Here is a 57,671-nt window from a genome sequence, read left to right on the forward strand (position 1 = left end):
GCGCCCGTAGCTCAGTTGGATAGAGTACCTGGCTACGAACCAGGCGGTCGGGAGTTCGAATCTCTCCGGGCGCACCATTACACCGAAACAGCAGGCCTCGGCCTGCTGTTTTTTTATGTGTGTTTTTCGGCAGGGCTGCGCCCTGCACCCGCCGATGCTTCAAGCCAAGGCAACGGCAACAGCAGAAGCTGGTGTTCCGTGGGATGGCGGGGCGGTATGGGCAGGCAGGACACGCCGTAAACCCATCCATGGGGGCTCGATGGCGGCATCCATGCCGCCAACGGTCCTGCCTGCCCATGCCACCCCACCTCTGACAGGTTTCCGCGATCTGATGGATCCACGCCATGCGTGGATGAATCTCCATCGGAATCGAATATTTCGAATCGAGATCGAAAAGCATCCACGCATGGCGTGGATCTACCGTGTCGACCAAGGTCGACACCCACCAACGGCCGCAGGAATGTGTCGAAGGCGGGGTGGGTCCGGTTGCGGGGGCGTGAGCCGCATGGGCCCGAGGGATGCCTCGGGCGGGTTGGGCAGGACGCCCAACCCCGGTCTTGCCGTGTGCGCAGGACTGCGCACACGAGCAAGCGGCGACCGAGCTTACATGGACGTACTTGCAGCGGCCCCCGCAACCGGACCCACCCCGCCTCCCCACAGGAAACCAGCTTCTGCTGTTGATGTTGCTGTTGCTCCAGCTCGTAGCGGGTGCAGGGCGCAGCCCTGCCGTACCCCTAACCCCGTGCCATTGACTGCCACCACTGCGACAGCAGCTCCGGCCTGCGCAGGCGCTCGCGCCACCAGCGCAGTGCTGCACCATCTTCACCGGTACGCCAGGCCAGCCAGAACGTCTCTTCCGGCTTGTGCTCCTCCACTTCGCGGATCACCAGCTGGCCGCGCGCTACTGCCGCGCGCGCGCACGGCTCGGGCAGGAATCCGAAGCCCACCCCCTCGCATTGCAGCTTCAGCTTGCTGGCCATGTCCGGCACCGTCAGCATTTCCTGCCCCATCAACAGGCCGACCGTGCGTGGCAACAGCCGCCGCGCCGAATCGGAGACGGCGATCGCGCAATGCTCGACCAGCTGCTCGCGACCGAGCACGCCCGGCACCGCCGCCAAGGGATGATCGGGCGCGACCGCGAACACGAACTCCACCGTGCCCAGCGGCTCGACCACGTAACCACCGCCACTGGGGCCCTCGCCCGGCGCACCGACCAGCAGGTCGGCACGGCGGTCCAGCAGGGCTTCCCAGGTGCCGGACAGGGCCTCGCCAATCAGCCGCAGCCGTGTCGGCGCCTCGGCCTCACGGAATGCGGCGATATCCGGCCCCAACAGCCAGGTCGGAAACACCGAGTCGACCGCCAGGGTCAGCTCGGTCTCCCAGCCCGAGGCCACCCGCCGCACCCGCAGCTCCAGCTCACGCGCGGCGCGCAGCAGGTGCCTGCCCTCTTCCAGCAGCGCGCGGCCGGCCTCGGTCGGTTCGGCGCGCGGTCCGACCCGGTCGAACAGCTGCACGCCCAGGTCCTCCTCCAGCTTGGCCACGGTGTAGGAGATGGTTGAGGGCACTTTGTGCAGGGCCTTGCCGGCGCCGGCAAACGAACCACGGCGGTCGATGGCATCCAGGATCTGCAGGGCATCGAGGCTGAGCTTGAGCATTCGATTTTTTCGATGATGGCTGTCAAAACTATCCGTTTTTCAAAGCCGGGGCGCAAGCGGATACTTCTCTCCAACGGGAAAACACAGCGGCCAGAGGCCCATCCCGCCCCATCGAAACCATCGAACAAGGAGATTCCATCATGCTGCAGATCCGCAAGAGCGCTACCCGTGGCCTGGCCGAGCATGGCTGGCTGTCCTCGCGCCATACCTTCTCCTTCGCCAACTACTACGACCCCCGTTACGTCAGCTTCGGCCCGCTGCGGGTGATCAACGAAGACAAGGTGATCGGCGGCCAGGGCTTCGGCACCCACAGCCACAGCAACATGGAGATCGTTTCCTATGTACTGGGCGGCGCGCTGGAGCACAAGGACTCGATGGGCACCGGTTCGGTGCTGCGCTACGGCGACGTGCAGCGCATGAGTGCCGGCAGCGGTGTCAGCCACAGCGAGTTCAACCATTCGGCCGATGAGCCGGTGCACTTCCTGCAGATCTGGATCTTCCCGGACGCGGAGAACATCACCCCGTCGTACGAGGAGACCCACTTCGCGCCGGAGACCAAGCGCGGCCAGCTGCGCCTGATTGCCTCGCCTGACGGTGCCGACGGCTCGCTGCGTATCCACCAGGATGCCCGCATCTTCGCCACCATCCTCGATGGCGGCCAGAAGCTGCACCACGCGCTTGGCAACGGTCGTGGCGCCTATGTGCAGGTGGCGCGGGGCCAGCTGCAGGTCAACGGCATCACCCTGGAAGCCGGCGATGCGCTGCAGGTCAGCGACGAAGCACAGCTGACCCTGGAAAACGGCAACGACGCAGAAGTGCTGGTGTTCGACCTGCCGCTGTAACGACAACGCCCGCGATGCTCCAGTGCATCGCGGGCGCATTTCTGTAGCGCCGGGCCCACGCTCGGCTGCTGTTTGCCTGGATCAGGCCATGCACGGCCAGCCGAGAGCGGGCTCGGCGCTACAGCACCACCGGCGTCAGAACTTGTACGTCATCGCCAGGCGTACGTTGCGCGGCTCACCCCAGGTATAGGTGCTGTACCAGCTGAAGATCGTGTAGTACCGCTTGTCCAGCAGGTTGTTGACGTTGAGCGTAGCCGACAGGCGATCACTGAATTCATAACGCGCCATCGCATCCAGCAACCAATACGGTTGGGTGCGATGAACCACCTTGGCCTGCGTGGCCGGGTTGGTGATCTCACCGAAAGTGGAATCCTGCCAGCGCGCACCACCACCGAGCGTCAGCCCCTTCCAGTCGCCGCGCAGGCGGTAGCTGGTGTGCAGGCTGAACTGATTCTCCGGCTCCAGCGTCGACACCTTGGTCCCGGCCTGGCGTGCGATCTTGTGGGCGAAACCACCCTGCACCTGCCAGCCCTCGGCCAGCTGGCCGGACAGCTCCAGCTCATAGCCCTTGGTGCGCACGCCCATCAGCGCGCGGTAGGCGATGTCGCCGGTCGGCGTCTTGCCACCGGAAGGCTGGGCGAAGTTGTCCTGGTCGAGCTGGAACAGCGCCGCACTGGCGTTGAAGCGGCCATCGAAGAATTCCGCCTTCAGGCCCATCTCGTAGCTGCGTCCTTCCAGCGGATCCAGCGCCTTGCCCTGTTCGTCGCGCTCGCCCTGCGGCTTGAAAATGGTGCTGTAGCTGGCATACACCGAATAGTGTTCGCCGAGGTCGTAGACCACGCCGGCATACGGTACGAACACGCCGGTCTCGCGCGTCTGCGGCGAGCGGTAGCTGGCCAGGCGGCTGCCGACGATCACCTTCAACGGATCGGCAACATCGAAGCGGCCGACCACATAGACGCCGTTCTCGCGGGTCACTTCATTGTTGTCGTAGCCCCGCTGCCATTGCGGCTCGGGAATGTCCCCCTGCCACGCGCGATAGTCCGGCACCGCTGTCGGGTAGCCGGGCTGCGGTGAGTAACCGGTGTTGGTCCAGCGCTTGCGCGACGCGCTGCCGCCGACCACCAGTTCATGCTCGCGCCCAAGCAGGCCGAAGCGCCCGCTGACGTAGAAGTCGGCGGCGTTGCTGACGGTCTTGCCGACATACTTGCCCAGCCACAGCGACACACCTTCGCCGGTAACCGGATCGGGATTGCCACCGGCCGCGCCGGCCAGGGCCGCGTCATAGCCATTGACCTGATGGTTGAGCTGCAGCTTGGCAACCCAGTCATTGTTGAACGTGTGCTCCAACGTGGCGAAGCCGGTGCGCACGTACTGGCGCCAGCCGCTCCAATGGGTGCCATTGTTGAACGAACGCGGCATGTCGTTGAAGTTGCCCTGGCTGTCCAGCAGCGGGATGCCGCCCCAGGTCGAGCCCTTCGGATCGCTCTCCAGTACGTCCCCGCCGACAGTCAGCAGGGTGCGCTCGCCCACGTCGGCCTCAAGCACTGCGTAGCCCACCTTGCTGGTGCGCTGGTAGAAATCGAGATTGGAATGCTTGTCCTGCCAGGCACCAACGGCACGGCCACGCACACGACCATCGGCGGTCAGCGGACCACCCACATCGATCTCGGCGCGGTAGTCGTCCCAGCGGCCCACACCCAGCGTCGCACTACCTGCGAAGTCCTTGCCCGGCTTCTTGCGTACCAGGTTGATGGTCGCGCCTGGATCGCCCATGCCGGTCAGCAGGCCGGTGGCGCCCTTGAGCACTTCAATGCGGTCGTAGATGGCGGTGTCGCTGAGCGTGTTACCGGCCGAGTAGGCCGAGTCGCGCGACATCGGGATGCCGTCGTACTGGAAGTTCTGCACGGCGAATCCGCGTGCGTAGTACTCGGTGCGCTCGCTGTCGTAGGTCACGATGCTGATGCCCGGGGTCACCCGCATCACGTCATCGATGCCGTCCAGGCCGAAGTCGTCCATCTGCGCGCGGGTGATCACGCTGATGGTCTGCGGGGTCTGCCGCGGGGTCAACACCAGCCGGGTGGCGGTGGCGATGGTGCCCGGCGTGTAGGCGCCGCTGCCTTCGGTGATGGTGCCGAGCTGGTTGGCGGTGACCTGTACGGTCTGCAGGGTCTGCGAGGCGGGCGCCGGCTTGGCCTTGTCCTCGTCCTGGGAGGACTGGGCGGCCGCGGTGCCGCCGCTCAGTGCAAGCAGCAGCAGACCCTGGGCCAGCGCATGCGACAGCGGCAGGCGACGTGGAAACGGGAGCGGAAAACGGACAGGCACAGACGACACGACGGGACCTCCACGATCGAGTGGGATCCTCTGGCGGCGGCTGGAGGCGGGATGGGAATGGGGCCGGATGGCCGCAGGCGCAGGAGTTTACTCCCCTGCGCCCCGGCTGTCGTGCGGTATGCCGTCGCGCGCGTCGCGATGGCGCCGGATCAGCCGCCTACGGCGGCACAGGCCTCAAGAATCAACGCGGTCACCTCGGCCGGTTTCGAGGCCAGCGAGGCATGGCTGGCATCCAGTTCCAGCAAGCGCTTGGGTTGCATCCGACCAGCCATGACCTTCTGGTTCTCCGGCGCGATCATCCGGTCATGGCGGGACAGCTGGTACCAGCTCGGCTTGTGCTTCCACGCCGGGTCGCTGACCGCATCGCCGAAAGTGCTGGCCAGCGGCGCCTTCTGGGTCACCGCCATCACCCGGCCTTCGTCGTCACTCAGGTCCTGGCAGAAGCTTTCATGGAACTTGTCGGCACGCAGCCACAGGTAGCCATCGCTGTCCGGCGCCAGATTCGGTGCCGCATCCGGCAGATGCTGCTGGGTGATGCCACCGGGACTCTCGCCGGCATCCGGGGCGAACGCCGCGATGTAGACCAGGCCCTTCACGTTGGCCTCGTTGCCGGCCTGGCTGATCACCGCACCACCATAGGAGTGGCCGACCAGCAGCACCGGCCCGTCGATCTGCCGGATCATTTTCTGGGTGCGGTCGGCATCATCGGCCAGCGAGGTGAGCGGTAGTTCCACCGCCTGCACGCGGTCATGGCCGTTGCGATGCAGCTCCAGGATCACTTTGGCCCAGTGTGCGGCCCCGCCCCAGAAACCATGGACGAGGAGGATGGTCGGTGTCGTGCTCATGTACGGATCTCCGGCAGCGGCCGGCGGAATGCCGACCGTGTCGCCACTGTCCGCGTGGGGCGTTAATCACTGGTGACGCATTCGGGTCACTGCAATCGTATGCGTCGCTTGATGTCACGCATGGCACTTGCCCATTCGGCCTGAAAACGTTTTCATGGATACTCATTGGAGCTTCGCACCGCGCATGACGCCCTCATCCCCACGTGCCCAGCAGCACGCCACCCGTGCCGCCTTCTTCATTCCCGGATTCGCCACCGCTGCCTGGGCGCCGATGGTGCCCTATGCCAAAGCCAAGGCCGGGTTGTCCGATGCCAGCCTCGGCGCGGTACTGCTGTGCCTCGGCCTGGGCTCGTTGCTGGCGATGCCGTTGGCCGGTGCCTTGACCGGCCGCCTCGGCTGCCGCCGGCTGCTGGTGGTGACCTGCGCGATGGTGCTGTTGGCATTGCCACTGCTGGCGCTTGCGCCCTCGCCTTTCGCGCTGGGCGCTGCTCTGTTCGTATTCGGTGCCGGCGTGGGCGCGATGGACTGCACGGTGAACATGCAGGCGGTGGCGGTCGAGCGCGACGCCGGGCGCGCAATGATGTCCGGCTTCCACGCCTTCTACAGCATCGGTGGTTTTGTCGGTGCTGGCTGCATGACCGGCCTGCTGATCCTGGGTACGCCGTTGTGGCTGGCCGCGCTGGTCTCGGTAGCGGCGCTGCTGGTGGTGGCGGCGCTGTCGGCCCCGCACTGGCGCCCACAACGGATCCTGCACGAAGGGCCGCTGCTGGCACTGCCGCACGGCGTGGTGCTGTTCATCGGCGTGCTGGCCTTCGTGGTGTTCCTCGGCGAAGGTTCGATGCTGGACTGGAGTGCGGTGTTCCTGGCCGAAGTACGGCAGGTGCCACGCGACCAGGCTGGTGCCGGCTTCGCGCTGTTCACCCTGGCGATGACCGCGATGCGCCTGTTCGGCGACGGTATCGTCGAGCGCCTGGGCCGGACCCGCACGATGGTCTTCGGCGGCATCACCGCTGCTGCGGGTTTCACCCTGGCCACGCTGGTGCCGTCATTCCCGGTGGCGCTGGCCGGCTACGTACTGGTCGGGCTGGGCTGCGCCAACATCGTGCCAGCGCTGTTTTCCATGGCGGGCCAGCAGCGGGTGATGCCGGAGAGCATCGCCATCACTGCGGTTACCACGCTGGGGTACGCCGTCATCCTCGCCGGCCCGGCAGCGATCGGTGCACTGGCACACGCCACCAGCCTCGGCTTCGCCTTCCTCTGCGTGGCCGCGCTGCTGCTGGGCGTAGCCGCGTCGGCGCGCTCACTGGCACGACGCCTGCCCTGACAGAAAAGGGGACGGAGGGGATTAAGTCGTTTCTAGCCTAGGTGTGCGGGAAACGACCTAATCCCCTCCGCCCCCTTTTTTCAGCTGCGCGCCGGAGCCTTCACCGGCGTATCGGTGTCGTGCACCAGCCATTCGGCCTGGGCGGGCAGCTGCGGTGCCGGGCAGGTGCTTTCCGGATGGTGCTCGTCGCGTGCCATCCAGTCGTCGACCACACCGGCCAGCAGATCCAGCCTCAGCGGCAGGGTGATGTGATCTTCGCCGCGCATCTCGATGTAGTGCGCGCGCGGATTGGCCTGCGCCAGTTCGCGGCCCTGGCTGACCGGGATGTGCTGGTCGCCCTGCCCGTGCAGAAGCAGTACGCAGGCGTGGGTATCGGCCAACGCGCGCGCCACGTCCACACGGTCGAGATCGACGTCGATGCGGCGGCTTGCCGCGGCGACCACCTGGTCGATGTCCTGGCCACCGTAACGCCAGCGCGCGTAGGAGGCTACCGCCTGCGCCTTCAACCCTTCCGGCTGCAACCCCATCAGATGCGGGATCATCGTACGGATGGCCACCCCGGCATTGGCGAATGACTCCATCGCTACCACCCCGGCAACCTGATCGCCCAGCTTGTCGGCGGTGAACACTGCGGTGGCCGCACCGTATGACACACCGAACAGGTACAACGGGCCGGTCACTTCGCCGCGTGCACGCAACTCACCGATCACATCGACCACGTCATCGGATTCATAGGTGCCATAGCCGGACGGACCGGCACCGGACTGGCCGTGGTTGCGCAGGTCGAGGGTGACCACGCGGTAGCCGGACTCGGCCAACTGCAGCGACCACGGCAGCATCGAATCACCGTTCATCATCCAACCGTGCAGCAGCACCACGGTGCCGCGCGGTGCCTGCGCGTGGAAGGGCTGCGGCACGGCCAGGCTCAAGCCGGTATCCAGCGGCAGGCCGTTCTCGTGGCGCTGCGGCAGGTAGTGGTAGCGCGCACCGTAGTTACCCGGATCGAACACGCGCCAGAAGATCGGCACGCCATCGCGCCCCGCTGCGAAACCATGGCGATTGGGCAACTCGGCAATGGCGGCGGCAATGCGCGGGCGATCGAGCAGGGTCGACACGCCACCCGGCGCGATCAGCCGATCAGCGAGCGAGGTGGAGGAGGCATTGATGGAGGAGGAGCATGCAGCCAGCCACAGGCCGGCGCACGCCAGCAACAACAGCAGCAGGCGCTTCATATCACGTCGTAGGGGTGAATCAGACAAGTGGTGACGTTAACGCCCCACCCGACCGGCCATCTATCGCGCGTGGATGACGGCTTGATGACAACGCGGGAACGATTCAGCTTGGTGTACAAGCTGTATCTGTTCAGTCATTGATCCGGATCAATGAACGCGCGTGCGCGATTGCCCACAGTGCCGCCATGCGCACCTCGTTCAAGCTCGCCATTGCCCTGGCCGCCACCGTGGCCGCCGCCTACGGCATCGCCCGCACCACGCCCTACTGGTTCGCACCGCGACAGGAGGCGAAGGTCAACGTCCACGACCCGGCGCTGATCGCGCAGGGGCAATACCTGTCGCGCGCGGCCGACTGCGCTGCCTGCCATACCGCGCCGGGCGGCAAGCCGTTCGCCGGTGGACTGGGCATGCAGACGCCGATGGGCACGATCTATTCGACCAACATCACGCCCGATCCGGACACCGGCATTGGCGCCTACGACTACGCCGACTTCGAGCGCGCGGTCCGTCGCGGCATCCGTCACGATGGGCAGCCGTTGTATCCGGCAATGCCGTACGCCTCATACGTGATCGCCAGCGATGCCGAGATCAAGGCGCTGTACGCCTACTTCATGGGCTCGGTGCAGCCGGTGAAGCAGGACAACGCCGACAGCACGATTCCGTGGCCAGCCAACATGCGCTGGCCACTGGCCTGGTGGCAGCTGCTGTTCGCACGCCCGCGCAGCTTCAGCCCGGATCCAGCGCTGGATGCCGGCGAGCAGCGTGGTGCAGAACTGGTGGAAGGCCTGGCTCACTGCGGCGCCTGCCACACGCCACGCGGGCTGGCCTTCCAGGAAAAGGCGATGGCCGACGATGGCAGCGGCCAGTTCCTGTCCGGTTCGGTACTGGAAGGCTGGTACGCGAAGAACCTGCGCAATGAATCGACCGGCCTGGCCAGCTGGAGCGAGGGCGAGATCGTCGACTTCCTGCGCACCGGCCGCACCGATCGTTCGGCGGCCTTCGGTGGCATGGCCGATGTGGTCGAGCACAGCACGCAGTACCTGTCCGACGCCGACCTGCTGGCCATGGCACGCTACCTGAAACAACTGCCGGCACGCGAGGGCCGCAGCGCACAGTGGTCACCGGGTACCGACACCACCACCGCCGCACTGCGCAGTGGCGACTATCGCGTGGCCGGCTCGCTGGCCTATGCAGAGCACTGCCAGGCCTGCCATCGCGCCGACGGCCGCGGCATGCCACGGGTCTACCCAGCACTGGCTGGCAACTCGATCGTGTTCGCCGATGATCCCAGTTCGCTGGTGCAGGTGACCCTGATCGGTGGTCGCACGCCGCATACCCCGCACGACCGCATGGCGTTCACCATGCCCGGTTTCGAGCGGCTGCCGAATGCACAACTGGCACAGATCCTGACCTTCATCCGCAGCAGCTGGGGCAACCAGGCCAGCGCGGTCAGCGAGGTCGACGTGGCGAGGATGCGCCGGGTGGTGCGTGACAAGCCGGTGCATTACGTTCCGCAGGAGGCTGCACGATGAAGCGTTCGCGCAAACGTTCCCGCCTGCTGCCCGGCAGTGCGATCGCCGTTGTGCTGCTGGCCGGTGCCGGCACCCTCGCCTACCGCCATCTGTACCCGGACCTGGATGCCGCGGTGGCCAGCACGATCGATATTCTCGACGCGCAGGGCACGGTGGTCGGCCAGTACCACGCCCCCAGCGCCGAGGAAATTGCCGGGCTGGGCAATGCCGGGTCGGTGATGCTCGGCCGCCGCCTCCTCAACGAGACCGCGCGGTTGCTGCCGGACAACGTCGGCAACGATCTGAACTGCAATTCGTGCCACATGGCCGAGGGCAAGCGGCCGTTCGGCAACCACTACTTCAATACGGGTGGTGGTGCCTACCCGCGCTACATGCCACGGCCAGGCAAGGTGATCGGGCTGACCGAGCGCATCAATGGCTGCCTGCAGCGCTCGATGAACGGCAAACCGCTGGCCAAGGACGCGCCGGAAATGCGTGCCATGCTGGAATACATGACCTGGTTGAGCCGTCCCGTTCCTGAAGGCGCGCGCGTGGCGGCACCCAGCGAAGGGCCGATCGACAGCTCACTGACACCTGATCCGATCCGCGGTCAGGCGCTGTACGCCGCGCAATGCGCCGCCTGCCACGGTGACAACGGCGAAGGCCGGCGCGATGCCAGCGGTGATATCGCCTTCCCGCCGCTGTGGGGTGACCGCAGTTTCAACATCGGCGCGGGCATGGCGCGTCTGTACAAGGCCGCCGGCTTCGTCAAGCACAACATGCCGCCGGCAGTGACCCGCGAGCCCCCGCTGGGGCAGCAGGTGATGCCCGACCAGGATGCGGTGGACGTCGCCAGCTACTTCATCAACCAGCCGCGTCCGGACTTCGCCAACAAGGCCAAGGACTGGCCGCGTGACCCGAAACCAAAGGATGCGCGCTACTGAGGCAGGCGGCCGCAGGTACCGGCCGTCACACAACACGGTTCCTGCATCTTCGCGTCATGCCGATGTCATTGGCGCTGCCGACACTTCGGGGCTTCCCTCCCCTCAAGGTCCGGTCTCGATGCGAACCATTGCGCGCTTTCCCCGTGTCTCCCTGCTTGCCCTGCTGATCGCCCCCGCACTGGATGCCCTGGCCGAAGCACCGCAGGGCGACGCGGCCGAACCGCGCAGCAGCGATGCCCGCACCCTGGACCAGGTGCAGGTGATCGGCCAGGCCACCAGCTACGCCAAGACCTCGGTACGTGCGGAAACGTTGAACCGGCAGACCGTGATGAGCAGCGTCAACGACGCACTCAATGAAGTACCCGGGGTGGTGGTCAGTGAAGCCGACGCCACCGGTTCGTCGGTGTGGGGCACGCAGATCAGCATGCGCGGTTTCGTCACCAACCGCGATACGCAGCAGATCGGCACCACCATCGATGGCCTGCCCAATGGCGGCTCGGGCTACGGCGGCGGCTCGCTGGCCAACCGCTACATCGACACCCTCGATCTGGAAACGGTGGAAGTCAGCCAGGGCACCGCTGACATCTCCTCGCGCTCGAACGAAGCCCTCGGGGGCACCCTGAACTTCCTCACCAGCGATCCGCTGCAGGACAGCCGCCTGCGCTTCGTGGTCGGCGCCGGTGACAACGAGGCACGCAAGTACTACGTGCGCTACGACACCGGCCTGCTCGGCGGCCACACCCGCGCCTGGGTCAGCGCTTCCTCCGCGCGCGTGCACGACTGGATCGACGGCAGCGGCAAGACCAGCAACGACCACATCGCCGGCAAGTTCATCACCGAGCTGGATCGCTGGACGCTGACCGGCTACCTGTCCTACAACGATGCCGACGAGCCGGAATACACCAGCGTCTCGCCGAAGGGCTTCGCCACCAACCCGGATCGCGACAACCTGGTCGGCACCCTCACCGGCATTCCGTACCTGGACCAGAACTTCCGTTCCGGCTCGCGTGCGCTGCGCGAGAACACCTTCGGCTACCTGCGCGCGGCCTTCGACGGCAGTAACGGTTTCAAGGCCTCGGTGGCCGCTTATGGGCACCGAATGGAAGGCCGCGGTGACTGGCTGCCGCCCTACCTGGCACAGGTCAGCGATGACGGTGCTGGCCGCCCGGAATCGGAGTATCTCGGTGGCAGGACCGTGTTCGGCGGCAGCAACCGCGGCCAGATCTTCTTCGTCAATCCCGATGGCAGCGCCGCACAGCGCCTGGCCAGCTGCACCCCACGGCTGGGCTTCACTGCCGAGTACGACCCGAACTGCTACGCCGGCAACGTGTTGGGCGCGCAGTCGTACCGCCACACCCACTACGACAACAACCGCAAGGGCGTGACCGCCGACGTCGAGTGGCGGCAGACTTTCGGTGCCGTCGACAACACGATCCGTGGCGGGCTGTGGGTGGAGAAGCTGGACCGCTCGGCACGCCGCGACTGGCATCGCCTGCTCAACGTCGGCCAGAACATCGCCTTCGACCACCAGCCGTACTGGGTGCAGTTCGAGGACAAGTACAAGGTTGATGAGCAGATGTACTACGTCGAGGATGTCGCGCGCTTCGGCCCGTTCAGCGCGCGCCTGGGCGTGAAGCAGTTCTTCGTCGACCAGTCGCGCCGCCGCGTGATCGGTGCCAATGAGCACGTGAAATCCGATTCCAAGTCCGATCCGCTGCTGTCCACCGGCTTCACCTGGGCGCCAGGCGTGGAAGGCATGGAGCTGTTCGCCGGCTTCTCGCAGAACTTCGCCGCTATTCCCTCCGGCGTGCTCGGCGAGACCGATCCCCAACGCTTCCGCAACGTGGAGCCGGAAACCGCCGACAACATCGAAGTCGGCATGCGCATCAGCCGCTGGCCGCTGACCGCCTCGGTCACCCTGTACAACATCAAGTTCGACAACCGCATCGTCTACCTGCCGGCCGGCTTTGTCAGCGGCATCGACTACCTGGGCGAGACCGACGGCGTCTACGAGAACTTCGGCGGCGTGGAGAGCAACGGTCTGGAGGCCGCGTTCGGCTATGGCTGGGACAACGGCTGGCGCCTCAACGCTGCCTATACCTACAACCGCTCCAAGTACCTGGGCAGTGGCGACGCCGCACGTGATACCCAGCTCGGCATCGTCGACGGTGCCAAGGTGATCGGCCAGCCCGAACAGACCCTGGTGCTGTCGGCCGACTGGCAGGGTGAAAGCTGGAACTTCGGCCTGTCCGGCCGCTACCTGGGCACGCGCTACCTCGATGCCGCCAACGTCAACAAGCTGCCCTCGGCCACCGTGTTCAACGCCAACATCGGCTTCGACCTGCAGGGCCTGTCGCCGCGCCTGAAGGGCATGGGCGCCAACCTGGTGGTGAGCAACCTCACCGACAAGCGGTATCTTGCAGGGGTGGATGGCCGCGACAACGCCTTCATCGGCGCACCGCGTACCGTCGGCATCTCCTTCCGTGTGGACCTGTGAGTGAACCCGTGACCGATATCGGCCGACGCCGGTTGTTGCAGGCCGGCGCTGCCGCCGGCCTTTCCCCCCTTCTGCCCAGCATCGCCCGGGCTGCTGCGATCGCACCCGCCGCGCAGACGCGCAGCCTGGAAGACCTGCAGCACATCGTGGTGTTCATGCAGGAGAACCGCTCGTTCGACCACTACTTCGGCACGCTGCCGGGGGTACGTGGCTTCGGCGACCGCTTCGTGGCCCCGGCCGCCGCGCTGCAGGCCGGTGGCCGCGCGCGCAGCCTGTGGCTGCAACCCGATGCCAGCGGCACGCGCGCGATCGCACCGTTCCCGCTGGATACCGCTGCGCACTTCGGCTACATGCGGGTGGAAGGCACGCCGCACACCTGGCCTGATGCACAGCGTGCCTGGGACCATGGACGCATGGGGCAATGGCCGAAAGCCAAACAGAACCATTCGATGGGCTATTTCCAGCGCAGCGACCTGCCCTTCCAGTTCGCCCTGGCCGACGCGTTCACTATCTGCGACGCCTACCACTGTGCGATGCAGGCCGGAACCAACCCGAACCGGGTGTTCCTATGGACCGGCCACAACGATGCGACCGCGCGCGCCGGTGGCCCGGTGATCGCCAACTCGCACGACAACTTCCCGGAACATGGCGGGCATCCGGCGTCGTACCGATGGACCAGCTATGTAGAACGCCTGCAGAAGGCCGGGGTGTCCTGGCAGATCTACCAGGACATGGCCGACAACTTCACCGACAACCCGCTGGCCGGCTTCGAGTCCTTCCGCCAGGCCTACCGCGCTGCGCCGGGGCATGACCCGCAGCTGCGCGCGCGTGGGGTCAGCACGCGTGGGCTGGCACAGCTGCGCCAGGACGTGGTCGACGGGCGCCTGCCGCAGGTCAGCTTCATCATCGCCGACGCGGCCGGCAGCGAGCATCCCGGCCCTTCCAGCCCGGCCCAGGGCGCGGCGTACACCGCGCGCGTGCTGGATGCACTGACCGCCGATCCAGAAGTGTGGAGCCGCACCGCCCTGTTGCTGATGTTCGACGAGAACGACGGTTTCTTCGACCACATGCCGCCACCGGCACCGCCTTCGCCGGAAAACGGTGGCTGGGCGGGTGCGTCTTCGGTCAGCACCGAGGGCGAGTACCACCGCCATCCGACACCGGGGGATGAGAAGTACGACGCCGCCGAGCTGCGCGGACGCCCCTACGGACTGGGCCCGCGCGTGCCGCTCTACGTGATCTCGCCCTGGAGCCGGGGTGGCTGGGTCGATTCGCAGGTGTACGACCACACCTCGGTCATACGCCTGATCGAACGCCGATTCGGCGTGGCCGCACCGGACATCTCGCCGTGGCGCCGCGCGGTCTGCGGTGACCTCAGCAATGCCTTCGACTTCGCCCAGCGTGATACCCGCCCGTTCGTACGCGGCCTGCCCGACGTCAGCGCGGTTGCCGCACGCGCTGCCGCCCTGCCGGGACGCACCGTGCCGGCGTTGCCGGAGGGACTGAAGCCGGCGAAACAGGAAAGCGGCGTACGCCCGGCGCGTGCCCTGCCCTATCGGCCGCAGGCATCGATTACTGCGATCGACGCATCGGGCGTGGATCTGACGCTGTCCTGCGAAGGCGCAGCGGCGGTGCTGCATGTGTACGATCGGCTGCGGCTGGGTGCGGTGCCACGCCGCTATACGCTGGTACCGGGCACGCCGCTGCGCGAGCGCTGGGCGCTGGACGCCCAGGGACGCTATGACCTGTGGCTGCTCGGCCCGAATGGCTTCCACCGTCACTTCCAGGGCGCTGCCAAAGGGCCCGTCGTGCAGGCGTCGGTCGAGCGCGCCGAAGGCCAGCTGCGGCTGCATCTGCGCAATCTCAGCGATGCCGTACAGCAGCTGCGCGTGCATGCCGGCGCCTATGCCGGGCACATGCCGGAACAGACGCTGGCGCTGCCGGCGCATGCAGAGACCGCATTGGCGTGGGATGCAACGCCTACCGCGGGCTGGTATGACCTGCAGGTCGGCGCGGGTGAGAGCGTGCTGCGTCTGGCCGGTCGCGCAGAAGATGGTCGCCCCGGCACCAGCGACCCGGCGATGGGCAGCGAGCCATTGCGGTTCGAGCACGATTGAAGGATCTCTGTAGAGCCGAGCCCATGCTCGGCTGCTTTTCCGGTCAGTTATCGAAGAGCAGCCGAGCATGGGCTCGGCTCTACAGGGTAGACCGGTAGATTCAGGCCTCCTGCAACCCCGGCCGGCCGTGCTCCACCGCATAGCGTTTCCAGCTCTGCACCGTTCCGTTCGGCTGCATCACGGTATCCAGCGTCTTCATGTCGCCGATCCAGGCATCACGGGTGACATCGCACAGCACATAGCCGCGCTTGTCGGTGGTCGCCTTCAATTGCGGACTGTGCCGCAGCTGGTTCTCGGCATACGCGTCCACGCCCTGGCCATCGGCGCCGGAGGTGATCGAGGTGGCGAGGAATTCACTGGAGATCACGCCCGAGTCACGATGGTCCTGCACCAGGTCACTGGCGTAGTGCCGATGCGCGTCGCCGCAGGCGGTCACTACATTGCCGAAGCCAACCTTCTGGATGTGGTCAAGCAGGCGCCGGCGGCTGTCCAGATAGCCCGACCATTGGTCGTCGGACGACTGCACCACACCATCCTTCTCGCGCATGTAGTTGCCCAGTGCCACCTGGTGGGCGATGGTGTGCCAACGTGGCGTGGCATCGGCCAGTCCGTCGAACAGCCAGCGCTCCTGCTTCGCACCGACGATGCTGCGCGCCGGTGATTCCACTTCCTCATGCAGCGCCATGTCTACCTGCTTGCTGCGGTACTGGCGGGTGTCGAGCAGGTGCAGGTCCATCAGCGTGCCATAGCGGGCACGCCGATACATCTGCATGTGGCCGTTGCGGGGAAGCGCCGATCGGCGCAGCGGCATGTTCTCGTAGTAAGCCTGGAAGGCCTGTGCGCGGCGCAGCAGGAACACCTCGCTGGGGGTATCGTCCTGGTCCTCCGCACCGGCCCAGTTGTTGTCCACTTCATGGTCATCGAAGGTGACGAACCACGGCGCCGACGCATGCGCGGCCTGCAGGTCGGAATCGCTCTTGTACTGGGCGTAGCGGCGGCGGTAATCGTCCAGCGTGTAGATCTGCGGTCCAACATGGTTGCGCAGGTTGGTGAATGGCCGGCCGTTCATCCTGCGCACGCCCGGTTGGCTTGCGCCCTCGTAGATGTAGTCGCCATAGTGGAAGACGAAGTCCAGCGGCTCCTCGGCGATGCGCCGCCATGCGGTGTAATGGCCCTCTTCATAGTGCTGGCAACCGGCCACGGCGAAACGGACACGATCAACCGCAGCGTTGGCTGCCGGCAGCGTGCGGGTGTGGCCCACGGCACTGGCGTGGCCGCCCACGCTGAAGCGATACCAGTACGGACGGCCCGGTGCCAGCCCTTCCAGCTCCACGTGCACCGCATGGCCAAGCTCGGGGTGGGCCATCGCCGAACCTTGGCGCACCACGTTGCGCATGCCATCGTCGGCCGCCAGCTGCCACTGGACCGCCATCGGCTGCGTCGGCATGCCACCACCGAACACCAGCGGCTCCGTTGCCAGGCGTGTCCACAGCACCATGCCATCGGCCGAGGGATCACCCGAGGCCACGCCCAGGGTGAACGGTGTACTGGCGAACCGCGGCGATGCCAGCAGGTTGCGCGGGTTCAGCGCGGTGGCATCGGTCTGCGCGGCCAGCGCCCGTGCCGTGCCCATCCAGGCGCCGGCGGCGGACAGGCCGGCCAGGGCCAGGAATCGCCTGCGATTGATCGTATCCACGGGTGCGCCCTCAGTTGTAGATGATGTGGAAGTAGAAGAAGCGGCCGTAGTCGTCGATCTCGGTGCGGAAGCGACCATTGGGTCCAGTGCTGTAGGTCGGCTGCGTGTTGAACAGGTTCTTGGCCTCGTACTTCAGCGTCACGTGTTTGCTGACCTTGAGGCTGAAGGCCAAGTTGAAGGTCATGTACGGGTCGTAGTACGAGTCCAGCCACTGGGTATCACCGAAGTCGACCAGCATCCGGCTGCGGTAGGTGCCGGACATGCGCAGCTGTGCGCTCTTCCACGGCATGCGCCAGATCACCGACCCATTGAGCGACCAGTCCGGCTGGTACAGCAGGCGGTCCAGGCGGCGCTCGCTGCCATCACTGATGCGGTAGTTGGTCTGGCCTTCCAGCCGCGTGGCGTTGAAATACATATCAAAGCGCTGGCCGCCCCACTGCAGGTTGCGGTTGGCCACCGCGAACTCGACGCCGCGCAGCTTGGACGCGTCGGTGTTCATCGGCTGGGTGACCCGGTAGCGGGTATCACCCACGTTCTCGAACGTGGTCAGGGTGTAGATGTCGTCCTTGATCACTTTGTCGAACAGCGCGACCGAGACCAGGCCGTTGTTGTCGTTGAAATACAGGTCCCAGGCCAGGTCGATGTTGGTGGAGCGGCGCGGCTGCAGGTTGGCGTTGCCCTGCTTGATCGTGCAGAAGCCCCTGCCCTCCTCGTCATCGCCACAGCTGGTGCTGGTGGCCTGGGCGATGTTGCTTGGCGTCGGCCGGCCCAGGGTGCGGCTGGCGGAGAAGCGCAGGCGCTGGTCGTCGGTCAGCTTGAAGGTTGCATTCAACGACGGTAGCAGGTTGTTGTAGCCACCACTGGTCCTGCGGAACGCGGAGGTATAGGTGGTACCGCCATCATCACTGAACGGGCTGAATGCATCGAAGGTGGTGTGGTCGTAGCGCAGGCCACCGATCAGCAACAGCCGATCCCAGGCATAGTGCGCGGAGACATAGGCATTGGTGATGTCCTCAACGTACTTGTAGTCACTGGTGAAGTTGGCATTCGGATAGGCGGCGTTGTTGCTGCCCAGCGTCGGCGCCAGCTCCTCGTTCCACTTGCGGTTGTCGATCAGCGGGAAGCCCGGCACGCTGCCCAGCAGGGTCGAACCCGGGTACAGGTAATCGTTGAGCGTGGCACTGCTCTTGTAGTACTCGAAGTCGATGTCCTGCCAGATCTTCAGGTGACGGTACTCGGCACCGGCGGCCAGGCCAAAGCCACGCGCATCGGCGTCGATGTTGTAGCTGAAGTCGGCACGCAGGTTGTCGATGCTCTCCTTGGCGTCGCGCGGCGAGACATAGGCCTGTGCCGGGTTGAGCTTGAACGCCGAGCTGGTCAGCAGGCTGGAATCGGAAACCGCCACCGCATTGGGAAAGCCGTGGCTGTCGTTCTCGTAATCGACGAACAGGTTGCTCGGGTAGGCGCGTACCCCCCAGTAGACCTGGCTGTTGTGGAAGGTTTCTTCGGTGTGGCCGCCACGCAGGGTCAACCGCGAACGGTCACCCAAGTCCCAGTTGAAGCTGGCGATGGCGCCGCGATTGCTGCGATCCCAACGATCATGCCGGTTCTTGATGTAGATGCTGTTGATCTGGGTGGTGCCGCTGTCATCGGTCTGATTGCGGATCGGAAACTTGGCGTTGCCATACAGATCGGTCTTGTTCATCGTCGAGTTCTCGTAGAACCGGTACGAGTACAGCAGCAGCGATGCGTAGAACGGATCGTCCGACGGTTTCCATTCCAGCTTGGCCGAGCCACCGAAATTGGTGATGAAGTTGGTGTAGGTACCGGTACTGAAATTGCCGGGCGCACGCAGCCCGTTCCAGCCCTTAGCCTCGTCCGGCCCAGTGGTGCCGTCGGTGAGGTACTTGCCGGCGTCGTTGTAGTAGTAGTTCGACTCCACCCAGCGCTTGACGCTGTTGCGCGAACGCTGCTCATAGCGGGCCACCGCAACGATGCCGAATTCCTGGTCGGCACCGAACTGGTTGGAGAACACCACCTTGGCGCTCTTGCCGAAGTGACCCAGGGTCTGGTGGTTGCCACCGGCGCTACGCTCGACGTTGGTCTCGGCAGTGGAGTAGATACCGGCCACATCGGCGAACACATACTTGCCGGACCGGTCGAACGCACTGCGGCTGATGATGTCGATCACGCCGCCGATGGCATCCGGCGCCTGCTCGGCACTGAAGCTCTTGTAGATATCGGTGCGGGTACCGATGTCGCTGGGAATCAGCTGCAGGTTGTTCATGCGCTCACCCGAGCCACTGCCACCCACGCTGGCAATCGCGATGCCATCGATGGTGGTGTAGTTGAGGTTGGCCTGCACGCCACGTACCGTGACGTAACGCGGCTCGCCAGCGTCTTCCACCGCGCTCAGCCCCGGCGCGGCCATCAGGCTCTCGGCCAGGGTTTCGTCGCCGTAGCTGTCCATCTCGTCGTAGACCACCGAATCCTTGATCACCGGCGAGGTCTTCTTCTGGTCGATCACCTCGTGCGCGGCAATCACCTTCACCGTATCCAGGGTCGGCGCCACCGCCGCCTCGGCCTCGCGCGGCTTCGGCGCGGCCGGCTTCGGTACGTTGCGTGCGGGCGCCGGATCGATGGCGATGACGTTGCCGTCCACCACGGTGTAGCCCAGGCCGGTTCCTGTCAGCAGCGCGTCCAGTGCCTGCTTGACGGTCGCACCACGCGGCACCGCCCCGGCCATGCGTGCCTCACCGCTGCCCGAGTACAGGAACTGCACGCCGGAACTGCGCGACAACTGCTCCAGCGCACGCGCCAGCGGCTGCGCCGCGATCGGCGCCGACACACGGGCCTCGATGCCATCCGCGGTGGCGGCAGCCGCCACCGGCACGCTGCAGGGAGACAGGGCGAGGATGATCGACAGGTAGAGCGTGTTACGCATCACAGGTCCTTGGAAGAGAGAAAGCAGCAGGTGCCGCTGAGCGATTCGACAGCGGCTTCTCCCAAGTAAGAGCCCGCTTCCACCGAAGTGGAGAACGCGGATTCGATGAATCTTTTCTGACAGTGCACGGCCACGTCGCCTTCAGCGACTGCCGACCCGCACCGTGTCGCCCTCGCGGCGTACGACAAAGCGCGGATCGCGTTCGAGGAACACCTGCAATGCACCGATGCGATGCGCATCGAGGCTGCCGGACAGCCGCGCCGATGCCGCGCCTTCATCCAGTATCCGCACCTGTACCTGGTTGTGTCGGTTGAAGGCGGCGGCCACTTCATCCAGCCGCTCATCAAGGAAGGACACCTTGCGATGCTGCCAATCCAGCAGCATCGACAACGGCATGTCCAAGGACTCCACAGCATGACTGCGCGTGTCGACCTGCACTACCCGGCCTTCGCCCAGCTGCGCAAGACGCGTTGCATCCCAGCCCTGGCTCCACACCTCCACTTCGCCGGAGACCACGCCGATGCGCGTGCTCTGCAGCCGCCGCGATACATCGAACACGGTGCCGATGTCTCGGATCTTCAGGCCGTTCACCTGCACTTCGAACGGACGGCGGTCGCGGGCGATGTCGAACGTGGCCTCGCCCTGCAGCAGCTCCACCTTGCGGCTGAACCAGCTCATGCGTACCCGCAGGCGGCTGTCCGCGTTGAGCTGCACCTGGGTCTGGTCAGGCAGCGCCAGGTCGCGCAGTTCACCATGGTCGGCGCTGTACAGCTGTTCGGTGGGCATCAACTGCGGAACCAGGCCCACGCCGAGCAGGGCGACACAGGCTGCGGCAGCCAGCGCCCACCAGCGCGCGCGGCCGCGCCGCGGCGCAGCGCGCGACGCGGCGGGTGCGCTACCGAACAGCGGCACCACCTTGGCGGCAGCCTGCCGTGGCGGCACCGGCGCCTCTTCAGGCAACGGCGATTGCAGCGCCTCACCGACCTGCCGGTGCAGCGCGAGGGCGTGCATATAGGCGCGCACGTGTTCTGGCGAACGCTTCATCCAGTGCAGGAACGCAGCGCGCTCGGCCTCGCCCAGACTCCCCTCGCGATTGCGCTGGAACCAGTCCATGGCCTCGCAGGCGATCGTGTCGTCGGCTGCGGGCAATGCGTTCCGGTTCATGTGTGCTCCCTGGCGCCCAGCGCCTTCCTGCAGGCTTCCAGCCCTTTGCCGATATGCTTGCGCACCATGTGCACCGACACCTGCAGCTGCTGGCTGATTGCCGGGCAATCCAGCCCATCGCGGTAGTGCAGCTCCATCACCCGCCGCGTCGTCGCCGGCAGTCGTGCGATGGTGCTGCGGATACCGTTCCAGCGCTGCGCGCGCTCGAACTCGCCTTCGATGTCTTCTTCGCTTTTCAGCACTTCCGCCAGTAAATCAACGTCTTCCAGCGGCGGCAGCGACGAACGTGAGCGTGCATGCTCGCGCGCCAGGTTGGCCGCGACGGTGAACAGGTAGGCTTCCGGGTTCTCGATCGCTGCGGCATTCTCGCCGGTGGTCCGCAGCAGCCGCAGGTACACTTCCTGCGCCAGGTCCTCGGCATCTTCGCTGGCAGAACCGCGGCGCAGGAAAAAGCCACGCAGCAGCCGTCGCCGCAGCGCGTAGCTCTTCTCCCAGATCCTCACGCTGTTCACGGCCGGCCAACCACCCCGAGGCTGGAAAGCCCCGCAGGGTGACGGCCATCGATGACAGTGACGTTTCAACTGCCGGCAGGCAGCCGCTAGAATTCCGCCCCTGCAATATCCCGGCAGCCGGCACAAGGAGTGCCCCGCAATGAACGCACGCACCGCCATCAACACACTCAGCAGCCTGCTGTTCCTGCTGCTGGTCGCGCACACCACGGCCTACCAGCAGCAGATGTGGCCGCCCAGCCGGGTCATCCATGTGCATCCGGTGATCGTCGCCCTCGCCTATGCACTGGGTGTGCTCACGCTGCTGCTGTGGACCGGCGGCCGTCGTACACCGGAACCCGCCCAACGACTGGCGCGCTGGCTGCCCATCGTCGCCTGGTGCCTGTTGGGCGTCGGCGTGGCGATCATACCGATGTTCTTCCCGGGCCTGTCCCCGGCCTGAGCATGGGCGGCGGCCATGTCCTCCGTCCATGATACGGCGCGCCGCGCCAACCCCAGCTTGCCAGAGACCCAAGCCCTGCCCGCCTATCGAAGCCGGGGGGCCAGGCCTACGCTTGTCTTCTCGGTGACCGCCACGGTCGCCCTTCGCGTCACGGCCCCGCCGTTGCGACCCCGCTCCAGTGCTGTGCGCCCTGCCGGTGTTGTCGCCCAGGCAGAAGTCCGACCGGCGCCCTCTGGAGACAGCCATGAATCAAGCCCTGATCCCCTTCGATATCGACCCGCTGGAAACGCGGGAGTGGCGTGAATCGCTGGAGGCGGTGATGCAGGCCGGCGGCCGGCCGCGCGCGCACTACCTGATCGACCAGCTGAGCGAGCTGGACGCCCACCAGCATGGCGACCTGCATACCCGTGCCTGGACCGCGTACGTCAACACCATCCCGCCCGAGCGCCAGCCGGCCTACCCGGGTGACCTGGCCATCGAGCGCCGCCTGAACGCGATGATCCGCTGGAATGCGATGGTGATGGTGCTGCGTGCCAGCAAGCATTCCAACGTTGGCGGCCACATCGCCACCTACCAGTCGGCGGCAGTGCTGTACGACGTGGGTTTTGATCATTTCTTCCGAGGCCGCACCGACACCTTCGACGGCGACATGATCTACATCCAGGGTCATTCAGCGCCAGGCATCTACGGACGCGCCTATGTGGAAGGCCGCATCGATCCGGCGCGGATGGACAACTTCCGCCGCGAAGCGGGCCGCGAAGGGCTGTCCTCGTATCCGCACCCTCGCCTGATGCCGGAGTTCTGGCAGTTTCCCACCGTGTCGATGGGCCTGGGCCCGCTGACCGCCGCCTACCAGGCGCGCTACATGCGTTACCTGGAATACCGCGGTCTGAAGGAACACCAGGGCCGCAAGGTCTGGGCCTTCCTCGGCGACGGCGAGATGGATCAGCCCGAATCGCTGGCGGCAATTTCCCTGGCCGGTCGCGAGCGGCTGGACAACATCGTGTTCGTGGTCAACTGCAACCTGCAGCGCCTGGACGGTCCGGTGCGCGGCAACGCCAAGGTCATCCAGGAACTGGAAGGCACCTTCCGCGCGGCCGGCTGGAACGTGATCAAGCTGATCTGGGGCAGCGGCTGGGACGACCTGCTCGCCCGCGACCACAGCGGCCTGCTGCGCCAGCGCATGATGGAATGCGTGGACGGCGACTACCAGACCTTCAAGTCGCAGAACGGTGCCTACGTACGCGAGCATTTCTTCGGCCGCTACCCCGAGCTGCTGGAGCTGGTCGCGCACATGAGCGACGACGACATCTGGGCGCTGGCACGTGGTGGCCATGATCCGCAGAAGGTGTTCGCCGCCTACCAGCAGGCCGTGAACACCAGCGGCCGGCCGACCGTGATCCTGGCCAAGACGGTCAAGGGTTTCGGCATGGGCGAAGCTGGCGAAGGCCAGAACATCAACCACCAGCTGAAGAAGATGAGCGCTGACGCGGTGCGCGCCTTCCGCGACCGTTTCAACCTTCCGGTCAGCAATGAGCAGCTGGAGGAGATGCCGTACCTGCGTCCGGAGCCGGGCAGCACCGAGGCGGCCTACTTCGCCGAACGCCGCCGCATCCAGGGCGGGCAGCTGCCGGCGCGCCTGGCCAAGGTCGATCCGCTGCCGCTGCCGCCGCTGTCGATCTTCAACACCCAGCTGCAGGGCAGCGGCGATCGCGGCCAGTCCACCACCATGGGCTTTGTGCGCATCCTCACCAGCCTGCTGAAGGACCCTGAACTGGGCAAGCTGGTGATTCCGATCGTGCCCGATGAATCGCGCACCTTCGGCATGGAAGGCCTGTTCCGCCAGATCGGCATCCATTCGTACCTGGGCCAGCTGTACACCCCCCAGGATGCCGGCCAGCTGAGCTACTACAAGGAAGCCAAGGACGGCCAGATCCTGCAGGAAGGCATCAACGAATCCGGTGCGATCTGTTCGTGGATCGCCGCGGGTACCGCCTACAGCAACCACGGGCTGGCGACGATTCCGTTCTACATCTTCTATTCGATGTTCGGCCTGCAACGCGTCGGTGACCTGGCCTGGGCCGCCGCCGATGCGCGCACCCGCGGCTTCCTGCTCGGCGCCACCTCCGGCCGTACCACGCTGATGGGCGAAGGCCTGCAGCACGATGACGGCCACAGCCACGTGCTGTCGTCGGTGATTCCGAGCTGCGTGTCCTACGACCCGACCTACAACTACGAGCTGGCGGTGATCATCCACTCCGGCCTGCGCCGCATGTACGTCGAGCAGGAAGACATCTACTACTACATCACCGTGCTCAACGAGAACTATCCGCAGCCGGCACTGCCCGAGGGCGCCGAGGCTGGGATCCTGAGGGGCCTCTACCTGCTGCGCCCGGCAGCCGCAGGCAGCGCTTCGCAGCCACGCGCGCAGCTGATGGGCAGCGGCTCGATCCTGCGCGAAGTGGAAGCAGCAGCCGAACTGCTGCAGCAGGACTTCGGCGTCGCCAGCGATGTGTGGAGCGCGACCAGCCTGACCGAACTGCGCCGTGACGGCCTGGCTGCAGAACGCTGGAACCTGCTGCATCCGGCCGAGGAGCCGCGCGTACCCTACGTGCAGCAGTGCCTGCAGGGCCACGAAGGGCCTGTGGTGGTGGCCACCGACTACATGAAGATCGTCGGCGACCAGATCCGTCCCTTCATCAACGACCGCCGCTTCACCGCCTTGGGCACCGATGGTTTCGGCCGCTCCGACACGCGTGAATCGCTGCGCACGTTCTTCGAGGTGGATCGCCACTTCATCGTGCTGGCGGCCCTGAAGTCACTGGCCGATGAGGGCCGCATCGAACGTTCGCGGATGCAGGAGGCCATCGACAAGTACGGCATCGACACCGGCAAGCGCGATCCGGCGGCGGTGTAAGGCTGCTGCATTCACCACGCCCGTTCTGCGGGCGTGGTGCCGGCGGCAATGCTAGGGCATCCGCTTGAACAGATTGGTCTGCAGTATCGGCGTACCGTCGTGGCCGTAGAACGCCTTGGTCTCGGTCATCGTCGAGCGATCGGCCGCCACGGTGTAGATGCGTGTGGAGGCCGGCGTACCGTGGTCCACCAGCTGCATCACCAGCGTGTTCGGCGCTGGCAGTTTCAGGTTGGCCTTGTCCGCACCGTAGGTGCCGGACAGGGGACCTGGCGTGCCATCCAGCGCCAGCGTGCCATCGGACTTCATGGTATTGCCATCGTGCAGCACGATGTCCACGTGCGAACTCCAGCGGCCGCCACCGGCATCCTTGAATTCGAGTACTACCTGCTTTGGACGCTGCGCCTGCGGCAGCGCCGAGGTGGCGATATCCAGCGACCAGCGCCCCAACAGCGGCGAAGGAGATGCCTCCATTGCCAGCGCCGGAACGGCGGGGAGTGAAAGCGCAGACAACAACACAGCGGACAACAGCTTCATACGTTGCTCCATTCGACGAAGAAGGCTCTGCGTGAGGCGTTGTGGGGCGCAGCACGGTCAATGCTGCTCGCCCACGGCGTGTGCTGCAAGCCACTCGCTGAATGGCCGACCTCACGCCATGTCAGGCCGCTGTCACACAGGGGTAGTAGAACGATCCCGGATCTCCGGCCTCCTCCCCCAAAAACAGCGTTGAACGCGCAGCCATCGCTGCGGCAGCTCTATGCCGCCGGCCACTTCGCCCGCACTCTGTCCTGGTCGTTCGTGGACCTGGCGCTGGGCTACTACCTGCACGTCCGGCTGGGACTGTCGGCTGACCACACCGGCCAGCTGCTGGCCATCTCACTGGCCTACAGCAGTGTGCTCGATCTGCTCTTGGCCGCCGTGTTCACGCGCCTGCACGACCAGCGTCGCCTCGCCTTGCGCCTGCAGCTGGTCGGCGGCCTCGGTACCGCGGCCAGCGCCTGCCTGCTGTTCAGCCCGAGCACCGCGACCGAGCCGGCCTTCCTGCCGCTGCTGGCCGCCTCGCTGTTGTTCCGTACCTGCTACGCGGTTTACGACGTGGCCCAGAATGCACTGACTTCGCTGTTGCCCCGCGACGAGAACGAGGCCATGCGCTACGTTTCCGCCCGCGCGGTAGTCGTACCGATCTCCAAGCTGTGCATCGCTGCAGCACTGTTCGGCGTGGTCGGTGCACCTGAATCCGCAGGAGGTGGCAGCGCGCTGCTGATCTGCATGATCATCGGCATCCTGATCGCGGCCGCCGCGCTTCCCCTGGCCTGCGTCGCCACGCCCGCACAGCCCGCCACAGCCATCAGGCCCGTTGCCGGCGCCCTGCCGCTGCCGGCACTGCTGCCGGTTCTGCTGGCTGCAGCGGCAGAAACGGCGCTGGTGGGCCTGGCCGGGCGCCTGTTTCCCTTTGCCGACCAGGGCGCAGCGCTGACCTTCGCCATGGTCGCGGGCATGGTGGTCGCGCCTTGGCTCCATCTGCGCCTGCGCCCCCCGCTGTGCAGCGAGACAGGCCTGATTGCGCTGATGTCGGTGCTGGCCATCGCTGCCGTCTGCGTTTACCAGGCCAAGCCCTCCCTGCCTGTAGCGATTGCGTGTGCCGCTGTCCATGGGGCGGCGGTGGCCAGTGTCGGCCTGGTGCTGTGGCGGCGCACCGCGCTGATCGCCCGTCGCCATGCCGTCCGCAGCGGACGTGAGGATGACCTGAGCTGTTTTGCCCTGCTCACTGGAACCATGAAACTGTCCATTGCCGCCTCCTCATTGCTGCTGGGCCAGCTGCTGCCCGGCATACAGGCAGGTGATCCGGTCACCTCTGCCGCACTGGTCTCGCTGGTTGCCGTCGGCAGCCTGCTGTCGCTGGCCGCATTGGCCTGGCCAGTCGCGCCGCCGCGTACCGAAGGCCTGCGCCCATGAACCTGGCTCCCACATCGCGGCTGCGCCGCAAACCGCTGATCGCGCTGGATGCCGACCACAAGCGCATCATCTGGCTGTTGCGCACGATGGGAGCCGTTCCCCGCATCACCATTGCCCACCACTTGGGCATGCACAACGGTGCGTTGACCCGCCTGGCGCGTGAACTGCTGATGCTGGAAGTGATCGAGGAACAGGGACAGCTGTCCGATGGCCAGCGCGGCCGACCCTCGGTGCCACTGGCGCTTTCCGGGCGGGGCGGCTATGCCGCCGGTGCCACGGTACATCCCGGTTGGCTGGAGATCGCGCTGGTGGATTTTGCCGGCCAGGTCATCGCCCGCGATGCAACCGCATTCGACAGCGCAGATCCCTACGACTTCGTGCACGCGGTGGACCAGCGCCTGCGCAGCCTTACCAGCCGCACCGGGCTCATGCGCGCGCGCTTCCTGGGCCTCGGCGTGGCGGTTCCCGGGCCCGTGGTCGAAACCGGGCCTGCGCGCAGGCACGCGGTGGACTGGTTGCACGGTTGGCGCGATATCGACAACGACCAGTTCTTCGAAGATTACTTCGGTTTCCCGGTCTGGGTGGAGAACGATGCGACCCTGGCGGCGCTGGCGGAGTACTACGACAGCGGGCTGATCCGCGACTGCGCCTCGGCGCTGCTGCTGTATGTAGGCCACGGCGTGGGCGGCGGCGTGATCCATCGGCGCGACGTGATGCGCGGTGAGTTCGGCAATGCCGGGGATATCGGTCGCTTGTTCCGCATGGACGCACCGCGCCCCTCGGGCATCGACCTGCTGGCCACGTTGCGCGACGCCGGCGCCGGCATTCCTTCACTGTTCGAACTTGAGTCCTGCCTGGAAACCCATGCCGGCATCATCAATGCCTGGGCAGAACGTGCGGGCAACCAGCTGGGCGTGGCGGCCAATACCGGTGTGGCGTGGCTCGATCCCGGCGCCGTGATCCTGTCCGGTTCACTGCCCCGGCAGGTGCTGCAAGCATTGGGACAGCATCTGCAGCAGCCAGCACGCTGGAGTAGTGCGCTGGACAGCCTGCGCCTGCCACAGGTGCATGTGTCGCGGCTGGGAGGGTCTGCGGTATCGGTGGGTGCGGCCCTGCTGCCAATCCACCAGTTGGGTGCCGATGCCGCCGCTTAATTGTTTATTTCCGCCGAAGTAAACAATTCCGTCATCGCCCGGACCTACCGTGCAGCGGTCCCCCTTCCCTGCATGGCCGCCCTCCGATGAACATCAGCCCCCTGGTCCTGGGAATCTCCCTGGTCCTGATATCCCTGCACGGCACTGCATCTGCGCAGGACGCGCCGGTGCAGAAGCAAGACACGGCCGACGCAGCAACACTGGATGCAGTGGTGGTTACCGGTGCGGCACGCACCCAGCGTCGCTTCGATGCGTCCTTCGCGGTCAATTCACTCAGCCGCGAAGACGTGCAGAAGCTCGCACCGAAAAGCTACGCCGACCTGCTCGGGTCGGTGCCCGGCATCCATGTCGAGGCCACCGGTGGTGAAGTACAGAACATCACCCGGCTGCGCGGCATTCCAACCGATCGTGGCTTCATCGCCTTCCAGCAGGACGGCCTGCCGCTCTACCAGGAGCTGGATGGCCACTTCTTCAACTCCGGCGACGGCATGAACCGTTTCGACGTGATGAACCAGCGCGTGGAGATCGTACGCGGTGGCCCGGCACCGATCTATGCGAGCAGCGGCGGCGCCATCGTCAACAACATCCTCGCCGAGGGTTCCGAAGACACGCACGGCAAGGCGCAGTTGACCATCGGCGATACCGGCCTGTACCGCGGCGAGATGTACCAGTCGGGCGCGCTCGGCAAGGACACCTTCTATGCCGTCGGTGGCTTCCTGCGCCAGCACGATGGCTACCGCGACAACGGCTTCCCGAATGACAAGGGCGGGCAGATCCGCGGCAACATCAAGCACTACTTCGACGACACCAGCTGGTTCAAGATCAGCGGCACCTTCGTCGATGACCACAATACGTTCTACCTGCCGATCCCGGTTGCCGATCCGCGCAATCCCAGCGTTCCACTGGACCCGTACATCGACTACTTCGACGGTACGCTGAACTCGCCCTCGCTGCGCAGTGTCAACCTGAAGTACCTCGATGGCGGCGGTGCCCTGCAGGGCATGAACCGCGACCTGGCCGATGGCCGGCACATGCGCTTCGGCAACATCGGCTTCCAGTACGAGAACACCGCCAGCGATTGGACGATCTCGCTGAAAACCGGCTACACCAAGGGCCGCAATACCTTCGACGCGCTGTACTCGACCACCAACCCGGTCGACGCACGCAGCTTCGCCAACGGCTATCTGGGCGCGGCCCGCAGCACCTTCGGTGCCGGCGTCGCGCGGATGGGCTACGCGCTGGCCGGCAGCAACGGCGCCAGTGCCTACGATCCCTACGCCGACTCCGGCCTGGTGATCTCGGCCCAGTACCGTGCTGCTGATTCGGACTTCTACTCCGGCCAGGCCGATTTCAGTGCGACGCGGCTGTTTGAAACGGCCTGGGGCAGCCACGATCTGAACATCGGTGCATACACGGCCTTCTTCGGAACCACCGCTTTCAGCCTGTACCAGGACATGCTGATGGAGATGCGCGGCAAGCCACGCCTGCTGGATCTGGTGGCCTACGGTAACGATGGCGCCCCACTGGGCTATGTCACCGACAAGGGCACGCTGCGTTACACCACCACCCTCAATCGCGGCAAGGTCGATGCCCGCATGTTCGCGGTGTATGCCAATGACACGTGGGCACTGACGGACCGCTTCAAGCTCGACGCCGGTATCCGCCATGAGCGCTACCGCTATGAAGGCTATGCCGAGCAGACCGCCCAGGTCGACCTCGACGACCGCAATACACTGGCTGACAACACCACGCGCCGGTTCACCGGCGTCGTCCAGAACCATCGCCTGAACCCGACCGCCACCAACTGGACCGTGGGTGCCAACTACGATTTCACTGCCACCGTAGGCGCCTATGCCCGCGTGTCGCACATGGAGATCGTTCCCAATTCGTCGGTGGCGCGCTCGATCGACCCCACCATCGTGCAGACCCAGCTGGACCAGTACGAGCTGGGCCTGAAGGCAGGGTTCGGCCGGTCCTATCTCTACCTGACCGCGTTCTACACCAAGTTCGATCCACTCAATGCGTCCTTCGTCGCCTTCAATCCGACGACCGGCCGCAATGACCAGTCGGTGCCCTTCATCGGCACCGCCGTCTCGAAGGGCATCGAGCTGGATGGCATGTTCCGGCCGCTGGACTGGTTCAGCATCGCCGGCTCGATCACGGTCAGCGATCCGCAGTACGACAGCCTGCAGAACGATTCCGGCGCCGATCCGGCCGCGGTCAACGGCAAGCAGATCGTCCGCGAACCCAAGCTCTACGGCAACCTGCGGCCGACCTTCAGTTTCCAGCACGGCCAGGACCAGTTCGAGACATGGCTGCGCTATGACGTGGTTGGCAAGTCCTATGTCGATCTGTTGAACCAGACCGCGTTGCCGGCCTACCAGACCCTGGGCCTGGGCATTTCATGGAAGCGCGGCAACTGGGGCGCACAGCTGGTGGGCGACAACCTGACCAATGAAAAGGGGCTCACCGAGGGCAACACCCGTACCGATGCACTGGCTGGCCAGGGTTCGGCCGAGGCAATCTATGGACGGCCACTGTTCGGCCGCAACGTCCGCCTGATGGTGAGCAGGAGCTGGTGATGCACCAACGATTGAGCTTGTCCCTCGCCCTGCTGGCCACGGCTGTGCTGCCGCTTGCGGCAGCCGCCGACGACCGCGACAGCGCGGCCCTCGCCTCGCGCCTGTTTCCGACCCTCGTGCAGCTGAAGCACGATACGTTGCCCGATCGTGCGCGCGCCGCCCTGGCCGAACGCATGCAGCAGCTGGTGGGCTGCCGGACCACTGCCTGCACACTCGAGGCAGCACGCTGGACGCCCGCGCAGGCTGGCCTGTTGAGCGCCGCAGTTCCGGCGCACGCCATGGCCATCGAAAGGGAGCTGGCGGGCCTCAACAACATCCTCTCCGTCTACGGCCACGGCCAGCCGCCCCGCTACGACGCCATCGACGGCCCGGTCGGCGCGGCGGGCAGCACGCGCCTGGCTGGCGATGCTGCCATTGCCATGCAGATGAGCGAGGTGGACGCCGCCGCGGCCTACACCGCATTCGATCGCAGCATCGCGGTGGCAGTGGGCCTGCTCGATGCCAATGATCGTCTCGATGCGATCCGCTTCGAGCCCATCAGCGCGGGAATGAACGCCGCGCCATTCGCACGCGCGCGGCAGCTGGATTGGACCGCGCATCCATACACATCGATCATCGTGCTTGGGCAGGGCCCGGACGAGCTGACCACCCCGCTCAGCGCCGGCAGCAAGCTGCGCCTGAAAGCCGCTGCGCAGCGCTATGCAGCGGGCGATGCGCCTTTCGTCATCGTCTCTGGCGGCGCCGTGCATCCGCGCGGCACCCGCAGCGTCGAAGCCGTGCAGATGCGCGAAGCGCTGATTGCGCGCTTCGGCATTCCCGCAGAGGCGATCATCATCGAGCCCTATGCCCGCCACACCACCACCAACCTGCGCAACGCAGCCCGGTTACTGGCGGCCCTGCAGGCACCGCCACGGCAACCGGCACTGGTGGTCAGCAGTCCATCGCATATCGATTCGGTCGCCAGCAGCGGATTCAGCGAGCGCAACCGTCGTGAGCTTGGCTACGTTCCAGGCAAGGTCGGTTCACGCATTTCGCCGTACGCGATCACCTTCGTGCCAGCGCCCGAATCGCTGCGCATCGATCCGATGGATCCATTGGATCCCTGAAGGGCGCGACGTTACCCTCAGTAGCCGACCTTCAGCGTGAACATCACGTTTCGCGGCGCCCCGTACCAGCCCTGGTTGTAGAAGCCGATCTGCGAGTAGTGGTGGCGGTCGAACAGGTTGTTGATGTTGACCGCCGCAGAGACGTGGGAACTGAACTGGTAGCGCGCCATCAGGTTCACCAGTGCGTAGCTGGGCTGCTCCACCGGCACGCGGCGATTCCCGGGGGCGGTGGCGGTCTGGTACATGCGGTTCTGCCAGTCCACACCGCCACCGAGCGTCAGCCGATCCCAGGTACCGGGCAGGCGCCAGGTGGTGAACAGCCTGAACAGGCTGCGCGGTTTGGCGGTGTTGATCGCCCGTCCCTGTGCATCCTGCGCGATGAAGGTGGTGAAGCTGGTACCCAGGCTCCAGCCCGGCAGAGGTTCACCGGCCAGCTCCAGCTCCAGGCCGTCCACGGTTGCGCCCTTCACCGCGCGGTAGGCCGCCTGCGTGCTGCCTTCGACCAGACCACCAGTGGCCTCGGCCAGGTTGTCCTGCTGGGTGCGGAACAGCGCCGCCGACGCATTCAAGCGCTCCTGCAACCAGCTGCCCTTGAGGCCCAGCTCATAACTGCGGCCACTGACCGGGTCGAGGATCTGCCCGGATTCATTGCGGTTGTTCTGCGGCTTGAAGATGCCGGTGTAGCTGGCGTACACGCTGCTGTAGCCGTTGAGGTCCCAGACCACGCCGGCATAGGGTACGAACTCGTTGCGGTAGCGGTACTTCCGCTTGGCGCCGAAGTAGACCTGGTCGGTCTCCCAGTTGCTCAGGCGGCCACCGACGATCACGTGCAGCGGATCGGCCAACGACAGCCGCGCGACGGCATAGGCACCGCTCTGCTGGTTGTGCAGGTCATCGGCCTGGGTCTTGCTGCTGGCCCACGTCGGCTCAGGCGTGCCCGGCCCGTGCCAGTCCAGATAGCTGGCCAACGGCGGCAGCGGCGCCAGTGCGCGGTACTGCCCCAGCGTGATTTCATCACGCGAGCGCGACCAACCGATCGATGCGGTGTGCTGGCGGCCGAACAGCTCGAACGGCCCGGACAGGCTGACACTGACCGCCTCGCGGCGCACCGGGCCGTCGTAACGAGTGAAGCTGTTGCCTGTAGGCATGGCGCCGGTAACCGGATCGGGATAGCCGCCCCGGTAGAGATGCTTCATCTCCATATCGGTATGCGAGCGGCTGTAGGACACGCGTGCTTGCCAGCCGTTGCCGAAGCGATGATTGAAATCGAAGAAGCCGTTGCGGGTATCGGTGGTCATCCGTGCCCACGGCGCGGTGGCCGATACCGAGCGGTCGAATCGGGTGCGCGTGCCGTCGGCGTTGAACAGTGCGAAACCGCTGCCGAAGCCTCGGTTGTCGTTGCCCTGGTAGGAGATGCCGGCGATCAATCCAGTGTCCTCGCCCAGATCCACACTGACCACGCCGTAGAGTGTCTTTGCGGTGCTGTCCAGGCCGGCGGTGTAGCTGTCGCCCTCTGCCTGCGCAGCGACCACGCGACCACGCACACGCCCTTCCCGGCTCAGCGGGCTGGACACATCCGCCCACGCGCGGCGCGCGTCCCAGCTGCCGAGGCTGATGCCACCACTGGCAGCGAACTCGCGCAGCGGGCGCTTGCGCACATAGTTCACCGCCGCCGAGGGATTGCCGGCGCCGGTCATCAGGCCGTTGGCACCGCGCACGATCTCGATGCGGTCGTACACCACCATGTCCAGATTGTTCTCGCCGAAATTCCACGGCGACAGCACCGGCATCACCACGCCGTCGAACTGGTAGTTGTCGATGTCGAAGCCGCGTGCGGAGAACGAGTAGCGGTTGGCGTCGCTGCGCGTGACCGAGATGCCGGGGGCGGTCGACAAGGCGTCGGCGGTGCTCAGCAGCCCGCGGTCCTCGATCTGCTGGCGGGTAACCACGCTGACCGACTGCGGCGTCTGTCGCGAGGTCAGCGACAGCCCCGTCGCCGTGCCCATGGAATCGGTGGTGTAGGAGCGCGAGCTTTCGGTGCTGCCATCGAGGTCGGCAGTGACCTGCACGGTTGGGAGCAGGGAAGGCGTTACGGAAGGAGCGCGTTCGGCGGCGTGGGCAGCGTTGAACAGCGCCAAGGTCGTGCCGATGGCGGTGGCCAGGGCACATGGGCGGAAACAGGCAGGCATGGGAGATCCAGCAGAAGGGAAAGGCTGGATGAGAATTATTGTCATTTAAGCGTGAGCGCACGTATGCGCGCACGCAGCACGCGTATGCGCACCGCCAGCCGCGATCCGGACTCAGCGGATCTGGCTGGGGGCGATGCCGTAGCGCGTTCGGAACGCGGTTGCGAAATTGGTGGCATGCCGATAGCCGACGAAATGCGCGGCCTGCTGCACGCTGCAGCCCTGCCGCAGTTGCTCGCAGGCCAACTGCAGGCGTCGCTCGCGCAACCACGCGAACACCGAACAGCGGTGCACCTGCTGGAATTTCAGGCGCAGGCTGCTCGGGCTCATGCAGGCCACGCGGGCCAGGTCCTCCAGCCGGTGGTCAGCCGCAGGCGATGCCTGCAGGCAGTCGATCACCCGTTGCAGCATGCGCCGGTCGCGCGGTGAAACACGCAGATCCGGCAGCGCGTCCTGTGCAGACGTACCCAACGCCATCGCCAGCATCTGCAGTCCCACACCCTCGCAGAGCAGCGCATGCATCGCGCCTTGCCAGGTCCCCGACAGCAACTGTTCGGCGGCATGTTCAAGATGCGCGGGTACCTGCCAGCTGTGCAGCCGCCGGCGACCATGGCGACGAGCCTGCAACAGCAGTTCGCTGATCACCGGATCATCCATCTCGGCCGGTGCATCCAGCGAGACATTCAGACTGCGCATCCGTTGACCGGCCGGATGAATCGCAGTCATCGGCGCGGCATCGGCCAACACCATCACGCCGGTGCCGCGGTTCATGCCGATCACAGCCTGCCCTTCCAGGCGTGCTCCGGCACGGCCTTCCAGCATCACGATCGCAGCGAACGGCGGGGGTGCCTCCGAAGTCGCCTCGAACGGCTGATGCGCGACCACGTCCGACAGCGCCAGGCTGATGCCAGGGCGCAAGCAGCGCTGTTCCACCCTGCCCTCGACCACGCACAGCGCGCCCGAATCCGCGGCGGACGCAAGTGAAGGCAGCCGATAGCGGAAACCGCTGCTGCGGCCCAAGCGGTCCAGGTCGGCAAGGGTAAGGGTGTGCATGGGGCGCCTACGGGAGATCCAACGCCATTGTCATATGAGAACCGCTCTCATCTCCAACCTTCATGGCAAGGCCCAATCTGCCCTTGTTGATACAAAGAGTTACGTTATAACATTTCACATCAACTTCACGGATCGTGTCATGCGCCGCCATCTCCTTGCTGCTGCCATTCTGTTCGTCGTCCACAACGCCCAGGCCGCGGACGACCCCACCCTCCCCACCCTCCAGGTCCAGGCCTCCCAACCCTCCCGCATCGACAGCCGGGTCACCGTCGACAATCCGCAGGCGCAGAACCGCACTCTCGGCGGCCTGCTCGAACACGTCTCCGGTGTGCAGAGCACCGCCTTCGGGCCGAACGCGGGCGCTCCGGTCATCCGCAGCCTCAGCGGCAACCGCGTGCAGATCCTGCAGGACGGCCAGTCGATTCTGGGCATGAACGCGATCAGCGGTGACATCAACATCCCGTTCGATCCGCTGTTCGTACGCAGCGTCACCGTCAACAAGTCTTCCGACACCGTGCGCTATGGCGGCAATGCGATCGGTGGCAGCGTGGAGATCGACTCGGGCCTGATCTCGCGCAGCATGGAAGACAAGGACCAGTCGATGGAACTGGTCCTGCGCAAGGGGTTCAACGCGGCCGACGCGCAGGGCTTGCGCATGAACTTCAACAACCAGCGCAACGTGTCCACCAACCTGCAGGTGTCGCGACAGCGGATCTCGCACTACGACATCCCCGGCAACAGCAAGGCCAGCGTCTGCAACACCGGTCTGTTCCCGGCCGCTGGGGGCGTCAACTCGGCCCTGGCCGACGCCTGCCAGAAAGAGGCGCGCGTCCAGCAGATCTACAACAAGGCCTCGCAACCCTACATCGACCAGTTCATGACCGAGAACCCGGACTGGGCCGACGGTGATTTCTCCTTCTATACCAACAGTCCGACCTCGGTCTGGCAGCGCCGTACCTACGTCAATCCGGTCAACCCGGCCTACGTCGCGGGCACGCCCTCATACGTGCAGAAGCAGATAAACAACGATGTGACGCCCGACTACCATCACCGGCTGGGCAACAGCTATGCGCGCAATTCGCAGGTGGCCCTCGGTTCGACGCTGTTCTTCGACCGCGGCTACGTCGGTGTCAGCATCGATGCCAAGGACAGCGAGTACGGCGTGCCGGGCTTTTCGATGCAGAACCTGTCGTTCGGCTCCAACTACGCCGATGGCCTGCCGGTGGGCGTGGTGATCAAGCAGCAACGCTACGCGCTGGAAGCCCTGCTGCGCGATCCGCTGCCCTACGTTGAACGCGCTGAGCTGCGGGTCTCGAAGCTGGACAACACCTCCGGCGAGCGGCTGGGCACAAAAAAAGCCAACGACTACGACTTCGAGAGCACCCAGGCCGAGCTGCTGCTGAGCCATCAGCGGGTCGGCCCGCTGAGCGGCCTGCTCGGTTTCAGCCATCAGTCGCGTGATGTCACCGGCAGCGGCTCGCTGCGCTACCTGCCCGACGTCGACAGCCGCAGCAACGCGGTGTTCCTGAAGGAAACGCTGGACTTCGGCTGGGCGAGCTTCGACGCAGGCGTGCGCCACGAACGCGTGGATCACGAGCTGCAGCCCAGCCGCTTCAAGACCGCGCGCAATGCTTCCAACACGAAACTGCAGGACCGCGACTACCGGCTCAACAGCTACAGTCTGGGCTCATATGTCGAGCTGGGGCCGATGTTCGCGGCCAAGGTGCGTTACTCGTCTTCGCAGCGTGCCCCGGAGATCAACGAGCTGTATGCCAGCAACGCGCACTACTCGGTGATGACCCAGGAAGAAGGCAACCAGGACCTGGAACCGGAACGCGCGAAGAACCTGGAGCTGACCGGCCTGTTCCATCTCGGCGGTTTCGAGCTGTCAGCCACGGCCTACCGGATGAAGTACGAGAACTATCTCTACCTCGGCTACTCCGGCCTGCAGACCGCCAACCGCCTGCCGCTGAAGTACTGGAAGCAGACCGATACCACGGTGAAGGGCTTCGAGATCGACGTGTCGCAGGCCGTGGACCTGGGCCGCTATGGTTCGTTGAATGTCTCCGCCTTCGCCGACCTGGTGAAGAACAAGGCCGACCACCCCGATTCGCTGCGTGCCCACAATGACGGCGAATATCTGCCGAACATGCCAACCAACCGCTACGGCGCTAACCTGCAGTGGCAGCGCGAAGGCTGGAAGGCGCAGTTGTCCAGCACCTACTACGACACCCAGAAGTACCTCGGCCGCAACGTCAGCGAGGAGGTGCCGCTGGATGCGTTCAACATGGTCGACCTGCAGGTCAGCCGTGAGCTGCCGGTGCGCAATGCCTACATTGCCAGCATGGAAGTGTTCGTCAATGGCAGCAATCTGCTCAATGAGGAAGCACGGCCGCACAACTCGCCGCTGAAGTACATTGCGCCGCTGCCGGGGCGTGGTTTCCAGGTGGGTGTGACGGTGAGGCTTTGAGTAGAGATTGAATGAGAACACGCCTGCAGGTGAACAGCCTGCAGGCACTCTGCATCAGAATCCCATCTGGTTGCGCCTCGAACCCCGCTTGATCCACCATCGGCAAAAAGGGAGAGTGCAATGAACTGGATGCAGATGGTTTCACTTGGGCTGTTGCTGTCCGTCTCATCAGGCGCAAACGCCGCCTCTGCGATCACCTACGACAAGGATGGTCGCTTCGGCTATTCGATGAATCAGCGCTCCCTGACCAGCGCGATGCAGCAGTCGCTGCACTACTGCGCAGCGCGATCCCGCAATTGCGGTCAGTCCGCCAGTACGTCCAGCGAAGGCTATTCGGCCATTGCCACAGGCACGATTGCGTTGGGTTTTGCTCTGGGTGAGAAGACCCCGGAAGCCGCGCAGAGGAAGGCAGAAAAGATGTGCAGGGAACGTGCCAACGACTGCACCCTTTCGATGCTGTGGCGGGAAACGCCAACTCCCGAGCTTGAACCGCCAGTGCTCCCTGGCGCACCAGCCCCCGCGCCTGCGGCAACGCCAACGCCCCGATCGCAGCCCAGGATCGGGACAGTGGATTAGGCATACGCAGCTCTGCGCCGATCTGCCTTTTCGAACATCAGATAAAGAAAAACGCCTGCAGATCGACGATCTGCAGGCGCTTCTTTGTATCTGGCGGAGTGAGAGGGATTCGAACCCTCGATAGAGCTTTTGACCCTATACTCCCTTAGCAGGGGAGCCCCTTCAGCCGCTCGGGCATCACTCCGGGGTTTTCTCCGCGTCTGGTGCGTTGCACCTCAGCGGGGCGTGAATCATAACGTTAATCGAGTGCGAAGGTAAAGCGTTATTCGGCAGAATTTTCACTGCCGGTGCCACCGGCTTCGTCACCACGCTGGATGCGCTGGTAGATCTCTTCGCGATGCACAGCGACGTCCTTCGGCGCAGTGATGCCGATACGCACCTGGTTACCCTTGACGCCAAGCACGGTGACGCTCACCGAGTCACCGATCATCAGGGTTTCGCCGACGCGGCGAGTCAGGATCAACATTTTTGTAAGTCTCCATGGAACCGTGTGGAAGGGTATCCCCCACCGGCTTGACGCTCCGTCAAGAAGCGCTACCACGACAAAGGGAAAAGATTCGCAATGGTACCGTCAGCCGTCCCGCTCCTACAAGGAGGGGGACGGCGCGGTTCATCACAGGCGGGGGCTGACCCATTCGACGACGGCAGCCAGCGCAGTGGCAAGGGCGGGCCCGTCCTCGCCACCACCCTGGGCGAGGTCCGGGCGTCCGCCGCCCTTGCCCCCGATCTGACTGGCGATATGGGACAACAGTTCCCCGGCCTTGACCTTGCCCATTGCGCTGCCGTTCACACCCGCGACCAGGGCGGCCTTGCCGTCCTGGGCACCGGCCAGCACGATCACCGCGTCGCCCAACTGCTGCTTCAGGCGGTCCATGGCGTCACGCAGGGCCTTGGCGTCGAAGCCTTCCAGGCGGGCCGCCAGCACCTTCACACCGGCAACCTCGACGGCCTGGCCGGACAGGTCAGCGGTGGCGCCAGCGGCAACCTTGGCCTTCACGGACTCCAGCTCGCGTTCCAGCTGCTTCTGGCGCTGGCCAAGGGCGCGGATCTTCTCCACCACGTCGGCAGCGCTGCCGCCAAGCAGTTCGGCGGCCTCGGCCAGGCGGGCCTCTTCGGCATCCACGTAGTCCAGGGCACCTTGGCCGGTGACCGCCTCGATGCGGCGCACGCCGGCGGAGACGCCGCCCTCGGAGGTGATCTTGAACAGGCCGATGTCGCCGGTACGGTTGACGTGGGTACCGCCGCACAGCTCGGTGGAGTAGTCACCCATCTTCAGCACGCGCACGTGCTCACCGTACTTCTCGCCGAACAGGGCCATCGCGCCGAAGTCCAGCGCTTCCTGCATGCCCATGTTGTGCACTTCGGCAGCGTTGTTGGCACGCACCTGCTGATTGACCTTGCGCTCGATCACCGCCAGCTCTTCCGCGCTGATCGGCTGGAAGTGCGAGAAGTCGAAACGCAGGCGGTCCGGAGCGACCAGCGAGCCCTTCTGCTGCACGTGGGTGCCCAGCACTTCGCGCAGGGCGGCATGCAGCAGGTGGGTGGCGGAGTGATTGAGGATGGTGGCGCCACGACGCTCGCCATCGACCTGGCCGGACAGCACGTCACCAACCTTCAGGCCGCCTTCGGACAGGGTGCCGACGTGGCCATGGAACTGGCCGGCGAACTTCTGGGTGTCGTCCACCGCCAGGCGCACGCCGTTGCCGGTCAGCACGCCGGTGTCGCCGACCTGGCCGCCGGACTCGGCGTAGAACGGGGTCTGGTTGGTGATCACGATGACCGCATCACCGGCATTGGCCGACTGCACCGGACGGCCGTCCTTGAGCACGGCCAGCACGGTCAGGTCATCGGCCTGCAGGCGGTCGTAGCCGAGGAAGCGGGTCGGGCTGAGGGTTGCCACCAGCTCCGCCGGCAGGGTCACGCCACCGCCGAACTTGCCGGCCGCGCGCGCGGTTTCGCGCTGCTGCTCCATCGCCGCATCGAAGCCGGCGATGTCGACGGTCAGGTCGCGCTCGCGGGCGATGTCCTGGGTCAGGTCGAGCGGGAAGCCATAGGTGTCGTACAGGCGGAACGCATCAACGCCGGGGATCACGCCGTTACTGGCTTTGCCGGCAACGTCCTCGAAGATCTTCATGCCGGCGTCGAGGGTTTCAGCGAAACGCTCTTCTTCGGCCTGCAGCGCACGGGTGACGGTATCGACCGCCGCCGGCAGTTCCGGATAGGCCTCGCCCATCTGCTCGACCAGAGTCGGCACCAGCTTGCTGAAGAACGGCTGACGCACGCCCAGCATCCAGCCGTGACGCAGGGCGCGGCGGATGATACGGCGCAGCACGTAGCCGCGGCCTTCGTTGGACGGCAGCACGCCGTCGACGATCAGGAACGAGCAGGCACGGATGTGATCGGCGATCACCCGCAGCGACTTGTTCTCCAGATCGGCGGTGCCGGTCAGCTCGGACGCCTTGCGGATCAGCGCCTGGAACAGGTCGATCTCGTAATTGGTGTGCACGTGCTGCAGGATCGCCGCCAGGCGCTCCAGGCCCATGCCGGTATCCACGCACGGTGCCGGCAGCGGCACCAGGGTGCCGTCGGGCTGGCGATCGAACTGCATGAACACCAGGTTCCAGATTTCGATGAAGCGGTCGCCGTCTTCATCCGGGGAACCCGGGGGGCCACCGGCGATGTGGTCGCCGTGGTCGTAGAAGATCTCGGTGCACGGGCCGCACGGGCCGGTATCGGCCATCTGCCAGAAATTGTCCGAGGCAAACGGCGCACCCTTGTTGTCACCGATGCGCACGATGCGCTCTTCCGGGATGCCGACCATGTCGCGCCACAGCGCATACGCTTCGTCGTCGGTCTGGTAGACGGTGACCAGCAGACGTTCGGCCGGCAGTTTCCAGACCTGGGTCAGCAGCTCCCAGGCCCAGGCGATCGCGTCCTTCTTGAAGTAGTCGCCGAAGGACCAGTTGCCCAGCATTTCGAAGAAAGTATGGTGACGTGCGGTGTAGCCGACCTGGTCAAGGTCGTTGTGCTTGCCGCCGGCGCGCAGGCAGCGCTGGACGTCGGCCGCGCGCACGTAGCTGCGCTTCTCCGCGCCAAGGAACACGTCCTTGAACTGCACCATGCCGGAATTGGTGAACAGCAGGGTCGGATCATTGCCCGGCACCAGCGGCGCCGACGGCACGATGGTGTGGCCTTTGCCCTTGAAGAATTCAAGGAAGTCGCTGCGGATCTGGGAAGTCGTGAATTTGGCGGATGCGTTCATTGGGGGCTGGCAGTCGGCGGGCCGGCGGACCCGGACCACCGGCCGCAATGGCCAGGGTCGCGCGGGACCGCCGAAAACCTAAAGGGTATCAGGCCCGGCGCCGCCAGTCTCAGTCATCCGGGTCGTAGCGGGTCGCGCGGCGGATGCTGTCCCCGTCGAAGCCCCGTCGGGCCAGCAGGTCCGCAGCCTTGCGACGCTGCGCCAGGTCCTGCGGGCCGGTTTCGCCGAAGCGGCGGCGGACCAGGTCGCGGGCGTTCTCCTGCCAGTCGCCTTCATAACTGTCCATTGCCGCGGCGATCGCCTCGCTGTCCAGGCCATGGGTGCCGAGCTCGGCGCGCACGTGGATCGGCCCGTAGCCGGTATTGGCACGCATCCGCACCAGGTTCTCGGCAAAGCGGGTGTCATCCTGCCAGCCCGCCTCGGTCAGCTTGGCAACAGCGGCTTGCGCGGCCTCATCCTCGATGCCACGGGCGGTCAGTTTGCGGGTCAGCTCTTTGCGCGAGTGTTCGCGGCGGACCAGCAGGCCCAGCGCCCGTTGTACGGGGGTCTGCTCACGCGGCCGTCGCTTGCGGCCGGCGGGAATGTCTTCGGCGTCGGACATCGGTGCTCCAGGGGTGGCGCCATCCGTGGCGCCCTGCCCGTCCATGGGCGATTCGAACCTGCGGAGCAGGGCGACGTCACTGACGGCGCCACCCTGCCCCACAGCAAGCCTTATTCGTCGTCGCCTTCGTCGTCGCCTTCTTCGCGGGCAGCTTCAGACGGCTGGAACTTCTCGCGCAGCTCGGCTTCGAGCTTGGCGGCGACGGTCGGGTTGTCGCGCAGATAGCCACGGGCATTGTCCTTGCCCTGGCCGATACGCTCTTCGCCGTAGCTGTACCAAGCGCCGGCCTTCTCGACCAGCTTGGCATCCACGCCCATGTCGATCAGTTCGCCTTCGCGGCTGATGCCTTCGCCATACAGGATCTCGGTGATGACCTGCTTGAACGGCGGCGCCAGCTTGTTCTTGACGACCTTGATCTTGGTCTGGTTGCCGATGATCTCGTCGCCCTTCTTGATCGCGCCGATACGGCGGATATCCAGACGCACCGAGGCATAGAACTTCAGCGCGTTGCCGCCAGTGGTCACTTCCGGGCTCTGTCCCGGCATCATCACGCCGATCTTCATGCGCAGCTGGTTGATGAAGACCACCAGGGTGTTGGAGCGCTTGATGTTGCCGGTCAGCTTGCGCAGCGCCTGGCTCATCAGGCGGGCCTGCAGACCCGGCAGCTGGTCGCCCATCTCGCCTTCGATTTCGGCCTTCGGGGTCAGCGCGGCAACCGAGTCGACCACCAGGATGTCCACCGAGCCCGAACGGACCAGCATGTCGGCGATTTCCAGCGCCTGCTCGCCGGTGTCCGGCTGCGACAGCAGCAGGTCGTCCACGTTGACCCCCAGTTTGGCGGCGTAGATCGGATCCAGCGCATGCTCGGCGTCGATGAAGGCTGCAGTGCCGCCCAGCTTCTGGCACTCGGCGATGGCCTGCAGGGTCAAGGTGGTCTTGCCCGACGACTCCGGACCATAGATCTCAACGACACGGCCCTTCGGCAGGCCACCAATACCCAGCGCGATGTCGAGCATCAGCGAACCGGTCGGAATGGCTTCGACGGGTTCGACCACGCGGTCGCCCATGCGCATCACCGAGCCCTTGCCGAACTGCTTTTCGATCTGGCCCAGAGCTGCAGCGAGGGCGCGCTTCTTGTTCTCGTCCATCGGATTGGTCCTTGCAGAGGTCGTGTCGTTGGAGGTGCTGTCTTTGGGGGTCTTCTTTGCCATGGGTTCACTTTAAGTCGGACGTATCGCACAGGCTGAGATTCTGCCCGGCGCTCTGAAAAGAATTATCGGACATCCGTACCAACCTCAGTGGAACCAGAGAATCGCCACAAAAGACCGCGGGGTAATGCGCTATGGAACAGGTCAACGGTTGGGTCGTAACAGGCCGCAATAGAGGCCTTCGATCGAGAAGTCCTGGTCCGGCAGCACCTCGATCGGCTTGTAGTCGGGGTTGCGTGGCAGCAGGCGGATACGGTCCTTGGCGATCTTCAGCAGCTTGACGGTGATCTCGTCATCGATGCGGGCCACCACGATCTGCCCGGAATGGGCATCGCGGGTGCGGTGCACGCCGATCAGGTCACCGTCGAAGATGCCCTCGTCGATCATCGAATCGCCCTGCACCTTGAGCAGGTAATCCGGCGCCGGCGAGAAGAACACCCGGTCCAGCACCACGAAATCATCCGAGCCGATGTCGGCACCGATCGGCAGACCTGCTGCGACCCGGCCGAGCACCGGCAGGCGCAGAACGTTGTCGGGCAGGCCCGGCTCGGCCAGCTTCTCCAGCGGTGGCGCCTGCACCAGGCGGATGCCTCGGGCCTGGCCCGGAATGCGACGGATCGCACCGGCCTGCTCCAGGGCTTCCAGGTGGTACTGGGCCGCGCGGACGCCCTTGAAGCCGAATGCACGCGCGATTTCAGTCTGCGACGGCGGTGCGCCTTCGCTCTCGATACGCTCGGCGATCAACTGCAGGATCGCCTGCTGGGTGTCGGTCAGGTCCATGATTAGTAGTATTACTACTAACGAACGGGACTGCAAGTGCTGGTTGCGACACGGCGGGCTGCAGGACTGACGGGGAACGACCTATTGCGCCGAGCCATGCTCGGCGCCGTCGCCGGGCATGGCCCAGCTGGTAGGGGCAAAAGCAAGAGCAGCCGACCAGCGGTCGGCTCTACAGGAATCGCGCAGCGATTCCGCGGTTCCCGTTGGGAACCGCTGCGGCAAGCACACTAGGTGTGCTTGCCGCTTCTCCATATCGAAAACAGGATCCACACGCCGCAGAAGCCGGCGCCGATGAAACCGCATACGCCCAGCGCCAGCAGCCAGCGGCTGGAAACCCCGCCGACGCTGTGCATCACGATGGATGAGCCGATGATCAGAGCGGCGGTGACGATGCCCATCACCAGCCGGTTGGCGGCGCGATTGACCTGTTCGCCGAAGCCCTGCAACGCCGTGGTTTCCACCTTCAGCTGCAGGCGCCCACGGCGTGCGGCCTGGACCAGCTTGCGCAGGTCACGGGGCAGTTCGCCGGCGAAATCAACCAGGCCCAGCAGGCTGCGCCGGCCACGCTTGAGCAGCGCCTTGGGCGCATAGCGCTGCAGCACCACCCGCTCCAGGAACGGTCGCGCGGCGCTGGCCATGTCGAAATCCGGGTCCAGCTGCCGGCCCATGCCTTCCAGGGTCAGGAACGCCTTGATCATCAGCGCCAGGTCGGCCGGCAGGGTCAGGCTGTAGCTGCGCAGCAGCTGGGTGATGTCGCCCAGCATCAGGCCGATGCGCAGGTCCTTCAGTGGCACGCCCCGGTACTGGTCGACGAACTGGCTGATGTCGTGCTGCAGCCGGTTTTCGTCCACTTCCACGCCGCCGGCCCAGTCCAGCAGCACGTCGGCCACGCCCTGCGGGTCCTGCTCGACCAGCCCGTGCAGCAGCTGCGCGACCTGGAAACGACGCACTTCGGACAGCGCACCGACCATGCCGAAATCGATCACGCCGATGCGGCCGTCGCGCAGGTAGATGATGTTTCCCGGATGCGGATCGGCGTGGAAGCTGCCGTCCTCCAGCACCATCTTCAGCACGATGTCGGCACCACGCCGCGCCAGTTCGCGCCGGTCCAGCCCTGCGGCGTCGACGCCGGCCAGGTCGCGGCCGGGAATGCCATCAACGAAGTCCTGCACATTCAGGCTTTCGCAGGTCCACTGCCAATGCACGCTGGGAATCAGGATATCGTCGCGGCCTTTGAAGTTGCGCGCGATGCGCTCGGCATTGCGGCATTCGGCGGCGAAATCCAGCTCGCGGCGCAGCGACACGGTGAACTGCTGCACGACCTCGGCCGGACGGTAACGACGCAGATCCGGAAGGCGCGCCTCGACGATCTCGGCCAGGCGTGCCAGCAACCGCAGATCGGCCTCGACCACATCGCGGATGCCGGGGCGACGTACCTTCAGCACCACCTCCCGACCGTCCTGCAGGCGCGCGCGATGGGCCTGCGCCAGTGAAGCCGCAGCCATGGGCGTTTCATCAAGGAAGGCGAACACCTCCTGCGGCGACGCACCGAGGTCGGACTCGAGCTGCTCGCGGATGTCCGCGTACGGCAAGGCCGGCACTGCGTTCTGCAGTTCGGAAAGCTCGGCGATCCATTCCGGCGGCAGCAGGTCGACGCGCGTCGCCAGCACCTGGCCAAGCTTGACGAAGGTTGGGCCGAGATCCTGCATGGCGCTGCGCACGCGCACCGGTGCGGTCATCCGCAGCAGTTCCTGGCGCTCTTCGTTCCAGTGCAGCAGGCGCCCTGCCCGCTCCAGCACCGTGGCCAGGCCGATGCGCCGCACCACATCGCCGAAGCCATAGCGGATCAGGACGACGGCAATTTCCTGCAGTCGGCCCAGGTCACGGACCGTGCCCAGCGTTTCCCACATCATGCGTGCTCCGGACGATTACCGGAGCAGCATGTCACAGCTGGGCGTCGATACCGCGCAATGCCGCGGCCACGGTTTGCCGGCGGATGGCTTCGCGGTCGCCATCGAACTGGAACAATTCGGCGCGGGCGTAACCTCCACGGCGCTTCCAGCCGATCCAGACGCTGCCGACCGGCTTGTCAGGGCTACCGCCGCCAGGGCCAGCGATACCCGTCACCGCCACGGCGATGCCGGCGCCGGAATTGACCAGCGCACCGGACACCATCTCCAACACGGTTTCGCGGCTGACCGCACCAAACTGCTCCAGGGTCTGCGCGCGCACGCCGAGCAGACGCTGCTTGGCCTCGTAGCTGTAGACCACCATGCCACAGTCGAAGAACGCCGAGGAACCGGCGATGTCGGTCATGCACTTGGCGATCCAGCCGCCACTGCAGCTCTCGGCGGTCACCAGCTGCAGCGAGGCCTGCTGCAGGCGCTGCCCGAGCGCGGCGGACAGGGCATTGAGTTCAGCGTCGGTGGGAATGGGCATCGGCATGACGGTGGGGTGAAGAACCTGCACGTTGTACCGCAGATGACGGCCGCGTGTCGCGGGCCTCCGTGACGGCAGTCGCCGGGCAGGGCCCGGCGCTACCTCACCACTCCGGCAGTTTCTCAGGCAGCAGCGCCCGGATCGGCGCGCCGTCGGCACTGGCGGCCAGCTTTTCGGCTTCGGCGATAGGCAGGTCGACCTGCAGCAGCCAGCCGTCTTCATCGGCCTGCTCGCTGCGGATCACTTCCAACTGGTGCAGGCGCGCGCGCAGACGGCCGGCATCCGGCGGCAGCCGCAGTTCACCGGTCACGTGCTGCAGGCCAAGGCGCTTGCCCAGCACGCTCTGCAGCAGGTCCAGGCCCTGTCCATCGCGTGCGGAAATCCACACTCGCTCGCGGCGTGACTCGTCGGGAACGCCGTCCTGGCCATCGTGGCGGACGTCAGCACCGTCGATGCGGTCAATTTTGTTGAACACCAGAAGCTGCGGCAGATCGCCGGCACCAACCGCGGTCAGCACCTCGTCCACCTGGGCGATGCGCTCCTCGCGGTGCGGATCGGCGGCATCAACCACGTGCAGCAGGAAGTCGGCCTCGCGCGCCTCGGACAGGGTCGAGCGGAACGCGGCGACCAGATCATGCGGCAGGTCGCGGACGAAGCCGACGGTGTCGGCCAGCACCACGTTGCCACCCGGCACCGCGATGCGGCGTACGGTCGGGTCCAGGGTCGCGAACAACTGGTCCGCAGCGTAAGCCTCGGCACCGGTCATGGCGTTGAACAGGGTCGACTTGCCGGCGTTGGTGTAGCCCACCAGGGCCACGCGCGGCAGCTCGCTGCGCACGCGTGCGCGGCGCATCTGGGTGCGCTGCACTTCCACCTTTTCCAGCCGCTTCTGCAGCTGTTCCACCCGCTTCTGCAGCAGGCGGCGGTCGGTTTCCAGCTGGGTTTCACCCGGGCCGCGCAGGCCGATGGAACCGCCGCGTTGGCGCTCCAGGTGGGTCCAGCCGCGCACCAGCCGCGTGGCCAGGTGGCGCAGCTGTGCCAGCTCGACCTGCAGCTTGCCTTCGTGGCTGTGCGCACGCTGGGCGAAGATGTCCAGGATCAGGCCGGTACGGTCGATCACCCGGCGTTCGAGGAAGCGCTCCAGGTTGCGCTCCTGGCCCGGGCTCAACGCATGGTTCACCAGGATCAGGTCGGCGCCAGAGGCATCTGCGGCAGCCTTGATCTCGTCCAGCTTGCCGCTGCCGATCAGGGTCGACGGATTGGGCCGATCCAGGCGCGCGGTGATCGTGGCGGCGATGCTGGCCCCAGCCGAGCGGGCCAGATCACCGAACTCTTCCAGCACATCGTCTTCCAGCTTGCCGAAATGCGGCTGGATCAAGAGGGCGTGTTCGCCCTTTTTCGAGCGGTCAAACATTCACCGCTCCAGTCTTACTCGTCTGCTTCATCACCCGCCTGACCACCTTCACCCGACTGCACATAGCCACCACCCGGTCCGACCTTCACGTTGCGTGCCGGTACCACCGTGGAAATGGCGTGCTTGTAGACCATCTGGCTGACCGTGTTGCGCAGCAGGACCACAAACTGGTCGAACGACTCGATCGTGCCCTGCAGCTTGATACCGTTGACCAGGTACACCGAAACCGGCACGCGCTCGCGCCGCAGTGCGTTCAAGAAAGGATCCTGCAGCGATTGTCCCTTGGACATTGCACACTCCTGATTATTGTTCTTATTGGGTTGCCGACGGTTGCCGCGGCCCCCGAGCCGCCCACCGACCGATGATGTTACACGGCTGGCGGGGGTTCAGCGTGCGACGAAGGTCGACACCGCGCCGGCAAGGCGCTCCCGGTCGATATGGGGGTCGAACCAGCGCGCATCAAGTTCACCGCGCAGCCAGGTCAGCTGGCGCTTGGCCAGCTGCCGGGTGGCGAAGATCGCCTTGTCACGGAAGCGGGCGGCATCGCCCTGCCCGTCCAGGTACTCCCAAGCCTGGCGATAGCCGACCGCGCGCACCGCCGGCAGGTCCAGTGGCGCCTCCACGGCGGCCAATTCCGGCATCGCGCGCAGCGCCCGCACCTCGTCAAGGAAACCCTGCGCCAGCATGGCGTCGAAGCGCGCCTCGATGCGCTGGTGCAGTACCGCGCGGTCACGCGGGGCCAGGACCAGCTTGAGCGTGCGCACCGGCAAGGGCGCCACGCCCGGCCGGCGCTGCCACTCCGTGATGGGGGTACCGGTCAGGCGATAGACCTCCAGCGCCCGCTGGATGCGCTGCGGGTCGGTGGCATGGATGCGTGCGGCGGCCGCCGGATCAACCTTGGCCAGTTCCGCATGCAGTGCCGCCCAGCCGCGTTCGGCGGCTTCGGCGCTGAGCGCTTCGCGCGTCGCCGGATCGGCCTCCGGCATCGGCGACAGGCCCTGCAACAAGGCGCGGAAGTACAACCCGGTGCCGCCGGCCAGGATCGGCATCTTGCCGCGCGCCAGGATGTCGGCCACGACGCGACCGGCATCGGCCGCGAACTCGGCCGCCGAATAGGTCTGCCAGGGATCGCGCAGATCCAGCAGGTGGTGCGGCGCCTGCGCACGCTCGGCCGCATCGGGCTTGGCCGAGCCGATGTCCAGGTGGCGATAGACCAGTGCCGAATCGACGCTCACGATCTCGCCATCCAGCTGCCGGGCCAGGGCGATCGCAGTCGCGGTCTTGCCACTGGCGGTCGGTCCCATCACGGCGATCGCCAGCGGCCGCTGGTCGATCCCCATCAGTCTTCGTCCGGCCAGCGGATCGTCGGCGTGGCGTCGGCGCGCGGCGTCGGTACGGCCTCCAGTGCCTGCCAGATCTTCAGTGCGTCGACCGTGGCGGCCACGTCATGCACGCGCACGATGCCCGCACCTCGCTGAACTGCGATCAGGTGCGCGGCAACCGAAGCAGCCACTCGCTCAGACGGCGTGTCGCGACCGGTCAGTTCACCCAGGCTGCGCTTGCGCGACAGGCCAGCCAGCATCGGCACGCCCAGTTCCAGGAAGCGCTCCGAACGCGCCAGCAGGGTCATGTTGTGGGCGGTGGTCTTGCCAAAGCCGAAACCGAGGTCGATCAGCAGGTTTTTCTTCTCGATGCCCTCCATCTCGGCAGCGAACAGGCGCTGCACCAGGAAACCATGCACCTCGCCGACCACGTCGTCGTAATGCGGATCGGCCTGCATATGGCCCGGCTCGCCCTTCATGTGCATCAGCACCACCGGCACGCCGGCCTCGGCAGCCGCGTCCAATGCGCCTTCCTGGCGCAGGCCGAAGATGTCGTTGATCATGCCGGCGCCGGCCGCCACTGCCGCCCGCATCACGTCGGGCTTGAAGGTGTCGATGCTGATCGGCACCTGGGTTCGGGCAGCCAACTGCTCGATCACCGGAATCACCCGGCGCAGCTCCTCCTCCACCGATACCGGCGCAGCGCCCGGCCGGGTCGATTCGCCGCCGATGTCCAGCAGGTCCGCGCCCTCCTCGACCAGCTTGAGGCCATGTGCGACCGCGGCCTCGGTGGTATCGTGCGCGCCGCCATCGGAGAACGAGTCCGGGGTGACGTTGACGATGCCCATGACCCGGGCACGGTCGAGGCGCAGAATGCGGCCGGCGCAATCGAGCTGGGGCGAGGTATCGAACATGGGCAATCCTGCAGGGACAACGCCGGGTAGTTTAGTTCGGCAGGGCGGCGCCCTGCACCCGCAGAGGCAACGGCCACAGCAAGAGCCCAAGCAACAGCAGAAGCTGGTTTCCTGAGGGTAGCCGGGGTGGGTCCGGTTGCGGGAGACGCCGTAAACCCATCCATGGGGGCTTGGCCGCGGCATCCATGCCGCGGACACTCCCGCAACCGGACCCACCCCGCCTTCGACAGATTTCTGCGATCTTTCGGAGCAGCTCTTGGGGTCAGATCCGTTTTCCTGCGGAAAACGGATCTGACCCCATTCTTGTACATCGATATCTGACAGATGTGTCGACCAAGGTCGACACCTACCAACAGCTCCCGAAATCTGTCAGAGGTGGGGCGGTGTCGGAGTGCGGGGTGTCAGCCGCATGGATGCGGCTGCCAAGCCTACAGGGACGTACTCGCGGCGTCCCCGCACTCCGACACCGCCCCGCCATCCCACGGAATGTAGCTGTAGCTGTAGCTGTTGCTGTTGCTCCGGCTCGTAGCAGGTGCAGGGCGCAGCCCTGCCGATACCCATCAACGGCGGCGGCGCTTGCGGTCCACGTACAGGGTCTTGGCGATGCTCAGCACGATGCCGACACCGATACCCACCACGCAGCCCAGCAACAGGTTGTCGGCACCAAGGCCTACACCCACGCCGACCACGGTGGCGATGATCATCTCGACGGTGTGGGAAATCGGTTCGGGCTTCGGGGTGGACATGCGGGCTCCAGCATCAGAACGGTTCTTCGGGATGGGCCAGTGGCCCGGAAACAACGAGGCCGGGTTGCCCCGGCCTCGTCTGGTATTACCTGCAGCGGGCCTTCAGTGCGACTCGGCCGGGCCTGCGATCGGCGGCAGCGGACGGGCGTCGCCACCCTTGTCGTTGCCACCATCCTTGTTCGACTTGTTCCAGCCGGCCGGCGGCGGCGGATCGCGGCCTTCCATGATGGCGTCGATCTGCGGCGCATCGATGGTTTCGTACTGCAGCAGCAGCTGGGACATCGCGTGCAGCTTGTCCAGGTTGGCCGTCATCAGCTCGGTGGTGCGTGCGTAAGCCTCGTCGAGGATGTTGCGCACTTCCTCGTCGATGCGGCGCGCGGTGTCGTTGGACACGCTCTTGTGCTGGGTGACCGAACGGCCCAGGAACACCTCATCGTCCTCTTCGCCATAGGCGATCGGGCCGAGCTGGTCGGACAGGCCCCACTTGGTGACCATGTTGCGGGCCATCTTGGTGGCACGTTCGATGTCGTTGGAGGCACCCGTGGTGACTTTGTCGGCACCGAAGATCAGCTCCTCGGCCACGCGGCCACCGTACAGCGAGCACAGCTGCGACTTGATCGCCACGCGGTTCATCGAGTACTTGTCGCCTTCCGGCAGGTACATGGTCACACCCAGCGCACGGCCGCGCGGGATGATGGTGACCTTGTAGACCGGATCGTGCTCGGGCACCAGACGACCGACGATGGCGTGACCGGCTTCGTGGTACGCGGTGAGGGTCTTCTCCTCCTCGCTCATGGCCATCGAACGACGCTCGGCACCCATCAGGATCTTGTCGCGGGCACGATCGAAGTGGTCCATGCGGACCTCCTTCTCGTTGCCACGGGCGGCGAACAGGGCGGCCTCGTTGCAGAGGTTGGCCAGGTCGGCACCGGAGAAACCCGGGGTACCACGTGCGATCACCATCGGCACGACGTCGTCAGCCAGCGGCAGCTTGCGCATGTGCACCTTGAGGATGTGCTCGCGGCCCTTTACGTCCGGCAGGCCAACCACCACCTGACGGTCGAAACGGCCCGGACGCAGCAGCGCCGGGTCCAGCACGTCCGGACGGTTGGTCGCGGCGATCACGATCACGCCTTCGCCACCCTCGAAACCATCCATCTCGACCAGCAGCTGGTTCAGGGTCTGCTCGCGCTCGTCATGACCGCCGCCCAGGCCGGCACCACGGTGACGGCCGACGGCGTCGATTTCATCAATGAAGATGATGCACGGCGCGTGCTTCTTGGCCTGCTCGAACATGTCGCGCACACGGCTGGCGCCGACGCCGACGAACATTTCCACGAAGTCCGAACCGGAGATCGAGAAGAACGGCACCTTGGCCTCGCCGGCGATGGCCTTGGCCAACAGCGTCTTGCCGGTACCCGGCGGGCCCACCATCAGCACGCCACGCGGAATCTTGCCGCCCAGCTTGGTGAACTTGGACGGGTCACGCAGGAAGTCGACCAGTTCGCCCACTTCTTCCTTGGCCTCGTCGCAGCCAGCGACGTCGGCGAAGGTGACCTTGATCTGGTCTTCGCCCTGCAGCTTGGCGCGCGACTTGCCGAAGGACATCGCGCCCTTGGCACCGCCGCCACCGCCCTGCATCTGGCGCATGATGAACAACCAGAAGCCGATGATCAGGATGACCGGCAGGAAATTCATCAGGATCGCGCCGAGGGAGATGCCGCTGGACGGCTCTTCCTGCACGATTTCCACGTTCTTGGTGCGCAGCACGTTGATCAGGTCACGATCGAACGGTGCAGTGATGGTGGCCGACTGGCCGCCACGGGTGGTGTAGGTGAGCTGGCTGGTGCCGCCGCGCATGTCGCCGCCGAAGGCGACCTTCTGCACGTTGCCGCTGTCCACCTGGTCCAGGAACTGCGAATACGACGCGCCCTGCGCCCCAGCCCCGGAGGTCTTGGGCGAGAAGCTCTGGAAGACCACCATCAGCACGACGGCGACGACCACCCATAGCAGGAGGTTCTTGGTCAAGTCGTTCATCCTCATTGGCTCCGGTGTTCCTCTTAGTGCTGGCGTTGCGTTGGGGTCGAACTTGCGTACGTTGCGAGCTTACTTCATGTGGGCGCGTTTTCCCTGACCCAAGGCATACACCTCGGGAGAGCGCTTGCGCGACGCTTCCGGCTTGCGGATGGAGACCTTGTCGTACCGGCGGCGCATGTCACGCACGTAGTCGTCAAAGCCTTCGCCCTGGAACAGCTTGATCAGGAACGCCCCACCGGTCTTCAGGTGGTTGTCGGCAAAATCCAGGGCCAGCTCCGCCAGGTGCATCATCCGCGGCTGGTCGACCGCGCCTACACCACTCTTATTGGGGGCCATGTCCGACAGCACAAGGTCTACCGGCTGATCACCGAGCATGGCTTCAAACTGCGATAGGACGGTTTCTTCCCTGAAGTCACCGTGAAGGAACTCCACGCCGGCCAGCGGCGGCATGTCCAGGATGTCCAGGGCCAGCACACGGCCAGTATCGCCGATCTGTCTCCGAACCTGCTGAGACCAACCGCCCGGGGCCGCGCCAAGGTCGACCACGACCATGTGCGGCTTCAGCAGCCGGTCACGTTCGAGCAGCTCTTCAAGCTTGTAGGCGGCGCGCGAGCGCATGCCTTCGGCCTGCGCCTTCTTCACGAAGGGGTCGGAGAAATGTTCCTTGAGCCAGCGCTGGCTGCTTTTGCTGCGGGTAGCCATTGAAAATAGGGGCTGATGGGGTCCTCATGATACCCTGATCGCCCCATTCAACCGTGTTTTCCTGCATGTCCATCGCCCTGACCGCTTCCCAGACCCGTTTCCTGCGCGGCCAAGCCCACGACCTGAAGGCGCTGCTGCAGACCGGCGGCAAGGGCGTGACCCCGGCCTTCATCGCTGAGCTGAATGAAGTGCTGGAGCGCCACGAGCTGGTCAAGGTGAAGGTCGCTGCCGAAGACCGCGACGCCCGTGACGTGATGATCGGCGAGATCGTCGAAGCCACCGAGAGCGCGTTGGTGCAGCGCATCGGCCACGTCGCCGTGCTGTATCGCCCGAGCAAGGAACAGCGCCAGATCGTGCTGCCGCGCGGCTGATCGCCTTACTGCCATGCAGCTGAACCACGAACCGCCCGATTACGCCTACAGCCTGCGCGCCGCCGATGGCCGCTCGGCCAAGGTAAATGACCAGGTCCTGGGCAGCAGTTTCTTCCTGACTCCGGACCAGCTGGTCGCGCAGTGGCCGGTGGCACGTGCCGCCGAGCTGCAGCTGGCCGACCTGGAGCCGATCCTGGCACTGAATCCGGCGCTGATCGTGCTCGGCACCGGCGACCGCCAGGTGTTCCCGCCGGCGGTGGTGATGGCTGCATGCCTGAGCCGCGGCATCGGCCTGGAAGTGATGAACAACCCGGCTGCCGCGCGCACCTTCAACATCCTGGCCGGTGAAGGCCGCAAGGTCGCTGCCGCCTTCATTCTGGAAGGCTGAGGAACAGAGCCGCCAGGCATCGCCCGGCGCTACCTTGGATCACACGTAGCCTGTAGCGCCCGAGCCCATGCTCGGGCGGCGTCGCTTCGCGGCGGAAAGGCGCCGGGCATGGCCCGGCGCTACCAACGTCAACGCGCCGGCAGGTACTGCTGCGGGTCGACCGGCTTGCCGTTGTAGCGGGTGCGCCGACGGCGTTTGCGGCCCATGGGCCGCGCCGACGGCAAACGCCCGGCGTGCTACGCCGGGCCGGGGATCCGCCCAGATGGCGAATCGACGATCAACGCGCCGGCAGGTACTGCTGCGGGTCGACCGGCTTGCCGTTGTAGCGGATCTCGAAGTGGACCATGTCGCGGTTCGCGCCGGTACGGCCCATCTCCGCGATCTGCTCGCCAGCCTTCACGCTCTGCCCTTCATTCACCAGGCGCTTGCGATTATGACCGTACGCCGAAAGCCACTGGTCGCTGTGCTTGATGATGATCAGCTCGCCGTAGCCGACCAGGCCGGCACCGGAATACACCACCACGCCATTGGCGGTGGCCTTGACTGCCTGGCCGCTGGTGCCCGCGATGTCCACGCCCTGCTTGGTCGCATCACCCGCCACGTAGCGGCCCACGACGGCGCCATCGGCCGGCCAGCGCCAAGCGATGTTGCTCTTCACCGGACCGGCCGGCGCCGTGGTCGGCGCGGCACTGCCTGCGGTGCTGCCGCCGGAGCGCGGCGGGGTCACCACCGTGGTCGGTGCGCGACCACCGCTGGCACCGGCCGGATACAGGCGGATCACCTGCCCCGGATGGATCGATGAGGGATTGTCCAGGCTGTTCCAGGCAATCAGGTCAGCCGGGGTGATGTCGTGGATGCGGGCCAGCGCATAGATGGTGTCACCCTTGCGAACGACCACGGTCTGGCCCGGCTTGGGCACCGAGGTCTTCGGCGTGGTCACGCCGCCACCGGTGCTGCCCCCACCAGGACGAACCACGGTAGCGGTGCCGCAGGCGGCCAGGGTGGAAACCAGCAACGCCAGCGCGCCGATGCGCACTCCCTTGCTCAGACGATCAGGATTCATGCGAACTTCGACCTCCATACAAGCCAGGCGATCAGCACCACCACCAACGCGGTGGCGATCCAGCCCAGCGGTTCAATCCAGCGACGCAGCGCCGCTTCGGCACGCGCACCACCGATACGGATGACCGCAGCCAGCACGAACACGCGCTTGCCACGGCCGATCAGCATGCTCAACAGGTACTGCGGCATCGGTACGCCGACGATACCCGATGCCCACGTGAAGACCTTCATCGGGATCGGCATGAAGCCGCCCAGCACCAGGAAGGTGAACACCGCCCACGGCGACTCGGCCATCTTGGCCTGCACGGTGGTGATGCCCTGCTCGATCGCCGGCAGCATGCCCAGTGCCTCGAACAGTGGCTTGATCGCCTCGAAGGCGAAATGACCCAACGCATAGCCGACCACCGCACCGACCATTGAACCGGCCAGGCTGAGAGTCGCGAACCACCAGCCGCGCTTGGGCTGGGCCACGCACATCGGCGCCAGCATCACTTCCGGCATCACCGGGAAAATGATCGCCTCGAAGAAACTCAATACCGTGAGGTAGGTCGGCGCGCGTTCGTGCGCCGCCCACTTCATCGCCCGCTCGTACAGCGGCCCGAAAATCTTCATGCAACCCTGCTCCGTGGATTAGTCCAGCATGCCAGACAGCAGCGGTACGAAGGTGACCGGCGCCAGCACGTGTTGTTCGATGCTGCCGTCGGCCTTGCGGTCCAACTGCACCAGCGACTGCGCACTGGGGCCGCCGACCGGGGCCACCAGGCGGCCGCCTTCGGCGAGCTGCTCGATCAGTACATCGACCAGCGCCGGCGCCGCTGCGGTGACCACGATGGCATCGAACGGACCGTGCTCGGCCCAACCGACGCGGCCGTCATCATGCTTGGTACGGATGTTCATGCCCAACGCACGAAAACGCTTGCGCGCCTGGCGCAGCAGGTCTCCGATGCGCTCGACGGTGTACACCTCCAGACCCAGTGCACCGAGCACCGCGGCCTGGTAGCCCGAACCGGTACCCACTTCCAGCACCCGCTTCGGTGCCACCTGCAGGACAGCCTCGGTCATCCGAGCGACCACCCAGGGTTGCGAAATGGTCTGGCCATGGCCGATAGGCAGTGCGGTGTCTTCGTAGGCCCGTGACGCCAGCGCCTCATCGATGAAAAGATGGCGCGGCACCACCCGGATCGCATTCAAGGTTGATTCGTCGACGATGCCCGCTTCACGCAGGCGATCGACCAGGCGGTCACGCACACGTTGCGAGGTCATGCCGATGCCGACAGCTTCCGGTTGCAGGCGCAGGCGCGGGCTCATGCCGGCTGGTCCAGCGCAGCACTGAGGCCGCCGACCCAGCTGGCCACCTTCTCCAGTGCCTGGTAGCGGGTCAGGTCGACCTGGATCGGCGTGATCGAGATGTGGCCGGTGCGCACCGCATGGAAATCGGTGCCGGGGCCGGAGTCCTGCTCGCGGCCAGCTGGCCCGATCCAGTACACCTCATTGCCGCGCGGGTCTTTCTGCGCGATGCAGCCTTCGGCGCGATGGCGGTTGCCGAGGCGGGTGACCTCGAAGCCCTTGACCTCGTTCCACGGCAGATCCGGCACGTTGACGTTGAGGATGGTGTCGGCGGGCAGCGGGTCGGCCTTGAGGCGGGCAACGATCTCGACTGCGGCACGCGCGGCGGTCTCGAAGTGCTTCGGATCGTGATTGCGGCTGACCAGCGAGACCGCTACTGCCGGCAAGCCGAGGAAGCGACCTTCCATCGCCGCCGAGACGGTTCCGGAATAGATCACGTCGTCGCCGAGGTTGGCAGCGTTGTTGATGCCGGACACGACAATGTCAGGTTCGAATTCAAGCAGGCCGGTCAGCGCCAGATGCACGCAATCGGTCGGCGTGCCGGCTACAGAGACGGTGTAGTGGTCGATGCGCTTGAGGCGGATCGGCAGGTCCAGGGTCAGGGAGTTGCTGGCGCCGGAGCGGTCGCGGTCAGGTGCGACCACCGTCACTTCGTGACCGGCTTCGCGCAGGACCGAGGCAAGCATCCGGATGCCTGCGGCGTCGACACCATCGTCATTGCTGACCAGGATTCGCATCTTCGATTTAACCGCTTGATTTTCCAAGAATTCGATTCCATCACCGTGCAGTGTGGGCGGGACCGTCGCGCTTCCCTGCGGAAGCCGTCGACCCTGCAAGGGCATCGTCTATTGTGCCGCATGCGAGCCGCCGGTCCTACCCTGCCGGCGGTCACGGCCGACTTCAAATCGTCATAGGCAGGCTCACGCCAGCGGTTTACCCTGTGCGCATGTCGCACCCTGAAGATGAAGATCCGGCCGCATTGTTCCGTGCGGCCATCGGCGAAGTGACGCCGCTGCGCAAGGAAG

At 65.7% G+C, this 57,671-nt stretch carries 46 protein-coding genes and 2 tRNA genes (1 of these 48 running past the window's edge); 18 read left to right on the forward strand and 30 right to left on the reverse strand.

What is annotated here, in order from left to right:
• Window positions 1-77: transfer RNA gene (locus AC07M7_RS18415), tRNA-Arg, on the forward strand.
• A gap of 657 nt (window positions 78-734) precedes the next feature.
• Here the strand turns inward: AC07M7_RS18415 and AC07M7_RS18420 are convergent.
• The gene (locus AC07M7_RS18420) at window positions 735-1,655 is read right to left on the reverse strand and encodes a LysR family transcriptional regulator (protein WP_065723159.1); all 921 of its coding nucleotides are present in this window, start codon (window positions 1,653-1,655) and stop codon (window positions 735-737) included.
• A 140-nt stretch (window positions 1,656-1,795) separates the two neighbouring features.
• Here AC07M7_RS18420 and AC07M7_RS18425 point away from each other — a divergent pair, with 140 nt between their 5' ends.
• Window positions 1,796-2,497 (forward strand): pirin family protein, encoded by a 702-nt coding sequence (locus AC07M7_RS18425; RefSeq protein ID WP_046985863.1) that lies wholly within the window; start codon window positions 1,796-1,798, stop codon window positions 2,495-2,497.
• A 135-nt stretch (window positions 2,498-2,632) separates the two neighbouring features.
• Here the strand turns inward: AC07M7_RS18425 and AC07M7_RS18430 are convergent, their stop codons facing one another.
• A complete protein-coding gene (locus tag AC07M7_RS18430; RefSeq protein WP_478475170.1) occupies window positions 2,633-4,831 on the reverse strand; it encodes a TonB-dependent siderophore receptor in 2,199 nt (732 codons plus the stop codon).
• A gap of 149 nt (window positions 4,832-4,980) precedes the next feature.
• A complete protein-coding gene (locus AC07M7_RS18435) occupies window positions 4,981-5,676 on the reverse strand; it encodes an alpha/beta hydrolase (protein WP_495208011.1) in 696 nt (231 codons plus the stop codon).
• Between the two features lie 184 nt (window positions 5,677-5,860).
• Here AC07M7_RS18435 and AC07M7_RS18440 point away from each other — a divergent pair, with 184 nt between their 5' ends.
• Window positions 5,861-7,000, forward strand: a complete 1,140-nt coding sequence (locus AC07M7_RS18440; RefSeq protein WP_495208044.1) for an MFS transporter — start codon at window positions 5,861-5,863, stop codon at window positions 6,998-7,000.
• A gap of 80 nt (window positions 7,001-7,080) precedes the next feature.
• Here the strand turns inward: AC07M7_RS18440 and AC07M7_RS18445 are convergent, their stop codons facing one another.
• Complete coding sequence (locus AC07M7_RS18445) at window positions 7,081-8,232, reverse strand: alpha/beta fold hydrolase (RefSeq protein WP_046985859.1); 1,152 nt, start codon at window positions 8,230-8,232, stop codon at window positions 7,081-7,083.
• Between the two features lie 185 nt (window positions 8,233-8,417).
• Here AC07M7_RS18445 and AC07M7_RS18450 point away from each other — a divergent pair, with 185 nt between their 5' ends.
• The 4 genes from AC07M7_RS18450 to AC07M7_RS18465 all read left to right on the forward strand — a co-directional run bounded on the left by AC07M7_RS18450 (window position 8,418) and on the right by AC07M7_RS18465 (window position 15,301).
• On the forward strand, window positions 8,418-9,764 hold the full coding sequence (locus AC07M7_RS18450; protein ID WP_495208012.1) for a c-type cytochrome: 1,347 nt from the start codon (window positions 8,418-8,420) through the stop codon (window positions 9,762-9,764).
• Complete coding sequence (locus AC07M7_RS18455) at window positions 9,761-10,687, forward strand: c-type cytochrome (protein WP_136638838.1); 927 nt, start codon at window positions 9,761-9,763, stop codon at window positions 10,685-10,687. The genes AC07M7_RS18450 and AC07M7_RS18455 overlap by 4 nt, the downstream gene beginning before the upstream one ends.
• Window positions 10,688-10,805: 118 nt before the next feature.
• Entirely contained in the window at window positions 10,806-13,184 is a 2,379-nt protein-coding gene (locus tag AC07M7_RS18460; protein ID WP_495208013.1) for a TonB-dependent receptor, read from the forward strand.
• 8 nt (window positions 13,185-13,192) lie between these two features.
• Window positions 13,193-15,301 carry a phosphocholine-specific phospholipase C gene (locus AC07M7_RS18465; protein ID WP_495208014.1) on the forward strand — a complete coding sequence of 703 codons (2,109 nt, stop codon included), beginning with the start codon at window positions 13,193-13,195 and terminating at the stop codon, window positions 15,299-15,301.
• A gap of 100 nt (window positions 15,302-15,401) precedes the next feature.
• Here AC07M7_RS18465 and AC07M7_RS18470 read toward each other — a convergent pair whose 3' ends face one another.
• The 4 genes from AC07M7_RS18470 to AC07M7_RS18485 all read right to left on the reverse strand — a co-directional run bounded on the left by AC07M7_RS18470 (window position 15,402) and on the right by AC07M7_RS18485 (window position 21,617).
• A complete protein-coding gene (locus AC07M7_RS18470; protein WP_495208015.1) occupies window positions 15,402-16,997 on the reverse strand; it encodes an alkaline phosphatase D family protein in 1,596 nt (531 codons plus the stop codon).
• 10 nt (window positions 16,998-17,007) lie between these two features.
• On the reverse strand, window positions 17,008-19,941 hold the full coding sequence (locus tag AC07M7_RS18475) for a TonB-dependent receptor (protein WP_495208016.1): 2,934 nt from the start codon (window positions 19,939-19,941) through the stop codon (window positions 17,008-17,010).
• A gap of 141 nt (window positions 19,942-20,082) precedes the next feature.
• Window positions 20,083-21,105: a FecR family protein gene (locus tag AC07M7_RS18480; protein ID WP_495208017.1), complete on the reverse strand. Its 1,023-nt coding sequence runs from the start codon at window positions 21,103-21,105 to the stop codon at window positions 20,083-20,085.
• Window positions 21,102-21,617 carry an RNA polymerase sigma factor gene (locus tag AC07M7_RS18485; protein WP_495208018.1) on the reverse strand — a complete coding sequence of 172 codons (516 nt, stop codon included), beginning with the start codon at window positions 21,615-21,617 and terminating at the stop codon, window positions 21,102-21,104. Before AC07M7_RS18485 ends, AC07M7_RS18480 begins: the two co-directional genes overlap by 4 nt.
• Window positions 21,618-21,756: 139 nt before the next feature.
• On the opposite strand from AC07M7_RS18485, the gene AC07M7_RS18490 reads away from it, so the two are divergent.
• Both AC07M7_RS18490 and aceE read left to right on the forward strand, forming a co-directional pair.
• The gene (locus tag AC07M7_RS18490; RefSeq protein WP_495208019.1) at window positions 21,757-22,056 is read left to right on the forward strand and encodes a hypothetical protein; all 300 of its coding nucleotides are present in this window, start codon (window positions 21,757-21,759) and stop codon (window positions 22,054-22,056) included.
• 244 nt (window positions 22,057-22,300) lie between these two features.
• Window positions 22,301-24,973, forward strand: coding sequence for a pyruvate dehydrogenase (acetyl-transferring), homodimeric type (gene aceE, locus AC07M7_RS18495; protein ID WP_495208020.1), 2,673 nt, complete (start codon window positions 22,301-22,303; stop codon window positions 24,971-24,973).
• A gap of 51 nt (window positions 24,974-25,024) precedes the next feature.
• On the opposite strand, the gene AC07M7_RS18500 is transcribed toward aceE, so the two are convergent.
• Entirely contained in the window at window positions 25,025-25,507 is a 483-nt protein-coding gene (locus tag AC07M7_RS18500; RefSeq protein WP_004152943.1) for a hypothetical protein, read from the reverse strand.
• Window positions 25,508-25,696: 189 nt separating this feature from the next.
• On the opposite strand from AC07M7_RS18500, the gene AC07M7_RS18505 reads away from it, so the two are divergent.
• The 4 genes from AC07M7_RS18505 (at window position 25,697) to AC07M7_RS18520 (ending at window position 31,768) form a co-directional block, all read left to right on the forward strand.
• Window positions 25,697-26,926, forward strand: coding sequence for an MFS transporter (locus AC07M7_RS18505; RefSeq protein WP_430766411.1), 1,230 nt, complete (start codon window positions 25,697-25,699; stop codon window positions 26,924-26,926).
• Window positions 26,923-28,080: an ROK family protein gene (locus AC07M7_RS18510; RefSeq protein WP_046985848.1), complete on the forward strand. Its 1,158-nt coding sequence runs from the start codon at window positions 26,923-26,925 to the stop codon at window positions 28,078-28,080. The genes AC07M7_RS18505 and AC07M7_RS18510 overlap by 4 nt, the downstream gene beginning before the upstream one ends.
• Before the next feature lie 167 nt (window positions 28,081-28,247).
• Window positions 28,248-30,662, forward strand: coding sequence for a TonB-dependent receptor (locus AC07M7_RS18515; RefSeq protein WP_495208021.1), 2,415 nt, complete (start codon window positions 28,248-28,250; stop codon window positions 30,660-30,662).
• Entirely contained in the window at window positions 30,662-31,768 is a 1,107-nt protein-coding gene (locus tag AC07M7_RS18520; RefSeq protein WP_046985846.1) for a YdcF family protein, read from the forward strand. The genes AC07M7_RS18515 and AC07M7_RS18520 overlap by 1 nt, the downstream gene beginning before the upstream one ends.
• A 17-nt stretch (window positions 31,769-31,785) precedes the next feature.
• On the opposite strand, the gene fauA is transcribed toward AC07M7_RS18520, so the two are convergent.
• A complete protein-coding gene (gene fauA / locus AC07M7_RS18525; protein ID WP_495208022.1) occupies window positions 31,786-33,957 on the reverse strand; it encodes a TonB-dependent alcaligin siderophore receptor FauA in 2,172 nt (723 codons plus the stop codon).
• 111 nt (window positions 33,958-34,068) lie between these two features.
• Window positions 34,069-35,007: a helix-turn-helix transcriptional regulator gene (locus tag AC07M7_RS18530; protein WP_495208023.1), complete on the reverse strand. Its 939-nt coding sequence runs from the start codon at window positions 35,005-35,007 to the stop codon at window positions 34,069-34,071.
• A gap of 139 nt (window positions 35,008-35,146) precedes the next feature.
• On the opposite strand from AC07M7_RS18530, the gene AC07M7_RS18535 reads away from it, so the two are divergent.
• Both AC07M7_RS18535 and AC07M7_RS18540 read left to right on the forward strand, forming a co-directional pair.
• Window positions 35,147-37,477, forward strand: a complete 2,331-nt coding sequence (locus AC07M7_RS18535; protein WP_478475145.1) for a TonB-dependent receptor — start codon at window positions 35,147-35,149, stop codon at window positions 37,475-37,477.
• Window positions 37,478-37,597: 120 nt separating this feature from the next.
• Window positions 37,598-38,053 (forward strand): DUF4189 domain-containing protein, encoded by a 456-nt coding sequence (locus AC07M7_RS18540; protein WP_495208024.1) that lies wholly within the window; start codon window positions 37,598-37,600, stop codon window positions 38,051-38,053.
• A 91-nt stretch (window positions 38,054-38,144) separates the two neighbouring features.
• On the opposite strand, the gene AC07M7_RS18545 is transcribed toward AC07M7_RS18540, so the two are convergent.
• The 15 genes from AC07M7_RS18545 to rlmE form a co-directional block, all read right to left on the reverse strand.
• A tRNA-Ser gene (locus AC07M7_RS18545) sits at window positions 38,145-38,237 on the reverse strand.
• Window positions 38,238-38,315: 78 nt separating this feature from the next.
• Entirely contained in the window at window positions 38,316-38,519 is a 204-nt protein-coding gene (gene csrA / locus AC07M7_RS18550; protein WP_004152909.1) for a carbon storage regulator CsrA, read from the reverse strand.
• 147 nt (window positions 38,520-38,666) lie between these two features.
• Window positions 38,667-41,315 (reverse strand): alanine--tRNA ligase, encoded by a 2,649-nt coding sequence (gene alaS / locus AC07M7_RS18555; protein WP_136638580.1) that lies wholly within the window; start codon window positions 41,313-41,315, stop codon window positions 38,667-38,669.
• 109 nt (window positions 41,316-41,424) lie between these two features.
• A complete protein-coding gene (recX, locus tag AC07M7_RS18560; RefSeq protein ID WP_253078933.1) occupies window positions 41,425-41,916 on the reverse strand; it encodes a recombination regulator RecX in 492 nt (163 codons plus the stop codon).
• A gap of 110 nt (window positions 41,917-42,026) precedes the next feature.
• Complete coding sequence (gene recA, locus AC07M7_RS18565; protein ID WP_012510666.1) at window positions 42,027-43,064, reverse strand: recombinase RecA; 1,038 nt, start codon at window positions 43,062-43,064, stop codon at window positions 42,027-42,029.
• 204 nt (window positions 43,065-43,268) lie between these two features.
• A complete protein-coding gene (gene lexA / locus AC07M7_RS18570; protein ID WP_012510665.1) occupies window positions 43,269-43,904 on the reverse strand; it encodes a transcriptional repressor LexA in 636 nt (211 codons plus the stop codon).
• A gap of 227 nt (window positions 43,905-44,131) precedes the next feature.
• Entirely contained in the window at window positions 44,132-45,814 is a 1,683-nt protein-coding gene (ubiB, locus tag AC07M7_RS18575) for a 2-polyprenylphenol 6-hydroxylase (protein ID WP_136638629.1), read from the reverse strand.
• 34 nt (window positions 45,815-45,848) lie between these two features.
• A complete protein-coding gene (locus AC07M7_RS18580; protein ID WP_428710306.1) occupies window positions 45,849-46,343 on the reverse strand; it encodes a CinA family protein in 495 nt (164 codons plus the stop codon).
• A gap of 103 nt (window positions 46,344-46,446) precedes the next feature.
• Window positions 46,447-47,757: a ribosome rescue GTPase HflX gene (gene hflX, locus AC07M7_RS18585; protein WP_428710307.1), complete on the reverse strand. Its 1,311-nt coding sequence runs from the start codon at window positions 47,755-47,757 to the stop codon at window positions 46,447-46,449.
• Window positions 47,758-47,771: 14 nt separating this feature from the next.
• The gene (gene hfq, locus AC07M7_RS18590) at window positions 47,772-48,047 is read right to left on the reverse strand and encodes an RNA chaperone Hfq (protein WP_004152891.1); all 276 of its coding nucleotides are present in this window, start codon (window positions 48,045-48,047) and stop codon (window positions 47,772-47,774) included.
• Window positions 48,048-48,143: 96 nt separating this feature from the next.
• Entirely contained in the window at window positions 48,144-49,097 is a 954-nt protein-coding gene (miaA, locus tag AC07M7_RS18595; protein WP_495208025.1) for a tRNA (adenosine(37)-N6)-dimethylallyltransferase MiaA, read from the reverse strand.
• Window positions 49,097-49,993 (reverse strand): dihydropteroate synthase, encoded by an 897-nt coding sequence (folP, locus tag AC07M7_RS18600; RefSeq protein WP_495208026.1) that lies wholly within the window; start codon window positions 49,991-49,993, stop codon window positions 49,097-49,099. Before folP ends, miaA begins: the two co-directional genes overlap by 1 nt.
• A 560-nt stretch (window positions 49,994-50,553) precedes the next feature.
• On the reverse strand, window positions 50,554-50,739 hold the full coding sequence (locus AC07M7_RS18605) for a hypothetical protein (protein WP_065722299.1): 186 nt from the start codon (window positions 50,737-50,739) through the stop codon (window positions 50,554-50,556).
• Between the two features lie 102 nt (window positions 50,740-50,841).
• Window positions 50,842-52,776: an ATP-dependent zinc metalloprotease FtsH gene (gene ftsH / locus AC07M7_RS18610; protein ID WP_169050334.1), complete on the reverse strand. Its 1,935-nt coding sequence runs from the start codon at window positions 52,774-52,776 to the stop codon at window positions 50,842-50,844.
• A 69-nt stretch (window positions 52,777-52,845) separates the two neighbouring features.
• Window positions 52,846-53,478 carry a 23S rRNA (uridine(2552)-2'-O)-methyltransferase RlmE gene (gene rlmE / locus AC07M7_RS18615; RefSeq protein ID WP_004152870.1) on the reverse strand — a complete coding sequence of 211 codons (633 nt, stop codon included), beginning with the start codon at window positions 53,476-53,478 and terminating at the stop codon, window positions 52,846-52,848.
• A gap of 65 nt (window positions 53,479-53,543) precedes the next feature.
• Between rlmE and yhbY the strand changes: the two genes are divergently transcribed.
• On the forward strand, window positions 53,544-53,849 hold the full coding sequence (yhbY, locus tag AC07M7_RS18620) for a ribosome assembly RNA-binding protein YhbY (RefSeq protein ID WP_004152868.1): 306 nt from the start codon (window positions 53,544-53,546) through the stop codon (window positions 53,847-53,849).
• A gap of 13 nt (window positions 53,850-53,862) precedes the next feature.
• Window positions 53,863-54,237: an Mth938-like domain-containing protein gene (locus AC07M7_RS18625; protein WP_253079824.1), complete on the forward strand. Its 375-nt coding sequence runs from the start codon at window positions 53,863-53,865 to the stop codon at window positions 54,235-54,237.
• 277 nt (window positions 54,238-54,514) lie between these two features.
• Here the strand turns inward: AC07M7_RS18625 and AC07M7_RS18630 are convergent, their stop codons facing one another.
• The 4 genes from AC07M7_RS18630 to surE are packed head-to-tail and all read right to left on the reverse strand — an operon-like array spanning window position 54,515 to window position 57,383.
• A complete protein-coding gene (locus AC07M7_RS18630; protein WP_136638588.1) occupies window positions 54,515-55,300 on the reverse strand; it encodes a peptidoglycan DD-metalloendopeptidase family protein in 786 nt (261 codons plus the stop codon).
• The gene (locus AC07M7_RS18635; protein ID WP_004152860.1) at window positions 55,297-55,911 is read right to left on the reverse strand and encodes a YqaA family protein; all 615 of its coding nucleotides are present in this window, start codon (window positions 55,909-55,911) and stop codon (window positions 55,297-55,299) included. The genes AC07M7_RS18630 and AC07M7_RS18635 overlap by 4 nt, the downstream gene beginning before the upstream one ends.
• 18 nt (window positions 55,912-55,929) lie before the next feature.
• Window positions 55,930-56,607, reverse strand: a complete 678-nt coding sequence (locus AC07M7_RS18640; RefSeq protein ID WP_046984418.1) for a protein-L-isoaspartate(D-aspartate) O-methyltransferase — start codon at window positions 56,605-56,607, stop codon at window positions 55,930-55,932.
• Window positions 56,604-57,383 (reverse strand): 5'/3'-nucleotidase SurE, encoded by a 780-nt coding sequence (gene surE / locus AC07M7_RS18645; protein ID WP_012510655.1) that lies wholly within the window; start codon window positions 57,381-57,383, stop codon window positions 56,604-56,606. Before surE ends, AC07M7_RS18640 begins: the two co-directional genes overlap by 4 nt.
• A gap of 209 nt (window positions 57,384-57,592) precedes the next feature.
• Here surE and AC07M7_RS18650 point away from each other — a divergent pair, with 209 nt between their 5' ends.
• Window positions 57,593-57,671, forward strand: the 5' end (the start) of a protein-coding gene (locus tag AC07M7_RS18650; protein ID WP_295378418.1) for a Smr/MutS family protein. It continues 461 nt past the right edge of the window; the window shows 79 of its 540 coding nt (coding positions 1-79); it begins with the start codon at window positions 57,593-57,595; the stop codon falls past the right edge of the window.

The sequence above is a fragment of the Stenotrophomonas sp. GW821-FHT09E08 genome (genome assembly GCF_059416125.1).

Excerpts from the sequence above, each read along its gene's own strand:
- miaA (WP_495208025.1), bottom strand. The coding sequence starts at position 49,097 with ATGGGGATCGACCAGCGGCCGCTGGCGATCGCCGTGATGGGACCGACC.
- AC07M7_RS18450 (WP_495208012.1), top strand. The coding sequence starts at position 8,418 with ATGCGCACCTCGTTCAAGCTCGCCATTGCCCTGGCCGCCACCGTGGCC.
- ubiB (WP_136638629.1), bottom strand. The coding sequence starts at position 45,814 with ATGTGGGAAACGCTGGGCACGGTCCGTGACCTGGGCCGACTGCAGGAA.
- AC07M7_RS18605 (WP_065722299.1), bottom strand. The coding sequence starts at position 50,739 with ATGTCCACCCCGAAGCCCGAACCGATTTCCCACACCGTCGAGATGATC.
- AC07M7_RS18490 (WP_495208019.1), top strand. The coding sequence starts at position 21,757 with ATGAACGCACGCACCGCCATCAACACACTCAGCAGCCTGCTGTTCCTG.
- AC07M7_RS18460 (WP_495208013.1), top strand. The coding sequence starts at position 10,806 with ATGCGAACCATTGCGCGCTTTCCCCGTGTCTCCCTGCTTGCCCTGCTG.
- folP (WP_495208026.1), bottom strand. The coding sequence starts at position 49,993 with ATGTTCGATACCTCGCCCCAGCTCGATTGCGCCGGCCGCATTCTGCGC.
- AC07M7_RS18510 (WP_046985848.1), top strand. The coding sequence starts at position 26,923 with ATGAACCTGGCTCCCACATCGCGGCTGCGCCGCAAACCGCTGATCGCG.
- AC07M7_RS18420 (WP_065723159.1), bottom strand. The coding sequence starts at position 1,655 with ATGCTCAAGCTCAGCCTCGATGCCCTGCAGATCCTGGATGCCATCGAC.
- AC07M7_RS18445 (WP_046985859.1), bottom strand. The coding sequence starts at position 8,232 with ATGAAGCGCCTGCTGCTGTTGTTGCTGGCGTGCGCCGGCCTGTGGCTG.
- AC07M7_RS18535 (WP_478475145.1), top strand. The coding sequence starts at position 35,147 with ATGCGCCGCCATCTCCTTGCTGCTGCCATTCTGTTCGTCGTCCACAAC.
- AC07M7_RS18500 (WP_004152943.1), bottom strand. The coding sequence starts at position 25,507 with ATGAAGCTGTTGTCCGCTGTGTTGTTGTCTGCGCTTTCACTCCCCGCC.
- AC07M7_RS18520 (WP_046985846.1), top strand. The coding sequence starts at position 30,662 with ATGCACCAACGATTGAGCTTGTCCCTCGCCCTGCTGGCCACGGCTGTG.
- alaS (WP_136638580.1), bottom strand. The coding sequence starts at position 41,315 with ATGAACGCATCCGCCAAATTCACGACTTCCCAGATCCGCAGCGACTTC.
- aceE (WP_495208020.1), top strand. The coding sequence starts at position 22,301 with ATGAATCAAGCCCTGATCCCCTTCGATATCGACCCGCTGGAAACGCGG.
- AC07M7_RS18440 (WP_495208044.1), top strand. The coding sequence starts at position 5,861 with ATGACGCCCTCATCCCCACGTGCCCAGCAGCACGCCACCCGTGCCGCC.
- AC07M7_RS18540 (WP_495208024.1), top strand. The coding sequence starts at position 37,598 with ATGAACTGGATGCAGATGGTTTCACTTGGGCTGTTGCTGTCCGTCTCA.
- lexA (WP_012510665.1), bottom strand. The coding sequence starts at position 43,904 with ATGGACCTGACCGACACCCAGCAGGCGATCCTGCAGTTGATCGCCGAG.
- hfq (WP_004152891.1), bottom strand. The coding sequence starts at position 48,047 with ATGTCCAAGGGACAATCGCTGCAGGATCCTTTCTTGAACGCACTGCGG.
- ftsH (WP_169050334.1), bottom strand. The coding sequence starts at position 52,776 with ATGAACGACTTGACCAAGAACCTCCTGCTATGGGTGGTCGTCGCCGTC.
- AC07M7_RS18580 (WP_428710306.1), bottom strand. The coding sequence starts at position 46,343 with ATGCCCATTCCCACCGACGCTGAACTCAATGCCCTGTCCGCCGCGCTC.
- AC07M7_RS18630 (WP_136638588.1), bottom strand. The coding sequence starts at position 55,300 with ATGAATCCTGATCGTCTGAGCAAGGGAGTGCGCATCGGCGCGCTGGCG.
- recX (WP_253078933.1), bottom strand. The coding sequence starts at position 41,916 with ATGTCCGACGCCGAAGACATTCCCGCCGGCCGCAAGCGACGGCCGCGT.
- yhbY (WP_004152868.1), top strand. The coding sequence starts at position 53,544 with ATGTCCATCGCCCTGACCGCTTCCCAGACCCGTTTCCTGCGCGGCCAA.
- surE (WP_012510655.1), bottom strand. The coding sequence starts at position 57,383 with ATGCGAATCCTGGTCAGCAATGACGATGGTGTCGACGCCGCAGGCATC.
- AC07M7_RS18530 (WP_495208023.1), bottom strand. The coding sequence starts at position 35,007 with ATGCACACCCTTACCCTTGCCGACCTGGACCGCTTGGGCCGCAGCAGC.
- hflX (WP_428710307.1), bottom strand. The coding sequence starts at position 47,757 with ATGTTTGACCGCTCGAAAAAGGGCGAACACGCCCTCTTGATCCAGCCG.
- fauA (WP_495208022.1), bottom strand. The coding sequence starts at position 33,957 with ATGCCTGCCTGTTTCCGCCCATGTGCCCTGGCCACCGCCATCGGCACG.
- AC07M7_RS18435 (WP_495208011.1), bottom strand. The coding sequence starts at position 5,676 with ATGAGCACGACACCGACCATCCTCCTCGTCCATGGTTTCTGGGGCGGG.
- rlmE (WP_004152870.1), bottom strand. The coding sequence starts at position 53,478 with ATGGCTACCCGCAGCAAAAGCAGCCAGCGCTGGCTCAAGGAACATTTC.
- AC07M7_RS18625 (WP_253079824.1), top strand. The coding sequence starts at position 53,863 with ATGCAGCTGAACCACGAACCGCCCGATTACGCCTACAGCCTGCGCGCC.
- AC07M7_RS18640 (WP_046984418.1), bottom strand. The coding sequence starts at position 56,607 with ATGAGCCCGCGCCTGCGCCTGCAACCGGAAGCTGTCGGCATCGGCATG.
- AC07M7_RS18480 (WP_495208017.1), bottom strand. The coding sequence starts at position 21,105 with ATGAACCGGAACGCATTGCCCGCAGCCGACGACACGATCGCCTGCGAG.
- AC07M7_RS18425 (WP_046985863.1), top strand. The coding sequence starts at position 1,796 with ATGCTGCAGATCCGCAAGAGCGCTACCCGTGGCCTGGCCGAGCATGGC.
- AC07M7_RS18635 (WP_004152860.1), bottom strand. The coding sequence starts at position 55,911 with ATGAAGATTTTCGGGCCGCTGTACGAGCGGGCGATGAAGTGGGCGGCG.
- recA (WP_012510666.1), bottom strand. The coding sequence starts at position 43,064 with ATGGACGAGAACAAGAAGCGCGCCCTCGCTGCAGCTCTGGGCCAGATC.
- AC07M7_RS18475 (WP_495208016.1), bottom strand. The coding sequence starts at position 19,941 with ATGCGTAACACGCTCTACCTGTCGATCATCCTCGCCCTGTCTCCCTGC.
- AC07M7_RS18455 (WP_136638838.1), top strand. The coding sequence starts at position 9,761 with ATGAAGCGTTCGCGCAAACGTTCCCGCCTGCTGCCCGGCAGTGCGATC.
- csrA (WP_004152909.1), bottom strand. The coding sequence starts at position 38,519 with ATGTTGATCCTGACTCGCCGCGTCGGCGAAACCCTGATGATCGGTGAC.